Genomic DNA, 57,536 nt, shown 5'->3' on the forward strand with positions numbered 1-57,536 from the left:
GACGCCTTCCTGCACGAAGAAGGCGGACGCCACCACGACCACATTCAAACCATTCTGGATTACATCGCCAATGAAGCCGAAGAAAAAAGCCTGCCTGATAGTCTGAAGCACAATTTAGACGCGGCAGTTCGAGCAAATATCTACCATGCCGTGCACTTGCTCGAGACGTCTGAGCCTGTCTTAAAGCCAAGAGTGGAGCGCAAGGAACTTCGCATCGTCGGGGCGTATTACGATATTGAAACTGGTCAAGTGTCGTTGCTGGATAGTTCTAACAGCATTGTGCTCAAATGATTCAATGCAGCGTCTTTGTCAATAGGTAAAGACTGTAGGCTGGTTTCGGATTTTTTCCATCATGACTTTTTCTTCTCCAATCTTTACATATGCAGGCAAACTTTCTTTCTTTATACCCAGTGCTTCCATGCAATGCGGGCATGCTACCACTTCCACACCTTTTTCTGCCACTTTATTGAGTGCTTGAACAATGCTTTGATTATTGAAAACTATTGTATCCGCACCAGGTTGCAGCAGTTTGACGCCACTGACATTGAGGAAAATTGTGGCTTTGATTCCGTTGTTATGTGCTTTTTCAGCTAAGTGGATACCCATCAATGAGCTATGCGGATTTACTGTGGCGTCACTGATGAGATTGATCATCAGGGTGCTCTGAGTCGGTTTATTTTCTTTCTTTTCAGAAGCTACGCACCCTATGAAGAAAATCCATGCGCCCACTAAAAAAAGAAGTTGCTTTTTCATTGTCTGAGTGATTTTGTGTTTCCAAAATCTTTCTATGGTTGCCCTGTGTTCTGCTTAATCATAGCACATATCCAATCGCAAGAGTACGCGCTTGCCGTTATGCGCTAAAATCGATGGCGAGCGGTGAATGATGCCCTTGCCTTTATTTTCTGGGAGATATTCGCCTTTGAGAATCGCAATATCAAATGGTCGCAGGCGATAGATGCGTGAAGCATCTTTGATAATATCGGCGTTTGTTCCTTTGACCAGTTTATCACGATTGACATTTTCATCAGGTGTCCATTCTGTCCCTTCGCCGTAGTAGGTGCAAAGCAGACGCAGGTGATAAAAATCGCGATGGAATTTTTCGCAGCTATTGTCTCGTACGATGGCTAAAAGAAACTTGATCTCATCGATGCCTACCACTGCTGCATAATCTTGTGTAGTGGTATCGACCTCTTCAATAAATTTTTGCCAGCCAACTTCATCTAAGGCACGATAATCTGCAAGCTGCGTCGATAAGAAGGCTTTGCACTTTTCGGCAGAGAGTGTGCGCTCAAGCTGCTGGAATCCCGTTTCGACCCATTTTTCTAAAAAACGATGGATATCGGTATCGGCGGAGCGATATAGGAGACCGAGGTTAATGTGCGCTTCATGAATGCCGTAGAGCTCTGCAAATGTATTAGCTCTCAATACATGCGCCGGTAGCGTGTCAGGATAGTGTGGTAACACTTGATTCTCGCTTATCATCATCGTTTAGCATTTTGAGTTAAGTTGACAAACTTGGTTGCTAAGGAAGTATGAGTTTGCTGCTAACCATGCACTGATGACACTGCCAAAGGTTAATACGATAACACTGCATTCAGTCGTTTTTTTATGCGCACAGAGTCAGGTAGTTTGTCGTAGCCAACAATTGCATTTTCCCAGTCGCCGTATATTGGGTTTGGCAACACGATAAAACGCTTGCCGAACTCTGATTTGAGGCGCTCGACTTCATCGTTTCGTTCGGATTCGGACTTACGCTCGAAGACTTCAGAGAAGTCGTTGAGGTTATCGCCGCAAAGCAGCACAATGTCAAACTTTTGAGCGACAAGTTGCCGCCGTGCTTCTTTACCTGGCACATCTTGTCGCATCAAGAGGTGTGCACTATCTGCATACGGGAAGCCTGCTGATCTAAAATTGCGCAAAGTAGCCTCACGTAGATTTTCACCACGGTTGGTGATGTAGAAGACTTCCACATTTTTCGACTTTGCATAATTCAAGAATTCTGCTGCACCGGGCACAGGCTTTGCCAGCGCCAAGGAGCACCACTCATCCCAATATGCAGGGTGCGTAGTATCATTCTTGATGAGCTTACCTTGATGCAGCGAGTTATCCAGCACAGTTTCATCTACATCAACTACAATTGCCTTGGGCTTGGATTTTGGTGCAGCTTTCGCTTTAAGAATTTCATCCAAGCGCAGTTTTGCTAGTGAATAGGCTTGATAACACAGTGCCATGGCTTCGCCGGAGTGTTGCATCCAGAGCGTTGCCAAAATTGCATGCGTCATTAAGCTCGATGTCTTTTCGGCGGGTTGCACCACCTTGCGCAGTGGAATTGTCGCTCGGGGCACGGGTTCACTTGGGGCTTGTTCTCGTGCATAGTTGAAGACAAAGAGGAATACCCCAATGCCCAAAAGCAATAAGACACCAAAGGTAAGTTTATTCATTGCTTAAAAAGTTAGGGTTAGACTTCACCCAGTGCGCGCTCAAACCAGTTGATAACATTGTTCAGATGTGCTTTGCCATAGAGACGCGTGAATTGTATTGTGTGCTCATCACGTTCATCACGCAACGCTCGCAAACGCTGCTCTATATACTCTCGCGTCAGTTTGATACCGCAGTCTACTGTGATGCAGCGTTTCCATTCTTGGTAAGAGTTTGGCAAGATCATTTTTCCTCGCTTGATGTTTTATAGATGATTTCGTTTCGCTTGATGCCGTGTTCATACTCTTCGACTTTCAACACTCTGCCGCGCTTATCCCAAAATGTCCAGTTCCCGATTGCTGTGTCGTTTTGATAATGCGATTCTTGACAGAGCACAGAGTCTTCATGCCAATAAAGCCACTTGCCGTGCTTTTTGCCGTTGGTGTAAGTCTCGGAGCGGCATGGTGAGCCGTTTTCGTGGAAGAATGTCCAAACCGACAGCAAATCGTTGTGCTCTTGTCGGAACTCACCTTCGCAGAGTTTTTTGCCGCTCATGTCCCAGTACACCCACTTGCCTATGGGCAAGCCGCGTTCATCATAGTGCTCAACGCTTTGCAATTGCCCGTTGGCAAACCAGGTCGAACATGCTCCCACTTTCACTAATCGTCCGTCCTCTAACCGCCTTGCTGTAAAGACAGCTTTCGGCTGTCCATTTAGGTAGATCAATCGATTCTCGCCTTCTATCACGCATGCTGATAGCAGCAGTGGCAGGCATGCCAAAAGCCAAATTTGTTTAGTCTTCATCATGATGTTGATGTGGCTTTTGCTTTAAGCAGTACTTCTTTGCTGCTCCGACAGCAATGCCGAACGGACAGAGGTAATGGCAAGCACCGCGTTTGCCGAACAGCATCACTGAAAATCCAATCAGCGTCAGAATAATGAAGTGCCCTGCTTGAACAAAGAAATTATCATTGCCTTGCAAAGGGAAATGAATCGGCAGTTCACCTTCAGCAAACATTGTATCTGTAAAAAGCCACACCAGTGGCGTCCAAATGACGAGCACGAAGAGCACGAGATATTGAGAAATTTTGGGGTTAAACGAGACGCGCTTTTTGGCAAGCGGCTCGAGCCAATCTTGCACGCCACCGAGCCAACAGAAATTCGCACATACCCAGCGTCCGCTTCGTGACGCCCAAATAATGACTGCTGCCCAAAACGCTAAGCCGAACAGTGCCCACCAGATGTTTGGAATCGTAAACTTGATGATGAAAATATGCACAATGACTGTCGCCAGTTGCAATCGGAACCGCTGACGCAAGGCTTTGTTCGGTTTCAGCGCGCTCAGCACGGTCGCCTTGCTGTTCATAGTCTTCAATCTTCTCCTTTCTCTTTTTTGCAAATCATTTGCATTTAAAGATACACGAATCCGACCTTCAAAAACAAGGTTTTTTTCTTGACTGACTGCAGGGCATCTCGAGCCTCTTCGGGCAAAATACTCGCACACATGCGCGAGATTTTGTAACTTGCGTGCCTTTTTATCGAGTAACTTACTTCCAACAAGCAAACGATGTCGCTTCGAGCAGGAATTTTAGGGCTTCCAAATGTTGGCAAGTCCACGCTGTTTAACGCTATTACGGCGCAGCAAGTCGATGCGCAGAATTATCCATTTTGCACAATTGAGCCGAATGTCGGCACTGTTGCTGTGCCTGACAAGCGATTGCAAGACCTTGCTAAGATTGTACGGACGAGCAAGATTGTCTCTGCTACGCTGGAAATTGTAGATATTGCAGGACTTGTGCGTGGGGCTTCAAAAGGTGAGGGCTTAGGCAATAAGTTTCTTTCGCATATTCGTGAAGTTGATGCGCTTATTCATGTAGTTCGCTGCTTTGATGATCCGAACATCGTTCATGTCGATGGCTCTGTCAATCCCGTGCGCGATATTGAAACCATTGAAACTGAACTCATTCTTGCCGATTTGGAATCGCTGGAAAAACGCCTGCCCAAGCTCGAAAAGGAAGCAAAGAAAGACGCTAAACTTGAAGTGCAACTAAATTTGATGAAAAAGGTTGTAGCGGTTTTGAGCGATGGCAAACCTGCACGACTTGCTGCAGAGAGCACAGAGGAAAAATCGCTGCTCAAGTCCTTCTTTTTGCTTACTTCAAAGCCTGTGCTGTATGTTGCTAATGTGAATGAAACCGACGTGCTCACAGGTAATGCTTACACAAAGCAAGTCGAGGGTATTGCTGCTAAAGAAGATGCTAAGGTGATTGTTGTTTGTGCGAAACTCGAGTCAGAAATTGCCCTGCTCTCTGACGAAGAAAAGCCAGAGTTTTTAGCATCGCTGGGTCTTGAGATGTCAGGCTTAGACAAAATTATTCGAGCCACATACGACCTTTTGGGTTTGCAGACTTATTTCACAGCGGGCGAAAAAGAAGTGCATGCATGGACTATTCGCAAAGGGGCTAAGGCGCCCGAAGCGGCTGGCGTTATTCACTCCGATTTTGAGAAGGGTTTCATTCGCGCTGAAGTCATGAAGTATGACGATCTTGTGCGTCTTGGTTCCGAGCAAAAGGTCAGAGAAGCAGGCAAACTTGCAATTGAAGGCAAGGACTACATCGTTCAAGATGGCGACATTATGTTTTTCCGCTTCAATGTGTAGAATTCATTTTCAGGTTGAACTGTGACGAGCGATAAGACAACTTCACCTTCGTTGAACGGTTCGTTGAACGGCAAGCGTATTTTGCTAGGTATCTCGGGTGGCATTGCTGCTTACAAGATACCGCTGCTGGTGCGTTTGCTCAAAAAGTCGGGTGCGGATGTGCAAGTTGTGCTCACGCCAAGTGCGAAAGCGTTTGTCACACCGACGGTGCTTGAAGTGCTTTCACACCGCAAGGTGCTCTGTGAAATTTTCCCGAAAAACGATGCGAAGGGTGATTGGACAGCGCATATTCACTTAGGTGAGTGGGCAGATGCATTGGTGGTGGCGCCTGCTACGGCGAACACATTAGCGAAATTTGCAAACGGGTTTAGCGACGATATGCTCAGCGTGCTTTTTCTTGCGCTCCGTGCCGACAAGCCGCGCCTGATTTTTCCTTCAATGGATGGTGAGATGTTTGATGCTCCTGCTGTGCGACGCAATCTTGATCGGTTGCGCACGGATGGGTGCATCATCATTGAACCTGACTATGGGGAACTTGCGTCGGGATTAGTTGGCAAAGGGCGCTTGCCAGAACCTGAGACGATTTTTACGCATATCACTCGGGCTTTAGCGGAGTCGGAGACACCTTGGCTTAAAGGCAAGTGTGTGGTCGTTACGGCGGGGGCTACACGTGAGCGCATTGATCCTGTTCGATTTATTTCCAATTTCTCGACCGGTAAGATGGGCTTTGCCTTGGCAGAGGCTGCGGCTGCTTGGGGTGCAGAAACAATTTTGATTACGGGCAAAACGTACCTTCCTACGCCACCGGCTGTGAAACGCTTTGATGTAGAAAGTGCTGAAGAGATGTTTCAGGCTTGCAAACTGTATTTTGAGCGATGCGATGTCTTTATTGCGGCGGCGGCTGTTGCTGACTATCGCCCCGAGTACGCTGCAGTGCAAAAGTTGAAGAAGGGAAGCGACAGTTTTACACTCACGCTGGTTAAAAATCCCGATATCCTTTTGGAATTTGGCAAACAAAAGCGCCCGCATCAAGTTGCTATTGGCTTTGCCTTAGAGACCGACCATGCAATTGAGCATGCGCAGGAAAAACTTGTGCGAAAAAATTTGGATTGGATTGCGCTGAACTGTGCCAATGAACCCGGTTCAGGCTTTGAAGTGGAGACTAATCGCCTTACGCTTTTTCTTGCACAGGTAAAGTGCATAAGCTGCCGCTGATGTCCAAGCGTGATGCGGCAAGAGCCATGCTTAAACTTACACTCTCGCATTTTGATTTGAGTAGCAAAAAAAATTAAAAATCAAGTTTTTTCTTCGCGTAAGATTCCTTAACATCATATAGTCTTTCGCTACGCTTGCAACCTTGCTTGCAACTGCGTGCAACCCGCAACTGAGGTAGTTTCACAACATTACATATCCTTGAAAAGGAGGTTCAACATCTACCCTTCAGAGTATCGTCTATGAGTCAAGAAGATTTGTTTGGTAACCTTATTACCACAAGCACAGCGCAACCTGCTGATGAATTGCAGCGATACAAGACGCTTACAGAACTTTATACTGCCACAAAAGATTGTCAGAAATGCCGACTTAGTGCCACACGAAAGCATTATGTCTTCGGTGAAGGCAATGAACATGCCAAAGTGATGCTTATTGGTGAAGCCCCCGGCGCCGATGAAGATGAAACAGGTAGGCCGTTCGTTGGTCGTTCAGGAGAGTTACTTAATAAGATTCTTGCGGCTATCAAGTTTACAAGAGAAGAAGTCTATATTGCTAACATCATCAAGTCACGTCCGCCCAACAATCGCAGCCCTGAGCCGGATGAAATCCAAGCCTGTTTGCCCTATCTCATTCGGCAAATCGAGCTAATTCGACCAAAGATTATTTTAGCCTTAGGCAAGGTGGCTGCCAATACGCTGCTGGGTAATTCGCAAGCCATGAACACGATGCGCGGCAAGGTGCACACTTGGCGCAACATCGATGTCATTGTAACCTATCATCCTGCAGCACTGTTGCGCAATCCAAATTGGAAACGACTTTGTTGGGAAGATGTTCAGCTGCTGCGGCGTCTTTACGATGAAAAGTATGCTGAACCAACACGGTAAGGCATCAAACCACACGATTTGTAAAATTCTTAAATCAGCGGAAAGAAATGTCAGGAGGAGGATTCATCGACCGTAGCCAAGAAACCAGCGGCACCTATCCGTTGGAAAAATTGCTCAAATCACGCAAACCGTTTAAAGAAGGCGTTGATTTTGCAAAAGAAGGACGCATGCCGCCGAGCGCAGTTGATGTCGAGCAAGAAGTCTTGGGGTGCATTTTGCTTGACGGTCCTTCTATTGAAGAAGTTATCAAAATCTTCGGCTCTGATGCTGAAAAAGTCTTCTATGAGCCGAAGCACAGCATCATTTTCAAAGCAATGTGTCGGCTCTATAACCGACGCGATCCGATCGATATTGTCTCGGTCTCTGATGAACTCAAACGCCACGAAGAGCTCGATAAGGTTGGTGGATACTACGCTATTGCGCAGCTCTCAAACAAAGTTGCCACAGCGGCTAATGTCAGCTACTACGCCAAACTGGTTAAAGAAAAGTATCTTTATCGGCGTCTGATTGCACTTTCTACGAACATTATTTCGGCTGCCTATGATCAATCGCTTGAAGTCTTTGACCTCATCGAGCAGGCAGCACAAGAGATTTTCAGAATTTCACAGACTGGCATCAAGAAAGATGCGCTGCTCATTAAAGATCTCTTGAAGCAAGCCACCAAAGTCATTGAAGAATTGCAAGCGCGCAAGAGTGCAGTTACTGGCGTGCCTTCTGGCTTTGCGGATTTGGATAGGCTCACTGCGGGATTTCAAAAGTCGGACATGATTATCATTGCAGCGCGCCCTTCGACTGGGAAAACTGCCCTTGCTCTTTCTTTTGCCCGTCACGCGGCTGTTGAAGCTCGAGTACCCGTGCTCTTTTTCAGTCTTGAAATGGCAGAATTACAACTGGCGCAGCGTATGCTCTGTGCCGAAGCTATGGTGGACTCTAACCTTGTTAGAACGGGACGTATCTCTTCACAAGATATGGTCAATATCATGGCGAGAATGGATAAACTTGCCCAAGCTCCAATTTTTATTGACGATACGCCTGGCATCTCTATCATTGAACTTAGTGCCAAAGCTCGGCGCATGAAGCAAGAGCATAATATCGGAATGGTGATTATTGACTACTTGCAGCTTATTACGCCTGTCAAAGATGGCAAGTCGAATCGTGAGCAAGAAATTGCGCAAATTTCACGCTCACTTAAAAGTTTGGCTAAAGAACTTAACATTCCCATTGTGTCTCTTGCGCAGCTTAACCGCTCGATTGAACAGCGTGGGGCTGACCGCAAGCCTCAACTTTCTGACCTGCGCGAATCTGGCTCAATTGAACAAGATGCCGATGTCGTAATCTTCCTGTCTCGTCCTGAACTCTATGGCGTGCAAAATTTTCCAGACGGACTTTCCACCAAAGACATTATTGTTGTTGATATTGGCAAGCAGCGCAATGGTCCGATTGGTGAAGTGCGTCTGAAATTTCTCAAACAGTTTGGCAAGTTTGAATCACTCTCCAGTGTCTATACCGCAGCAGATTTTTCCGTTCATGATGAACTGCACTCTCAGCAAGCGGCTGAAAGACTGGAGCGCGATGCTCTGCCACCTAAACCGCCAGAGACGCTTAACCCTGACGATGCACCGTTCTAAAGGCTTGAGATGCATAACACAAAACGATTGGTCAATGTCTTTCCCTGTTTGGATAGAAATTTTTGGGCTTAAACTTCATCCACATCTTATCTTTGAAGCGCTGGCGTACTCGCTTGGCTTTCAAACTTATTTGCAACTGCGCAAACGCTGGTCCTTGCCTCTTAAGCTCTCGCTCGAGCAAAATTTGCAACTTCTCGCTGGCTGTCTCTTTGGCGCATGGACTGGCTCAAAACTGCTTGAACTTCTCAATGCCCCACAATTCTATTGGGCGAACCGCCAAAATCTTGCTTTGTTAATTTCAGGTAAAACCATCGTCGGCGGGTTCTTAGGGGGCTGGGCAGGCGTAGAACTTGTCAAAAAATCGCTGGGAATTTCTGTTGCAACCGGCGACCTTTACGTCTTTCCCATCTTGATTGGTATCGTTATCGGTCGCATCGGCTGCTTTCTGACGGGACTTGAAGATGGCACATGCGGTCTTGACACTACCTTACCCTTCGGCATAGACTTCGGCGATGGCATCACACGACACCCGACACAACTCTACGAAATTGCCTTTGCACTTGCCCTTGGTGCATTTTTTCTCTGGCATATTCAGAAACCTTACCCCAATGGCTGGCGCTTTCGTGTCTTGATGTGCAGTTACTTTTCCTTTCGCTTCATTATCGAATTTCTTAAGCCACGTCCTGAAACATATCTTGGGCTTAATGCCATTCAAGTCGCCTCGTTGGCAGGCGCTCTTTATTCCGCCTTTTTGCTTCTGAAACTCAAAGCCAGTACCTTGCCGAACCCTGTTTGAGGCAATACTGAATAATCAACGGTTATAGCAACTGCACACAAGGTGAATCCTTGGATTAGTCTGACGCAGGCGTCATCTTATTTTTTTGCGTCACGGCTCACTCGTTTTTTAAGTGCAAGAATACGCTGATATGACGCCTCAATGCGTTCCGGGGAAATTTCACCAGTAGCCACAAGGTTTTTGATAATCGCCACTGCTTTTTCTGCGATCTGTTCATCGTAGTCCAGATTGTTGCCGAATGTGAGCATATCGACACCTGCTTGCAGGGCAAGTTTAATCGCTTCTTCAAGTCCGTAATGGGCTGCAATAGCTTTCATCTGCATGTCATCGGAGACAATCACACCTTGAAACTTCAAGCTATCACGCAAGAGCGTTGTCAGGACGCGCTTAGAGAGTGTTGCTGGCAGTGTATCCCATTCTGCATTGTAGATGTGCGCTGTCATCACCATATCGGTTGCCTGCTCAGCAATTAAGGTTTGAAAGGGAAGCAGTTCGACGCTTTGCCAGTGTTTGTCACATCGACAAGCCCCAGATGCGAATCTGCAGCGCTGCTGCCATGTCCGGGGAAATGCTTGATTGCGGTCAGGATTTTTGCCTTACGATGCTCTGCAAGGACAGCACGAGCATGCGCTATTACGACAGCAGGGTCACTTGAAAAACTGCGCTCTTTGCCGCCGATAATTGGATTTTGCGGATTGAGATTGACATCCACGCACGGTGCGAAGTTAAGGTTGATGCCCAGCGCTGCCAGTTGCATTGCAGTCTTGCGTGCATATTTGCGTGTAGAATCCAGTCGATTGAGCATGCCAAGATAGGCTTGTGAGACCGTCGGCTTGAAGCCATACTTTTCTTTGAGTCGAGCGACTTTTCCGCCTTCTTGATCAATGGCAATCAGAAGTGGCAACGCTGTATGCTTGCGCGACATGTCTTGCAAGGCACGGCAGAGTGCACGCACTTGCTTTGGCGACTCTATATTTCGCCCGAAAGATTTAGAGGGCACGTCGTAATCAAACAAAATCACAGCGCCGAGATATCGCTCTCTGATGTCGCGCACAATTGCGCTGGTGTCGGACAGACTTAAACCACGAAAGCCGACCAGCAGCATTTGCCCAATTTTAAAATCAAGGCTATCGGGTAAGGACGGCCTAGAAGTTTGTGCAGAAAGTACAGCCAGCGGGAGTGATGCAAGCACAAGGACAGCAGCCAGACGTCGACCTATTGTGCCAAGCAAGTGCGCAATTGCTCTTAGAGTTTGATTTTCCAATAGACTTCTTTGCGAAGTTGATTTAGCCATTCTTCGTAAAGTTCAGCTTGACGCTTTTGCAGTGCGAAGTTTTTGATGCGTGTATAATCGCTTGTGAGATTCATCTTGTGTGGCTCCGACTTGAACTTCAGCAGCACAATGTGATAGGCATAGTCGTCAGTTCCAACGATGTTAATGCGTCGTGGCTCGGAGATTTCGCCGGGTTTAAGTGTCTCGACAACTTCTCTAAATGAGGCATCAATGGCTTCCAACGGAATGCGATTGCTACCAGTTTGCGGCGAAATGATATCGCCACCTTGCGATGCAGTGCGTTCGTCTTCAGAATGTAGTCGTGCTGCTAAGCCGAAACTTAGCTCGCCCGAGAGAATCTGTGAGCGGATCTCATTCAAGCGCTCGATAGCGGCTTTATCATCGCGCTTGGATTGGTCGAAGCGCAAAAGAATATGCCGTGTGTGAATGGATTCGCCTCGTCGGTCAAGCAACTGAATGATGTGAAAGCCAAATTCCGTTTCCACAATTTTCGAGATTTGCCCTTCACGCAGCGCAAATGCCACTTCCTCAAAGCGTTTGACAAACTCGCCACGCTTGACATACCCTAAATCGCCGCCACTTCTTGCAGAGCCGGGGTCTTCAGAGTATTTCTTTGCCAGTTCAGCGAAGTCTGCGCCTGCGCGTAGCTCGGCTTCAATTTGCTTCATCTTTTCAAGTGCAGACAGACGCGCCAAGCTATCTGCTTTTGGGCGAATGAGAATGTGCGCAAGTTCTACTTCTGCAGGAACGTTCGGCAAAGAATCTTTGTAAGCTTCATAGAATTTGAGCACATCATCATTCGAGATTGTTACGCTCGCAAATTTCTTTCGTTGCAATTCAGCCACCATCTGTTGCGCCTTCAATTCTTCACGCAAATCAGCGCGCAATTGTGAAATTGACTTGCCGAAATACTTCACGACTTCTTCTTCTGAACCCAGACGCTGACGAATGTAGGACATACGCTCTGTAACCAGCGCATCCAGTTGGCTCGTATTGACTTGAATACTGTCGAGTTTGGCTTTGGCAACCAAAATTTTTTGATCGATCGTCAATTGCAGCATTTTGGTCCAAAGACCGGGGGTGCGCGGGTCTATCTGATTTTGATAGGCATACAGCGCAACTTGTGAATCAATATCTGATTTCAAGATCACTTCATCACCGACAACCGCTACAACACCATCGAGCAACTGTGCCTTGAGAGTGCTGTGCAGCAGGAGCACAAGCAAGAGCCCACTGCTGAACCCTGATAGCCAAAGGTTCAGACGTCGTCCATGCCGAGATTTCGAGAAGTTCCACATATCGCAATCACATAGTTATTTTACTGACTCAAGCGCTTTTTTCGAAGAGCCTACAAGATAACGAAAAAACGATTTTTGCTTTTGCTGCCGCAAAATTTCTTCAATGCCAGCATAGGCTTGTTCAAAAGTCATGGTTGCACCTTTATCGAGCTTTTCATCCAAGCGCATCACGACGAAAAGTGAATCTCCAACTTTGATGATGGGCGTTATATCTTTCGGGCGCATTCGCTCTAAGAATTGAGATAGCGTGTAAGACTCTAACTGCAAGGCTTGCAGCGGACGTGCTTCTTTTGAGAGTTGAAACGCCATGCTGTTGGTTTGAGCCAGCGCCGGTGAAAGCGATTGAGCAAGCAACAACAGCTCGTCGTCCGATGCACCCGCTACCAGTTTTTGACGAATTGCAAGAATTGCATCTTGCGATGAGGCATAAAGACGCAGCAATCGGTAGTGTGGTTCGCGAAACTGAAACAGCCCAGCGTTGACAGTGTAAAACGCTTGTGCTTCCGATGAATCTACACGCAATTTACCTGCCTGAATTTCTTCTTGGAGTTTGCGCTCAAAGTACCGCGTCGCTATAATTTTGCGGCGCGATTTATCAATGAGCAGTTGTGTGAGCGTGTCCCTGTCCATGCCTTCCTGCACAGCTTTTTCGTAGAGCGCAGTGGTTGCTAGCCAATCTTCAAGATACATCATCGCTTGCGTAACACTGTCTTCGAGGTTTTGGTACGAGAGCGATCGTCGAAGTTCCTCTCGCGTTAGCACACTTTTGCCGAGTCTTGCTACAGGGGGCTCATTTGGCGCGTTAGAGCAGCCACTTAGGAGTGCTGCAGCGATCACTATCGCTACTGTGAAGCCAAGAGGCGTGAAACCTGAAAGTGTTCCCAAAGTCGCATGAAAAATTATTTGGTCATTGCTGTTTGGGCTGCCTGATTTGATTGAAAGGCAGATTTAAGTACTTCTTCAAAAATTTGAATCCTGCTCTTTGCACGCAGCCCTTTTATCCACTCTTCCTCGAGTTGACGGTTTTTCTCATCCTGATAGCGCGAATAAATTTCCGTCAGAGATTCCTCAAACGTCTTATTGCGCGCTGGCTCTCGCTTGTCGAGACGAATTAGATAGTAACGATCTTCATAGGTAATTGGTGCGCTGATGCTGCCAATTTCATTTTCGAAGACAATGTCAGCAAGCAAACTCTCTCCGCGTTGAAAGAGCCCCACAAATGCACCTGTTTCTGGGTCATATTTTTCGCTGTAGCGCTTTGCAAGTTCATCAAATGATCGTGGTTTTGTATCAACTTTGAGTGCTGCCAGTTGCTTGAGCAGAGAGTCTTTCTTGCTTGCGTAGTCTTTTGTGTTGCGTTTGAGTGCTGCAAGCTGCTTACGCAGAGCAAGTTTTGCGCGCCTGACGCTGTCAGCAGAAACCACATCAAGGGTACGGCGCTGCTCGACAAGTTCTTCACGCAAGTTGTCAATCAGCGCTTTATCGGAGACGACAATCTGCGAAATCCCAACACGATCGCTAAACTTGAGCTCGTCTTTATGGGCTTCAAAATAAGCACGTGCCATAGAATCTGTTACAGCAGATTTACTCCACACCGTGCGTTCAGAGACCGTGAAGAGCAGAATGCCATCCTTGTAGTTGCGCATGAGCTTGGCAAATTCAGGGTAACGCGTCTCTAGCTGTGCAGTTTCGTAGTCAATAAGTTCACGCTGCGCATAGCTGTCACGGTAAGCGATCAGATCTTTCTCGGTCAGTTTGCGACCGCTTGCGAAGTTTCGCAAATAACCAAGTAGACTATCGAGTGTGTAGCGCTTTTGAGCAAAAGTAAAGCAGAGCGAGTCTTTGAGCGCACCGAGTGATGTTGTCTCAAACTTGGCATAACCTTCCGCTGTTGTATCGATTTTGGCGTAGAGCAAAGCAACTGCAGTTGGGTTCTCTCGGTAGTTGTAGAGTTTTTTTAGTCGCGCCGTGAGTTTGCTTGTCTCTGCATTGATTTTCTCTGGATTGCGCCGCAGCATTGCCTTCAATTCCTCACGCTCTTCGTCGAGTGTAGCAGTCTTTTTGCGGTCAAGCAATTTAATGATGTGGTAGCCGAAGGATGTACGCACGATGGGCGACAAATCGCCTATGTTTTTGAGTGCAAAAGCAGCTTCTTCGAATGGCTTGACAGTTCTGCCCAGTGAAAAGAACCCCAAATCACCACCATGCTCTGCCGAGCCGGGGTCATCGGAATACAAACGTGCCAGTTCAGCAAAATCTCGTCCCTGCTTGAGCGAGTCGTAGATGGCTTGAATCTTCTCGTATGCCTTGAGTGTATCTTCTGGCAAGTTAGAATTTAACTGCACGAGAATGTGTGCAGCTCGAATGTCCGGTGTGCGTGGTCGCTTATCCCACACTTTGACAATATGGTAGCCAAAGCGTGTGCGAAAGGGACCATTCAGGCTACCGACCGGCGTTGCATAAACTGCATCTTCAAATTGATGCACCATCACGCCGCCTGTGAAATAGCCAAGCGTCCGCCATTTTGTACCACACTGGGGTCTTCAGAGTATTGACGCGCAACGCTATCGAAGGGTGCGCCGCGCTGCAAGGCTGAAAGTGCTTCTTGAATCTTTTTGTAGGCTTTCTCTGTATCGGCTGGGGCAGCATCTTGTGCGACGAAAACTAAAATGTGCGAGGCATCAATTTCGTACTGACGCTTCTCGTAGAGGTCTTTGATGGCATTTTCGTAAAGTTCTTTTTCAACAAGGTAGGGCTGTGCAAGCTGATTGCGATACTGACGCAGTTCGCTGAGCACTTCGGCGTCGTTATCGAATCCTTTATCTATTGCGTCTTTAACTTTGAGCTTGAAGTCGATGTAACGCTCTAGAAACTCGCGGTAAGCCGAAAGGGAATCTTGGCGAGCTTCTTCTGCTGAGCGGCGCGTTTCAAGGTAGCGTTCTTCAAATTCAGCCAGGGTGATAAGGCTTTGCCAATTGCCCTGCTCAATACGCGCCACGACCGCCTCACGGTCTGTGTTGCTACGATTTGCAGTATTGCTTGCACTGCATGCTGCAAGACACAGCAGCACACCAATGATCAGAAACGTGAAAAGAGCAGTGTTGTCAGAACGAAATTGCAAATTCGTCATAGCGTTTTGTGAATGCATGCGCCGTGTGTTGCCTTTGTTCTAAACGGCGCGTAGAAAAAAGGCGGCGCAAGTGTAGCAAAAAATCCGCGCTTTTGCAACAATCACTTTCCATCATCAACTTTGCACCTTAAGCATAGATGACATTCTGATGGATATATCGGCGCACAAGAACTTTCTAAAAAGTGTTAGATTGCGTTCTGTAAAACTTTCTTTTGTTTTCAAATGCTTAACATTCAATCTCAGATTGAAGCACATCGTTCAGTCGATGCAGATACGACATATCGCTACGATATTTCTATCGTCATTCCACTCTTCAATGAAGCAGAGTCGCTGCCTGAACTTGCTGCGCAAATCACGGATGCCATCTCCAAAAATGAACTCGGGGCACTCTTTGGGCATCGTCCGTCATTTGAAATTCTCTTTATCAACGATGGCTCAAACGATGGCTCAGACAAAGTTATCAAGCGTCTTATCGCAGGGCATCCTGAAATCAAACTTATTTCGTTTCGGCGCAACTATGGCAAATCAGCAGGGTTAGATGCGGGCTTCAAAGCTGCACAGGGCAAGTATGTCATCACAATGGATGCTGACTTGCAAGATAATCCTTATGAAATTGAGCCCCTAATTCGCAAACTCGAAGAAGGCTATGACCTTGTCAGCGGCTGGAAGAAAAAACGCTATGATCCAATCACAAAGACTGTGCCTTCAAAACTCTTCAATGCTGTTACGCGCATACTCTCAGGCGTGCCTTTGCATGACTTCAACTGCGGGTTGAAAGCCTATCGCCATGAAGTGGTCAAATCCTTGCAAATCTATGGCGAAATGCATCGCTACATTCCTGTGCTTGCCAAGTGGAATGGCTTTCGCGTAGGCGAACTTGTGGTGCAACATCGCGCACGCAAGTATGGTCATTCAAAATTTGGAATCAGCCGCTTCTTCAACGGCTTTTTGGATTTGCTTACCGTGCTCTTCATCACCAAGTACATGAAACGCCCGATGCACTTTTTCGGCATGCTGGGTATTGTAGCGTTCTTCATCGGCTTTGCAATTAGCTTCTATCTTGCCTTCGAGAAAATCATGTTTGATGCTTCCATGAGCAATCGCCCACTGCTGCTGTTAGGTGTGATGCTTATTATTTTAGGCGTCCAACTCTTTGGCATCGGTCTACTTGGAGAGATGATCACCAAAACCTACCTGCAAGCTGAACCTTATCTTATCAAAGAAAAAGTCAATGTGGACTAAGCGCTTGCGAGTGCTACTATGCGCGGCGTTGCTCACTTGTGGTTGTGTTGCGCCGCTCACAGAGAGTGTCTCGCCTGAGGTGGAGAATTTCACCGAGACCGATGCTGTGGGGAACATTCTGCGCATTGACCCTGACGACTGGCGCATTCAAGAACGGTTCCGAAACGAAGTGCGTGTCAGACCGGCTTTTCCCAATCCGACGCCTAACGGCATTGTTTCGCTCATTGTGGAATACAACACGACCGTGCCACTGGGTCGTGTCGATGTGCTTGCCACCAACACAGCTGGCAACCCTGTTTTTATTGCGCGTTGGAGTGTTAATTCCTCTTTTGGTACAGAGTTTTATCGGCTCAATCTTGCACCGATTGCTGCAAGTGGAAACCTTAGCGACTTGCGTGGTCGGCTCTTTCGCCTTCGCTTGCTTGATCCATTTGGTAACTTGATTACCTACGGCGATATCAAATTTGCTGAGTGAGCTTAGATCATGAGCTCAGCAATGTATGCAGGCACAGGCGCATTCAAGTGCCGACGAAAATTATGCTCACAGAGTTCTATGATTTTCTTTGCAGCTGCAGGTCGACGCAAGTCAAGATAGGTTTTGATTAAAATCGTGTAGGCAGGTTCATAGAGCTCATCGGCTTGCAGCATTTTCTGAGCCAGTTCAATCACATCATGCAGTCGTGCTTCAGCTTGGGCTTGGTCGACTAAAAATTGCAAGGCGCTCAGATAAAAGTCTTTGAGCATCTGTCGCTTGTAGCTCGACCAGTTATGCGCTATATCGTTTTTGAGAAATTCATCATGGTAGAGTTCAGTAGCGGCAAGATACTTCTGTGCCGAGCGCGTGCGTTGTGCTTCGCGAATCAGTGCTTCAAAGGCTTCAACATCGTAGTAGTAATCCACATTGAGTTCGCCCAAGTTTAGTTCATATCCTGATTTGTGTGTCAGCACGTATCTCGAATCGCGTCCGTTTTTCAAATTCGGCTCTAGCATACGGCGAATTGCAGACACTGCGGTGAAAATCATCACTTCGGCACTGCGCGTTGAGATTCCCTCGCATACTTGCTCAATCAAGTTATCCAGCGACACAATTCGCTTGTGATGAATGAGCAGCAACTTGAACACGGCAGCGGTTTTGAAGTTGTGCCAATCGTTTTCAGTTACTATGCTCTGTCCTACAGTGACGACTAAACTACCAAATGCTTGCACTTTGATCTTGATACGGTTCGCTGCAGGTTCAGCTGGTTCAGAAATCCGCACCGATGTTGCTTGTGCTGCTTTTTTCTGTTCAAGTCTTCGTTCTGCATTTTCCAACACTGGCAAAAGGGTCTCAAGCGAGAGTGGTTTAGGCACAAAGTCGGAGATGCCGCTGCGCAAGGCTTCAATAACGAGTGCCATATCACCTTCACCCGTGATAAAAATTATCTCAGCGTCAGGTCGAATGTGACGCAAAGCTTTTAGCACGGAAAAACCGCCCAGGTCGGGCAAATGAATATCAAGCAGTGTGATGTCAGGCTGCACACGGTTGAAAAGGGAAATGGCTTCCGCACCGCACTGGGCAAGATAAACACGGTATCCCACAAGAGATAAACTCGTTGCTGCTGCTTCACGCACAAAGTCGCTATCATCAACAAGTAAAATTGTCGGTTTCGTCTGCATCTGTAGCCTTCTTTACTTATTCTGAAAAATATGGAAACTTGATAGAGATTGTGGTACGAAACCGGGAAGTATTCAGCGAAAAAGAAATTGCCGCTCCTAAGTGCTGAGCAAGTGAACGCATCAGCTCTGCATAGGTTTTGTCTATTGGCGCAGGTGGTATTGCATGGCGACTGCGACTTTTCGTACACTCGCAGCGCAGTTCAATTGTCTTTTTGCGCTGCAGTGTTTTGAAGAGAATTTCGGGTTGTACTCTGTCCGCATCATCAGCGTTAGCATTTTTTTCCACACCATTGAGTGCACTGAAAATCATTGTAAAAATCAGAAGATTGAGCTGTGAGACTTTCACCTGCAAAATGGGATTTGGGGCGTTCAGCATGGTTTTCACAATGCACTGTTTCGCACTCAGTCTTGAGTGTAGCAGTTGCAGGGTGTGTTTAATTGTTTCATTGAGATTGAGAGTTTGCGGCACTACATTGTTTTGTATAAGGCTGCGCAGGTATTCTAAAATTTCGTGGTGGCGTTTTGCGCCATTTCGAATCTGCTCTGCAATTCTCCTAAGGTCATTGAGAAGAGAGTCGGGTTTGTGTTCAGCTAGCAGGGTCAACGCTTCAGCCGCAAAGTTCATCATGGTCAGCGGCTGATTGAGCTCGTGAATTGCGCCGTTTATTGCTTCCGACAGAAGCGTCAGTTTCACATCTTGCTGCATGCTAAATGTGCGGCTAGTTGTCGGCCTGTCGACAAAGTATAAAAATACATAAGAAGTTTTCGTAATTTTTTTGAAGTATTCAACCATAATATCCATACGCTTGATGTCACACTCAATTGTTAGTACGCTTGCTTCTCACTCAACTGCGCAGCAAGAGTTGCGTTTGAGCATTTCTGGCATGCGCTGTGAGGGTTGTGTGGAGCATATCCGACAGGCACTAAGAAGTTTGGAAGGAGTTGTGGATGTTACCGTCTCGCTCTCGCCGCCAGTTGCTATGGTGAAAACACAGCGTCCTTTGCCGCTCACAGAAATCAATCAAGCGCTGGCGAAGGTTGGCAGTTACCACGCCTCTGAGTGCGCTGCTGACGAGCTTGCTGTTCCTATGTTTCATCTTGCGCTGCCCACGCTGAATGTGCCAGCGGCACCTCGTGCGAGTGCTCCTGAATTTTGGCAGGATAACATCACATGGAAGCGTGCCTCGCTCAACACACTGAATTGCCTCATCGGCTGCTCGATTGGTGATTTCGGATTTATTATCTACGCACAAGCTACAGCACTGGCCTGGTCGATGTGGCTGATTATGGGCATAGCCATGCTTTGTGGACTTAGCACATCAGTGATGATGGAGACACTTCTGCTGAAGTGGCGGGAAAAATTTAGCTGGCGCGCTGCACTGCACACTGCACTCTCAATGAGTTTCCTCTCCATGCTGGCAATGGAGCTTGCAGAGAATGTTACTGACTACTTGCTCACAGGCGGTACGGCTATGCCCCACGAACCGTTTTTCTGGTTTGCACTTTCGGTCTCTTTGCTTGCAGGGTTTCTTGTGCCGTTGCCTTACAATTATTTCAAGTTACGCAAGTACAATAAAGCTTGCCACTAAGGTGCACTATGAATAGCGTAGCCATTTGAACAGCTCACCCAGCGCGGGCTTCTTGCCATACATCAAAACCCCCATGCGGTAGATTTTCGCCGATGCCCAGAGCACAGCATAGAATGTAATTACCATAAGGGTGAGACTAAGTGCAATTTGCCAGAATGGAACGTCGGTTACACTCATGCGTGCAATCATTAAAACTGGGGCAAAAAATGGCACGAGTGAAAGCCCTATGGCAAGCGGCGACTCAGGCTTTGAGATTGCAATTTGAACAAATAAAATTGCAATGACGGCCAGCGCGGTAATAGGGAATTGCAGCGACTGTGCATCTTGTGCAGTCTCAAATGCTGAGCCTGTAGCTGCATACAGTGTTGCGTAAATCAAGTAGCCCAAGAGGAAATACAGCACAAAATAAAACAGCAAAGACGTCGGTAGTTCTAAACTGGTCTTTGGAATCATACTGCCACCGAGGCTTTGCAACGATAGTCCTGATAGCAAAAGTGCAGCAATTACCCACACTGCATATTGCGTCAGCGCTACCAACCCGACGCCAATAATTTTACCCATCATCAATTCAACTGGTTTTACTGATGAAATCAGCACTTCCATCACTCTACTGGATTTTTCCTCAATCACAGCGGCGGAAATCATGCTACCGTAGCCTAACAGTGTACTGTAGATCAGCAATGCCATCACATAGCTAATGATAAAACTGCCTACGCCTGAGTCGTTTGATGTTTTTCCACCGCTTAGTTTTTGAGTCTGAAATGAGATTGGTCTTTCAAAGGCTTGGATTTCTGCTTGACTAAAACCGCGCTCAGCAAGCAGTTGCTGACGCACAGCGGTGCGTACACCATTTTCCAACTTACGCAACACATCAAAATCTGTGGTGTTTTTGCTCGTGTAGGTTGCAAGAATTTGCCCTGCTGAATCGTAGCGCAACACCAAATACCCACTGAGTTTGCCCAAATCTGTCTCTTTGATGAGTATTTCGCGCTCACTTTCATCTGCAAAGTCTGCAAAGACGATTTGCAGCGGCGCTTGCTTTTCAAAAACTGCTTGCAGATTCGCCTTGAATTTTTGTGTTTTATCAATGATGGCTACGCGCAAGTCAGATTTGTTCGTCAAAAGTTGCATCAGTATCGGCACGACAATAAAACTTGCCATCAAGATTGGAATGAGCACGGTAGAGACAATGAAGCCCGTACTTTTGACGCGCTCAAGATATTCTTTGCGGATTACAATCGCTACTTTATGCATTTATTGCCGCATGATGTTACAGAACACCTCCTTAGGCACAGCGATACCCTCGAATACCACTCATCAACAGCGCCTGCTCTATTCTGCAACTTCCGCTTCGGTGAGCCTACTGTCCGCTTCTTCTTCGGCTGTGGGCGGCACGCTAAAATCGAGCCGGTCACTGTTCAGTCCCTCGCGCACTTGAGCGAAGATTTTCTCATAAAGTGCTTTGTTCGTCTTGAGTGTATCTCGCACGGCTTCTCTGCCTTGACCAATTTTTTCACCTTCATAACTAAACCATGCGCCTGACTTTTTAATGATGCCCATTTCTACCGCTAGGTCAATGAGTTCGCCCGTCTTAGAGATACCTTCACCGTAAATGATATCAAACTCAACTTCTTTGAAGGGGGGTGCAACTTTGTTTTTTGCTACCTTGACTTTGGTGCGGTTGCCAATGATATCTGTCCCTTCTTTAATTGCGCCAATGCGTCGGACATCAAGGCGTACAGAAGCATAGAATTTCAGGGCGCGTCCACCAGTTGTGGTTGTCGGTTCACCATAGCTCATTGTACCGATTTTTTTCGCGCAGCTGGTTAATGAAAATCGCAATGCAGCTTGAGCGAGAGATTGCTCCTGTCAGCTTACGCAAGGCTTGCGACATCAAGCGCGCTTGCAAGCCAACTTGCGCATCACCCATTTCACCTTCAAGTTCGGCTTGTGGCACCAGTGCCGCAACCGAGTCTACGACGACAATATCAACCGCACCGCTACGCACTAATGTCTCCACAATGGTTAAAGCTTGCTCACCAGATTCGGGTTGGCTAAAGAGCAGCGCTTTGACATCGACACCAATGCGCTTTGCGTAGCCGGGGTCAAAGGCATGCTCTGCATCGACAAAGGCGGCAATTCCACCTTCTTTCTGACACTCAGCAATAGCGTGCAAGGCAATTGTGGTTTTACCAGACGATTCAGGACCAAAAATTTCAATGATTCTGCCTTTGGGTAAACCACCGACACCCAGTGCAAAATCCAGTGCGATAGAGCCTGTGGAAATTGCAGGAATTTGCATGTTGGCATCATCGCCCAGTGTCATAATTGTGCCTTTGCCGAATTGCTTCTCGAGCGCCTCTACAGCAAGGTCAAGTTGTTTACGCTTCTCCGCACTAATTTTGTCAAATGCTTTTTCTGCGGCTTTATCGGTAGCTTTTTCCTTTGGCATAGCTTTGATAGGTTTAGTAGTTAGACAAATTGCTCCGTGCATCTTCGTTTTGCATCGCGCTCATGCGCAGAGAGCCATACTAAAATGATTTCAGGCATGGTGATCTGAATCATTCTGAACATAGCGTACCTGCACACTTACTTGTGGCTGCGCTTGTCCTCACTCTGCAGTAGGCTGCATTACCTTCACCTCAGTCATCGTCGTATTGCTCGGTTTGAAGTTATGAAAGTTCTAAAAAACTCAAACGCGAAAATCTAACGCAAACTCTTCAACGTCTTTATTTCTCGCATCTGTAAGGCATACGCTGAAGCGTGAACGCTACATATCACTTTTTGAAGGGCACAAAAATTCCTTTACTTTGTGTTAATTCATTCAACAAAACTTCTGTGCAACAAAACAACGCTTTTGCAATGCCATCACCTGACACTGCATCTCTTCAAACCACTTCTGTTTCTGCTAGCAACGATACAGCGTTTTTCGGGCATCCGCGCGGACTTTCGACCTTATTTTTTACTGAAATGTGGGAGCGTTTCAGTTACTACGGCATGCGCGCTCTGCTTATTCTCTTCATGACTGCGCCTGTTACGGCTGGTGGCCTTGGCTTTGAAGCACGCGACGCTGGCGTCATCTACGCTACCTATACCGCTTTTGTCTACTTACTCTCTCTGCCCGGCGGATGGATTGCGGATAAGTTCTTGGGGCTGCGTCGCTCTGTCTTTATCGGCGGTGTCGTCATCATGCTTGGCCACATTTCGCTGGCGCTGCCCGGCATCACCACCTTTTATCTTGGATTAGTCCTTGTGGTGCTTGGCACAGGGTTGCTCAAGCCTAACATCAGCGCGCTGGTTGGACAGCTCTACTCACCAGACGATGCGCGTCGCGATGCTGGTTTTTCAATTTACTACATGGGCATCAACTTGGGCGCTTTCATTGCGCCGCTCGTCTGTGGCACACTTGCGCAAGCCGAGTGGTTTCAAAGGGGTCTTGACCAGTATGGGCGTGGATCCCACAGGAAGTTGGCACTGGGGCTTTGGTGCGGCTGCAGTGGGCATGTTTCTTGGACTGGTGCAGTTCATGCTAACCGGAAATTTTTTAGGCAACGCTGGTGCGCCGCCTGCCCCAAACCCTGATGCCGAAGCTGCTCAAAAAACCAAGCGGCAATTGATTCTCGGAATTAGCCTTGTTGTCGGTCTTATTGTGCTCTTTGTGCTACTGCATGTCACTGATGCCGTTCGCATCAATGCCGATAACATCAGTTTCATCATTGGCATTGCATACGTCATTGTAACGCTTGGATACTTTGCCGCACTCTTTGCACAAGAGTGGACACCTGTGGAACGCAACCGCTTGATTGTTGTTGTTGTGCTATTTGTTTGCGCTGCGGTCTTTTTGGTCTGCGTTTGAACAAGCAGGCTCGAGCCTGAACCTTTTTGCCGATAGATTTACCCGTAATTCACTCTTTGGTGTGGCTTTCCCATCGTCGTATTTTCAATCGCTGAACTCGCTCTTTGTTATTACGCTTGCGCCTGTCTTTGCTTGGCTATGGGTGTGGCTTGCAAAGCGCAATTTAGAGCCTTCAAGTCCTGTCAAGTTTGCTATTGGATTGCTGGGCGTAGGCTTAGGTTTCGTGATTCTTGTACCGCCTGCGCTTACACTTGCTGGCGCACCTGAGGGCTTTCGCGTTAGCCCCATGTGGCTTGTCATGGTCTATCTGATTCATACCATCGCAGAACTGTGTCTGAGTCCTGTTGGACTTTCCACAGTAACGAAACTTGCGCCTGAGCGTGTAGTCGGACAGATGATGGGCGTGTGGTTCTTAGGCGCATCAGTAGGCAACTTTGCTGGCGGACAAATCGCAAGTCTCTTTGAGACTTTTCCCTTGCCCTTGCTTTTCCTTTCTGTGTTTGCAACTGCGGGTGCGGCATCGCTGGTGCTCTTTTTGCTGATTAAGCCAATTTCCAACCTTATGGGCGGCGTAAAGTAACTTTGCGCTGGGAACTTTTTCAGCGGGCTTTGTGGTTTGCTTTGCCCGAAGAAAAAACGGAGGAGGGAATCACCATGCCAATTTATGACTATCGCTGCCTTTCATGCGGCTATGAAACTGAAATTCAGCAACGCATTACAGAGCCGGCTCTAACAGTCTGCCCGAATTGCGGACAAGAAACCTTTCAGCGCGTCATCAGTGCCGCTGGTGGGTTTGTGCTCAAAGGCACAGGCTTCTACAACACCGACTACAAAAACAACGGTAGTGCCAAATCTGCGGCTAACGGCAAAAGCCAGAGCAGTGAAAAGAGCGGTGCAGAAAAGAGCAGTGTACCTGCGTCTACTGCCACCTGAGTCTCAACGCGCATTCCCCCATTACTCTTTGTGCTACACATATCTCGAACTAAAGCGCAGCGTTTTTCTTTACCTTATGTTTGCGACACAGGGTTTTCTTTTGCACTCTCGTCCAATACTTTACCTGCATTGAACCAATCAATTTTGCGTGTAAGATACATCACGAGTGCTAGCGTTACGAAGAGCAGCAAACTGCCTAAGAGCAAGGCATAATCCTGCAACTGCAAAATCGTGAAGAGAAATCCGTAGAGAATCACTAAGATTCCTGTAATTAACAGCGTTGCCAGTGTACTTTTCAACACACTTTTGGCATAGCCTGCAATCAATCCAATCACTGCGAGGCTCGAGAGGATATATGCCCAGTTGAATCCTACTTGCTCTGAGAGTGAGAGCAGCAGCACATAGAAGATGACTAGCGCAAGACCGATGAGCAAATACTGAATCGGGTGAATTGCAATGCGGTTGAGCAGTTCGGTCATCAGGAAGGTAAGAAACGTCAGCCCGATGAACATCACGGCATACTTAACGGTGCGTGTATTCTTCTGATATTCGTCAACTGGCAAGAGCAGTCTTACGCCGAACGCGGAGTTGTAGATACGATAGGCGTTGCCAATCCATGCCTGTGGATACTCACGGTTAAGATGCAAGACTTTCCATGTGCCTCTGAAGCCTTCGCTTGTAGCATTGAGTGGCTGTTCAGGCAAGTATGCACCAATCGCACTGGGGCTAGTCCAACTTGACGCGATGCTTACGGTTGTTTCTTTGCCAACGGGCACGACCATAAACTCTTCGCTGCCATTGAGGTCCAGCGTGGTTGAAAAGGCATAGAGCGCATTTGAGAAATCTTTCAGCGAAGGATCGTTGAGTTTTACGCTCACGCCGCTGCTAGATGCAACTCCTTGCGTAGGCTCAAAGTCGTAGTTCGCAACAGGTTGTCTTTGTGCCTTGTAAGGATTGAAAGGGATATTGCCAATTACCTCGCGTGTCGGTAAGCCAGGGTTAGCAAACATTGCTTTGCCATTCCACTCAATGGGAATCACATCGCGAATGCCTTTGAGGTCAGTAATCCCTATTGCGAGCGTTGCCTCTTGCCACTGGATATTTTCAGGCTGCTCAATTGAGAGATTGCTCAGTTCAGCTAGTGAGAATGTGCCAGCAAGTTTTACTTTGGCATTATAGAGTGCAATATCATAAATACCACGATGTCGGATTTCAGGCAAGAGTTCCACTGTGATGTTCAGGCTTTGTGGCAACAGATGAATGTATTTCAGGCTTTCACCGACTTTCCGTGTTATCGTTTTCCCTTTGTCGTCAGTTTGCCGCTCCAACTGGCTGGGCTTGTAGGGAAGGATAAGTATGGCGCCTGTTAGGATTTGTTCGCTGCCCCACTTTGAGCTGACTTCCTGCACAGCAGCATTGCGCCGATTCTCTCGCTCGGTGATTAGTCCATCAATCATTGCTGTTGGAATCAGCAAGATGAGCGTTAGAATTGCAATGATAATGATGCGCAGACCAATAGAAGAGCGCAGGGAGACAGCCATAGAAGAGATTGTTTTGTTTTGGGTCGCATAATAATACTACACTCTACATTTTGTTTCAAGTCTTGATGCGTCTCTATTCTAAAATTCACGGTTCATGACATAGGCGGCAAATTGCATGAGTTTTTCTCGTCCTGCAAGATGTGGCAACTTCTTGGCGTATTTCATGGCTTGTTTGAAATCGTTTTCGATCAGTTTGCGTGCTTCTTCAATTACCCCGCAGCGTTCATAGACGGCTTTGACTTCGGGCACGCGCTCTTTCTCAATGCCTTTATGTTTGATGATATGCTGCAATAGCGCCTTGTCTTTGCCTTTAGCACGCTCGAGCGCCTTGAGCAGAAGGAAGGTCTTTTTGCCTTCGATGACATCGCCGCCTTCGACTTTACCTGACTTATCACCTGCAATGATGTCCAGCAAATCATCTTGCACTTGAAAGGCTTGTCCGATTAGCGTGCCAAAATTACGCAGTGCTTTTGCTTGTGCAGGTGTAGCATTGGCAGCTAAGCCCCCGAGTTCAAGCGAGACAGACATCAGTCGACCTGTCTTTTTGGAAATCATCATCAGATATTCATCAATTGTAACATTGTGTCGGTGTTCAAATTCCTTGTCGTAAGATTGTCCTTCACAGATTACAGCGACGGCGTCTGTGAAAATCGTGAAGATTTTTTCCAAGTGAGCGCTTTTGGTACGCAGCAGCAGTGAATAAGAAACTGCATGCATGACATCGCCCGTGAGAATGGCTGTATCAATGTCCCACTTTTTATGAACGGTGAGCCTGCCGTGGCGCAATTCAGCTTTGTCCATAATGTCGTCATGAATCAAGGTAAAATTGTGTAGCACTTCCACAGCAAGTGCAATCGGCAATGCGGGCTCGGCTTCTCCTGAAATGGCTTCGGCGCCCATCAGCGCAAGAATTGGACGAATACGCTTTCCTTTGCCCTGCAAAATGTACCGTGCAGGTTCATAGAGCGAGTTCGGCTCATGTTGAAAGAGTTTTGCCAGCTCACGGTTAATGCGTTGCCGATAGGCTTCGAGGCAGACCTCCAAATCGGTCTTACCGATGGCAGAATGAGAAGACATCAAGCAGGTGAGTGCAAAAAGGATTCGTTGAACAAATTTAGCACAAAATTAAGGCGAGATTTGCTCTCACTGAAATCGTTGTGCATAAGCAGTGCATATTTTTTGCCATGTATTCTTGTGTTGTACACTCTGACTCCAAGCGTATGCAAGTCATAACCATAACGGTTTTGGCAAAAGTTGCATAACAGTTATGCATTCTTATTTGAGCCTCATGTACCGCTGTGCAGTGTAGGCTGCTGAGGTTGCTTTTGGATAATCTCTGCTTCTATGGCAAGCAGTTCAGACCATCTTGCGGCGACTGTCTCTTCTTCAAGCAGGGTTTCAGCAAGCTTGAGAAAGGTTTTGTAATGCCCTGCTTCAGATGCAAACAGACTGCGGTACATTCGCTGCAGGTCTTTATCAGTAGCAGATTCGCCTAAGAGCCAGAAGCGCTCACAAGAGCGTGCTTCGATCAGTGCAGAGATGAGCAGTCTATCGAGCAGTTCATACTTGCCTTGTCCTATTCGCACCGTGCGTCGGAGCTCACTTGCGTAGGGGTTGCGATGCGTGCGTGGCAGTACGCCCTTGCGTCGTGCAATGAGTTGTAAGACCAGATAGAGATGCGATGTTTCATCTTGAGCAAGGTGTGCAAGTGTTACCGCCCATTGAGGTAAAGCGTTCAAGTCTGTACAGCGGTTCAAAAGTTCTAGGGCATTGTTTGCAGCCTTGCGCTCCAAGTAAGCATGGTCGTACAGCAGTTCCAGAGGCGCTTGCAGCACGCGCTCTGCCCAGTGTTCTGGAGTAGCGTAGTGCAAGGGCAAATTAAGGTGAGAGCAAGAGTGTGTGCGCATGGTGTCCAGTATTTTGAAACATGCTTTTAAGTCTCAATTGGATGCCGACGACTCACCGTGAGGCGGTGTAAAGCACGAACGAATGAATTTGCGTTTGCTATGCGATTCAAAGAATGCCAGAATCTCGCGCCGTTCTGGTGAATCGGGCACTTCCGCTTTTACTTTTTCAATGGCATTTTTGATGAGCAATCCCGATTGAAAAATGATGCGGTAGCAATCGCGGATGATGTTGATTTGCGCAGAGGAAAAGTTGCGTCGCTTTAAGCCAGTAAGATTGATGCCTTCGTAGCGAGCTGGCGAGCGGTCGGCAGTTACAAACGGGGGAACATCTTGCACTACCTTTGCCGCGCCACCAATCATAGCGTGTTTGCCAATGCGTGTAAATTGATGAACCACCGATGCCCCGCCAATGAAGGCATAGTCTCCGATTTCAACATGCCCGCCAAACTGCACCGCATTTGCTACAATGACATGGTCGCCAATGGTGCAGTCGTGTGCCACATGCACGTAAGCCATCAGCAAACAGTTGGAGCCAATGACAGTTTTGCCTAAGGCGATTGTACCACGATTAAGCGTTACACATTCGCGAATGGTGGTGTGATCACCGATAATGAGCGTTGTTTTCTCACCGAAAAATTTGAGGTCTTGCGGAATGGCTGCAATCACCGCATTAGGAAAAATTCGGCAATGCTTGCCAATGCGTGCACCGCTGTAAATGACAACATGATGCGTGATTTCAGTGCCGTCGCCAATTTCGACATCATCTTCAATGACACTATATGCGCCAATTTTAACACCGTTGCCCAACTTCGCACCCGCACCTACAATTGCCGTTGGGTGAATTTCTACCTCAGCAACACTCATTGCGCATTTTCTTTGTTTCGCGTTTTGAGCGCAAAGAAAGTTTTGTTGTAAAAATCAATCAGCCCAAATGTTTTGAGCTGGCGTTTGATAAAGTTTTTTGCTGTCTCCTTGACAATCGTTTTTGCCTTCTTGGTCATCGGTTCGTCTGGACGAGTGCGGAAGGTCGTGTCATGATACTTTATCTTTTTCGGTGCTGGCGTGTAGTAATAGGCATAGAAGGATTTGCGCGATTCACCTTCGGGCACACTGATTTTGGAATAGCCATGATAGGAGATGTCATTTGTCTCAAAAATCACACAGCGATTAAGAATAGGTAGGTGTGCAGCGCCGCAGCAAGTCATGTTGGCATCCCACATCTCGAGTTTGCCGCCATATTCTTCTTTCCAGAACTTGTTGAGGAAAATTAGCACATTCACGCGCCGATGCAGCGGCTCTGTTGGATGAATGTTGAAATCAATGTGAATGTCAAGGTAACTGCCATTGCTACCCTGATGCGTCCCTGAGCCAAGTGGACCGTTGCATGTTGTCAGGTTCTCAATGCCTGTGATTTGCTCCAAGAACTGCAGAAAAGGTCGGCTGTAGAGTTCATTGCGCAACGCCTTAAACATCGGATGATAGTTCTCAAACTGACTATCCTCCGCTTTGCGCTCATTGATACCATCGTAATGCGTCTTCATGGCTTCCAACTTCGGGAAGTTTTCGTAGAGCGTGTCAGCAACTTTTTCATCAAGAAAGCCATCAATGACTACATGTGGATAGGGTTTGCCCGAGCAATAGCGCTGCTGTAACTCGCTTACCATGTTTGGCTCAAACCATTTCGGCTGAATAAGATGCGTTACTTCTGCCAGAGTCGACATAACCGTCAAAAGATAGATTTCGTCGTCAATTTAATTTTTCTTTTGGCAAAATCGAACTGTCCTGCGGTTGTGCTGTGCTTGTCAATCGCTTCAATTCTTCCACTTCTTGCTTGAGTTGTGGGTCGTTCGGATAGAGGCTTGCCAGTTGCTGGAAAATTGGCAAGGCTTTTTGGTATTCACCCAGCGAGCGATAGGCTTGCGCTAAGTAGAAATTCGGCAGCGGGTCTTGCGGATTCTTCACCATTAAGCTTTGTGCCTCTTTTTCCATCTGGGGCAACAGCTCAAGTGCTTTCTCTTTTGCACCCACCGTTGCATACATACGCAGCGCGGCTTGCGTGAGACGAAAATCCGATTCTTTTTGAGGATCTAGCAAATCTGACTGGGATTTATCTAAGACTGCAATCGCTAAGTCTCTATTTGAGACTTCTCTTATAGTTCCATCTTTTTCGCGCACACGGCTTGTGCCATTCGGATCGCTAGCAAATTCTGATGCCAGACGCAAAAAGACATTCCTGTAATTGCTCACTAGGCGACGCGTGTTCTCGTCAAAGTACACGCTGGGATTATTAAGGTTCGTGTAGCGAAAGACATTCATGAGTTTATCGTACATGATTTCTTTATCGACCACACCATAGCCATCAGATTTAATTGGCACGACCCGATACGCAAAGCCATCCATGCGCAGGTATTCATCAATACCGATGCGGTTCGATTCACTGACGGTCATCGCAAAGTAAATCGGTCTTTCCCAAAGGTTGTTGGTAATGACTTCATACACCACGCGGTCTTGTGCTCGAATGTAGCCCTGATTGTTCGGTCCTTGCAACACCGGCTGCATCGTCCAGCGGATGGTATCGACCAGCGTGTAATTACCACTTAGGCTTGAGAGCTTGCGCGCGCTTGCACGTTCCTCGTAGTATGCCTTATACTCACCTTGCTTTACTGATTCGGGCACAGGCAAGATGACTTCTTTTGCTCGCCAAGGTTCATAGCCAAACTCCTTTGAGTTCAGCTCACGGTCGGAGATGTTCATTTTGACTTTCTTTGCACCTCGCGGTTCTTCATTTTTGAGTTGCCACACATGCCAATCGGTGTTTGCCAGACTCAGATTGCAGACGCGCACATCTTGGCGAATACCATAGGCTTCCTGCAAGCACCAGAGCGGAAAGGTATCGTTATCGCCATTCGTAAACAGCACAGCATCTTTTTCGCAACTCATCAGCAGGTTGTAGGCATAGTCGTACGGCACATAGTTGCCAGAGCGGTCGTGCGAATGATAATTGACACGCAGCATATTGGCATTGATGAAAATCAAGCCGAAGGCACATGCTGCAATAGCCCCTACTGTCAGTTTTGATTCTTCCTTGACACTCTCGCGAATGGTCTCAAAGAGGGCTTCAATACCAATGCCTACCCAAATTGCAAAGGCAAAAAAACTGCCGACATAGACATAATCGCGCTCGCGTGGTTGAGGTTCAGGTGGGTTGGTGTAGATGTTGATGAAGACCCCAGTCAGAAGGAGCAGTGCTGTAACCATCAGCGCCATCTGCCAATTTCGCCGGAAGTGATAGATTGCCCCGAAAATACCGACAGCAAATGGTATGCCCCAGAGTTTTGACCAATCCACACCATCGTCTTGTTCATCGCCTGCGCGACCAATAAACTGCCAGCCAAAATAGCGCAGATACAGGTGCGCCACTTGATACTTGATAAAGAAATCAAAATCGCTGCTGTACTTCTGATAATTGCGCTGATGGTCGGGGTCATTTGACCAACGACGTTTGAAGAGCGGATAATCACCGTATTGCTCACGGTTGAGATACGAAAAGAGTTTTTCAAATGTAGCGGGTGCATTTTCATTAATCGGGGGTTTGGCTTGTGAGCGCAGCATGACCATGGTCATGGAACTGTATCCGACGATAATTAACAGCAATGCCGTCGAGACCAGATTTGCCAAGCGCATCTTATTTTGATGGGTATAATAAACCGCATAAATCAGTGCTGCCACAATCAGCACGCCAATCATCGGCGATGTATCGCGCATCAATTGCGGCAGTTTTTGCACTATGCCTGGATAAATGACAAGGAACATGAGCGATGAGACCACGACCAGAATTGCAAAGCCGCGCACAGAAAATTCGTAACGGCGGAAGTAGTAAATCAGCGCGAGTGCAAAGAATGCTAAGAGCGCTTGCAGGTGCACGCCCAAAGTTACGCCGAAAGCATAAGCGATGAGCAAAAGCCACTTGTCGCCCGTTTCTGTGTCTGCATACTCATACCAGCGCAGCATCAGCCAGACGACCACCGTGTTGAAGAACATTGATGAGGCATAGACTTCTGCTTCGACCGCATTGAACCAGAAGCTATCGGAAAATGCCAGCGTCAAGCCTGCTACAACACCTGCGCCGTAAGCCGAGATCTTTTCAGACAGGGTCCAACTGTCCGGATCGGTACCACGATAGAGGCGAATCAGGCGAATGGTAATCAGGTAGGTTAGCATCACAGCAAGTGATGCAGTAATTGTGCTGATGAGATTGACTCGCAGTCCGACATCTTCAATGAATGGGGCGAAGAGAATGATGAACACTCTGCCCATCATCGTGAAAATTGGTGTGCCCGGTGGGTGCGGTACGCCCAGCGTATTGGCAACGGCAATGAACTCGCCGCAGTCCCAAAACGAAAACGTAGGCGCTACCGTCAGCAGATAGACCACTTGGGCAATTGCATAGACCCCAAGGGCAATGTAGGCATTGAGTTTCTTATGCGTGAGCATCAACTGAGTTTGAATAGTTTCAGACGAAGAGTGATTCGGCAATGGCATCGGCAAGTGTAAATCCTTTATCGGTTAGTTTAATGATTTGGTGTGCATCTTGTGTTTCAATCGTAATCAAACCTTCTGTTTTAAGCGACTCTAACTTTGTCGTGCGCTGTTTTAAGTGCGTCAAAAAATAAGTGCCGAAGTTACAAAACTTTTCCTCTAATTCCGATAGATCAATCCCGCCTCCTTGTCGCAACCCCAAGAGCACCATTTCGTTAAAGATGTCTTTTGGCGAAAGTATCTCGCGAAACGACAAAGCATACTCTGGCGCTTCCAAATACGTCTTTAGGCTCGGCTGATTGGCAAAGCGTTCTTCGCTGTGTGGTGTGATGACAAATGAATGTGCAGACGGTCCAAACCCCAAGTACGGCACACGATTCCAATACGCACGATTATGGCGCGAATGAAATCCGGGTTTGGCAAAATTCGAAACCTCGTAGTGTTCGTAGCCATGCTCGCGTAGCCTCTGCATGGTAAGCAGAAACATCTGAACTTGCACGGCATCGAGCGGCGGCTGACGCAAGCCTCGCTTGATGAGCTTTTCGAGCAATGTTCTCGGCTCCACCGTGAGCGAATAAGTTGAGAGGTGCTTTGGCTGCAGCGAGATGGCCATCTCCAACTCTTCTTCCCACTCTGTAAGCGATTCATGCTCAATGCCAAACATCAAGTCTATACTGACATTCTCAACATGTGCCTGTGCCAGCTCGAGGGCATGGCAACTTTGCGCCGCCGTATGCTCTCGTGAGAGCCAGCGCAATTTTGAATCACGAAACGACTGCACACCAAGACTGAGACGATTAAAACCCAGACGCACAAGGTCGTGCAGATACGCTTCTGTTACATCTTCAGGATTGACTTCCAGCGTCAGCTCGACAGTTGAGACGACAGCATAGGTTTTCGCTATCAGGTTCAGTATCGTGTCAATCTGTGTTGGCGCCAGCAGTGATGGGGTGCCGCCACCAAAATAAATGGTTTCGATTTGCTCGCCGCTGAGCAGATTGGCACGCACTACCAATTCTTTTGAGAGTGCCGCCAGAAAATTGTCTATTAGCGCCGTATTGGTGATGAAATAAAAATCGCAGTAATTGCACCTGCGGCGACAGAACGGAATGTGGATGTAAAGTCCTGCCATTTCAAGCGATACTGACGCGCCTTTCTGTGTGCATTTCTGTGCTAACCACGCATTGCTCAATACAGTGGTCTCTTCTCAAGATACAAGCATTGCCGAGGTTGTGCGCTGCACGGTTGCAAGTTGCGCTGGCAGGTGCTCAAAGTCAGGATGGTCGCCAGCGTGTTTGAAATCATGCTGCCAAAGAATTTGGTTTGCTTGCACATAGAAAAGTCCAGGCATGGTCCAAGGATCGCCTACGGGCAATCCAATGAAGTGTCCTTTTGCTGCTGCGCGCACGCCACATGCCCACACTTCTGGACCAAACATCTGCAAGAGTGATCCGCGCTCTAAGCCAAAGGCGTTATAGAAGGTTTTCGGCAAATCTGCAATTGCGCGTGCCTTACGCCACAAGCGCGGGAAAAATTCATGTCCATCTTCCAGCGTTCCTTGATAGAAAAAGAGCGTACTGGGATAATTTGGCACTGTCTCTGCAGCGTGAGCAATATCGGCAATCATTTCACGGCAAAAAATGCAACCGAAATGGCGCACAAATACCAGCAGCGTTGGATCGTTACCCAGTTCCTCGCGCAAGGTATTTGCTCTGAGATTTATGCCGCTAATAGGCAAGTCAAGAATATGGTCAGGAATGGTACTTACTTTCATCTTAGAATCTTGGTCATGGTTACACGGTGCTTTTGTATGAACACCACAGCAAGTGGGAAAGTTCTTAACAGCTAGGGCAACACACGCCTTTAGTGCGCCACCTCAGCTATATGGTTTGACGGGGCTTGACAATGTTTGAGGTAATGCGCCATCACTTTGCCTGCAATTGGTGCAGCAACTTGTCCGCCAAAGCCAGCATTTTCAACCAGCACGCATACTGCAATTGTTGGATTTTGATAGGGTGCAAAACCAATGAACCATGCATGATCATCACCGTGTGGATTTTGCGCAGTACCAGTTTTGCCAGCCACTTCAATGCCGTCAATTTGTGCAGCTTTGCCAGTACCATTGGCGACGCACAGACGCATGCCATTGCGCACAATCTCGAATGTCGAGGCTGAAATGGGCAGTGATTTCTTTTCAAACTCAAGCGTTTTCATCTCACCAGTTTGTTTGTCGCGGTAGGCTTTGAGCAGGTGCGGTTGAACAAGCGTGCCTGCGTTTGCAAGGGCTGCAACATAGCGCGCCATCTGAATTGGTGTGGCACCAATATCGCCTTGACCGATGCCCAAATTTACAAGAAAGCCATCGTGCCAGCCGACTTTGTAGGGACCGTAGCGTTTGTTGAAATACTCGCGTGTCGGCAAGGGCGGCGAGAGTTCATCAGCAATGTCCAGACCTGTCTTTTCACCAAAGCCAAACATTGCACTGTATTTTGCCCAGCGGTCCAGACCGATGCGCAGCACCAGTTGATAGAAGAAACTGTTGCATGAGTATTGAATGGCGCGTGTTACATCCAATGCGCCGTGTCCTTTGCCGCCATGACAGAGAAAATCCTTATTGCCGAACTTGAAATGTCCAGAGCACCCAAATACGGTCGATGGCGTAATAATTTTTTCTTCTAGCGCAGCAATTGCTGAAATCATTTTATAGGTAGAGCCTGGCGGATAGCGCGTTTGTGTTACTCGGTTGAAGAGCGGATTCTTTGGATCTTTGACGAGTGCATTCCATGTCGATGCGTCAGTTGAGCCTTCAAGCAAAGCAGGGTTATAGTCAGGCTTGCTGGCAATTGCCAAGACCTCACCATTTTGGGGATTAAGCGCCACGATAGCGCCCGATTTGCCTAAGGCAGTGAGCAAACTTTCAGCTACAGCTTGAAGTGAAGCATCCAGTGTGAGCCATAAATCACTGCCACGTTGTGCAGGAATATGCCGAGCACCGCCTTCATACTCTGCCACTTGCTTGCCCAGCGAGTTGACAATCATCAGCTTGTAGCCGCGCTGACCGCGCAACAGCTCTTCATAAGTTTTCTCTAATCCTGCGTAGCCGATAATGTCGTCCCTGGCATAAACATCTTTTGGCAATTTTTCCAGCATCTGCTTCGAGATAAATTTGGTATAGCCCAAGACATGCGGCGCATTGAAGTCTTTGCGTGGATACCTGCGTTTGTTTTCAATGACAACATCAATACCCGGCAGGCGCCAAAGATGCTCCTGAAGACGTAAGAAGGCTTCAAATCCAATATCGCGTAAAATGCGTGTTGGAGCATGGCGGCTGTAGTTTTCAGCTTCTTTGAGCTTATCGCGTAAAAGTTGCTGGCTTACGCCCAAAAGCGCTGCAATCTCTGGAATCTTGGACTTATCAAATTCTGAAGGAATAACTTGCACAGAGTATTGTGGCTGGTTTTCCACAATCGGCATGCCATTGCGGTCATAAATTGTACCACGCGATGCATCTACAGGAATTTTGCGTACGCTATTTTGCGATGAGATTTGCCCAAATTCCTGCGCGGAGATAACTTGCAGATAAAATAGCCGTGCTAACAAGGCACCGAAAAGCAGTGCCAGTGCACCATAGACCAGCGGTGAGATCGGCTTTTCTCTCATCTCTCAATTGCAATTGCGGATTTTCACTTGCACATTAACTTCATGAACATCTCATGAGCCTGTTTGTGTTGAAACGGAATCGATGCAACACATTAGGATTTGTCATCTATGCACAAGGCGGCTCAGTCTCTGTCCTGCTCGAACTTTCTCAGTACCAGTGTATAAGCCATATAGCCCAGCACTAAGTTAAAGCCTATACTACTTGCCACAGCGAGCGCATATTGCCACCACACCAGTGTCAGGCCATAGCTTACCAAGTTAAACGCTACGCTGCCTGAGAGACTTGCAATTGCAGTTGCAAAAAGAAATTCGCTTTGTGCACTTGGCTTATCGCTCTCACGAAAGAAGCCGGCACTGAAGCCTGAAACCGTCTTGGAGAGTGCATTGCTGCCCAGTGTGCCGTGTAACAAATCCATCATCAAGCCAATTAAGAAACCTGCTGTTGTTCCAACGCTCTGTCCTTCTCGGCGCGCAATGAAGACGGCCCAAATGAGCAGCGCATCTGGTGCAGCTCCATAAAGCAAGAGCCGATCTAAAAAAAACTTTTGCGCAAGTCCCAAAAGGAACGCCACACCGACATAGAGAAAGACGCGCTGCAACAAATGATAGCTTCAAAAGCGTTACTGCAATTCTTTATACCGCCGCTGCACCGCCTCAAACTCTTTGTCATTTGGACGCATCATCACAAATACCTGCTCTAACTTGCCAAAATCAACCGAGGGCTGAACGCGAATTTTGTAAAACAGTTGAGCTTCGGTCTTATCGACGGAGACCACTTTACCGACTTGGATATTTGGCGCCGCAAAGGAACTAAACTGTGCTGTTAGAACGCGCTCGCCGACTTCAATCGAATTGCTGAGCAAGACATGTTCCATAGAAGCTAAGTGCTCTTGCGGCAGCCAGGTTAAAAGCCCCACACTGCGTGTCTTTTCTGAGACCACCCCTACTTTGAAATCGCGGTTGATGATTGGTTGCACAATCGCATAGTTTGCTGAAACCAGCACCACTCTTCCGACCAAGCCATCATCGGTCATCACTGGCATGTTGACCTCGACGCTATCATTAGAGCCCAAGTTAATCGTGAAAAGATTTCGTTCAGAGGAGAACGTGCGGTCGACAATTTGTGCAAGTTTCAAGGGGTATGGCGCATGCTGCTTATAGCCTAAGAGCGCTTTCAACTCTTGGTTTTCCGCCTGTGCAGTTCTTAGCAGCGAAAGTTCAGCCAGCAATTCCGTATTGCGCCGATGCAATTCATCATTTTCACTTGCTAGACCAAAGTAGCGCGTGACAAGTCCAATGCCGCGCTCAATTGTTGCAAAGAATTCAAGTCCTGATGCACGCATCATGCGCAGCGTTGATGCGTCTTGATTGACAAACAATGCCAGCGAGATTAAGCAAAAGAAGACCAAGAGTAAATACTCTCGGAAATCGAGCAGTAGCGCCTCTATGAGTTTTTTCATACTTTTAATGTCGGCTTCAGTATCGCAAAGTCATGTTGCGCACACGATGGTTTAGAGCGGCGTTGGTGTCTCGTGAGCTCGCACTCGGAAAATCACCTCAGAGAGCCATGTTAGCGCAAACACCAGCACCATTAGCAAAACGCCTGCTGCCGCTGCACTACCGAAATTTCCCATTCGCAGTTGCGAAAAAATGTCGACAGCGACTGGCACATTGCTTGGTGTGTAGAGCAAAATCGAGCACGGAAATTCTCCCAGCGCACCAATAAAAGTAAACAAAAATCCTGACGCAATCGAAGCCAAGATAAGCGGCAACATCACGCGCCCAATAATACGCAGCCACGATGCGCCAAGCGTCATAGCCGCCTCAACTAATTGGTAGTCAAAGGTCTCCAGCGCTGCAGAGACACTGCGTGCAATGTAGGGCAAATGCCGAATGAAATAAGCCACTGGAAGCAACGCTGGCGACCCCACCAATGCCTGCCCAAATACAAAGATCGAGGGTTTGCTAAAAGCTGCAATCATGCTGATGCCCAGTGCAGTGCCGGGTACAGCAAGCGGCAAAAGCAAAAGCGGCATTGCAAAATTGCGCAACAGTAGGCGCTGCTGCGCTGCTAAAATTCCCACCGCTAACCCAAACAGAAGATTCGGCACACTCGCCAGCATCGCCATTGAGAAGCTATTGAGAAATGGTTGATAGAACTGCGCATCGGTCAACAGACGTCGATAATGCACAAAGCTATAAGCATCGGGCAAAATACCGCGCATCGTTAGTGGATTGTCGGCAAAGGACATCAGCAGCAAGGCTGCAATTGGTAGAATGATAAAGAGCATCTGCACTATTAGCAAGAGCCTCCATGGTAGTGAAAGCTGCTCTGGCGGTACATCACGTGGTGCACCGCGTCCTTTGAGATTCAAACGCATTTTGGATTGATAGGACTCGAACACAAACACCACTGCTGCCGAAACTGCCACTAGCCCTATTGTCATCGCACTGGCAAGATTAAACTCGCCGGCAACTTTTTGATTAAAAATCTCGACAGTCAGAAAATTTGTGCGTCCACCAAACAGCAGTGGTGCAGTAAAAGACGCCACGCTGAGCACAAACACAATTAAGCTTGCTGAAAATAGCGACGGTCGCAGCAAGGGCACTAACACTTTCCAGAATCGTGACCACACACTTGCTCCTAAGTTTTCTGCTGCTTCTAAGACCGCATAATCGACGCGTGTTAGTGCGGCTGAAGCAAACAAAAAAAACTGCACATAAAACGAATACACATGCACAAGCCACACTGCCCACAATCCTTCAAACGCAAACGGTGGTGATTTGAGAGCCAACAGCGCTTGTAATGCGCGCGCCACTACGCCTGATTCATCATATAAAAATTGAAAGGAAAACACCCCCACCAGTGGCGGCAACCCTAGCGGCAACAGCGCCAGACGCGACAGCACGGGCTTTGCTGCAAAGTTAAATCGCCAGAAAATGTATGCCAGTCCTACACCAAAAATGCCCGCACCGACCACCGTCAGCAGCGAGAGCAAGAGCGTGTTTGCAAACGCCTTGAGCTTGTCAGTACGCAAAAGTATGGTAGCGTAGTTAGCTAGAGTAAATTGTCGCTCGCCGTCAAGAAACCCGCTGTGCGCCGTCTCCAGCAGCGGATTAAGTACATAGCCGATGAGAATAAAAAAAATGATGAGATTAAGTAGCCAAAGCAGCAGACGCGACATGTGAATCCGTAATTGTGACGGCGAATATACAACGCGCGCGGCAATGCACGAAGGTTTTTTACTGCTAAAGAGCATTCTACACTAACGAAAAATCGTGCACAAGTTGTAATTTCACCCTGCAATTTTTCAACCTAGTTGATGTTGTTATGAAAAAACGCCTTTTCACGCCGGGTCCAACGCCCGTTCCTGAGCGTGTGATGCTGCGCATGGCTGCACCCATGATTCATCACCGCAATCCAGAGTTCATGGAAATTCTGACGCGTGTGCACCAAGACCTGCAGTACCTCTTTCAAACCAAGCAGCCTGTTTTAGTGCTGACCTGCTCAGGCACAGGCGGCGTAGAAGCCACCATGGTCTCTATGTTTTCTTCGGGCGATAAGATTATCGCCGTCAATGGTGGCAAGTTCGGTGAGCGATGGGCAGATATGGCGCGCAAATACACTGGCAATTGCGTTGAACTCAAAGTGCAATGGGGCACCAGCATTCAGCCAGAAGAGATCATCAAAGCTCTCAAAGAACATCCCGACACCAAAGGCGTCTATTTTACACACAGCGAAACTTCAACAGGCACTGCTACCGATGTCAAGGCGATGGCACAAGCTATTCGTGAACATTCTGATGCTTTGATTTGTGTTGATGGGATTACGGCGGTTGGTGCTCACGAATTGCGCTTCGATGACTGGGGCATCGACGCCTGTGTAACTGGCTCACAAAAAGGCTTGATGATGCCGCCCGGTCTTGCACTCGTTGCACTCTCTGAACGCGCAATCAAAGCCATAGAGACAGCTAAACTGCCCAGTTACTACCTCTCGCTTAAAAAAGCTTTGAAATCCTACAAAGACAACGATACGCCTTTTACGCCTGCTGTCTCACTTATCATCGGACTTGATGAATCACTCCAACTCATTAAGCAAGAAGGCCTTGAGAATATCTGGCGGCGCCATCAACGTCTCTCTGCAGCCTGCCGTACAGGCTGTGAAGCCTTAGGCATGCGGCTCTTTTCAAATTCACCCTCGTATGCCGTTACACCTGTCTGGCTCCCCGAAGGCGTGGAGTGGAAGACCTTCAACAAAATTTTGAAACTCGAGAACGGTATCACTGTCGCAGCTGGACAAGATCAATACGCTGGCAAAATTTTCCGCATCTCGCATCTTGGCTTCTATGACGAACTCGATATGCTTACGGTTATTGGCGCGCTGGAGATGACACTTAAGAAAATCAACTATCCGTTTGAAGTTGGCAGCGGGGTCTCAGCTGTGATGCGTACCTTTATGGAAGAGCCTGTCAGCGTGTAGCGTGCTCAAACTCTGCATGCATTTACCTGCAAGACAAACGCTTCATGCTTTTCATACAGTTGCGCGCATTTTACCCCTCAGTTTTTGCAGTGGCATATCCGCGTAGGGATATTGTCTCGTTACGTGTATTTTCTAACAATTTTCTGCCGAACAAAGCAAAACTTGTGGTTAACACCTATGGCAACATTGAGAGTAACAGGTGTCAGTGAGCAAGCAATAGGATTGCCCTTATCTCTGCCGCCAGTCCAAGACCTTGCTGTTGGGCGTACTTTGGTTATCGTGCCGACCTATAACGAATCTGAGAACATTTCTCTTCTCATCAAGCGCGTGATGGGCTTAGAAGTGCCTGACTTGGATATGCTTATCATTGATGACAATTCACCTGATGGCACTGCGGCTGTTGTCGAAGCATTGCAAAAGACCTTCAAGCGTCGGCTGCACCTTATCAAGCGAGAAGGCAAATTAGGGCTTGGCACAGCTTATGTGCGTGGCTTCAAATTTGCAATTGAACATGGCTATGACTTTGTGATGGAAATGGATGCTGACCTTTCACACGACCCGTTCATGATTCCGCACTTTCTTGTTGCCATCAAAGATGCTGATTTGGTGATTGGCTCGCGCTACTTAGGCGATGTGGCTAATGTGGTCAACTGGCCACTTTCGCGTCTTATGCTCTCCAAAGGTGCAAGCCTTTACACGCGGCTCATTACAGGCATGCCTGTGCAAGACCCTACCAGCGGGTTCAAATGTTTTCGTCGACAAGTCTTAGAGTCGCTTAATCTTAATGAGATTCGCTCGGGTGGATATTCTTTTCAGATTGAGATGAATTTTAAGTCTTGGGCAAAGGGTTTCCGCTTGAAAGAAATTCCTATTGTTTTCACCGACCGCACGGTTGGCAAATCCAAGATGTCGCGCAAAATTATCTATGAAGCCATTTACATGGTTTGGGCGTTGAAATTCCGACAGATTTTTGGCAAACTCTAAGCATGCAATATGCTTTAGCGACCCTGCAGCACGACTTTTGAAACAATTAACCTACATGAGCGCATCACAACACACCACTCATCGCTTGCACAGCACACGCAGCGTGGAAACTGAACTTATTCACGGTGGCGAACAGCATAATACCACGCGCGCTGTTGTCCCACCTATCTGGCAGACCTCAACTTACAAAGCCCCAGAGTCTGCAGACGACTTTGCTGAACTTGCTAGTGCTATCAATCCAAAAGAATTCTATTCGCGCTATGGCAATCCGACCAATGCACAAGTGCAGGAGATTCTTGCTAAACTTGAAGGCGCAGAAACTGCGGTATTAGCTGCATCAGGCATGGGCGCCATTTCTGCAGCAATCTTGAGTGTCGTCAGTGCTGGCGGACATATTGTGGCGCAAACCTCACTTTACGCTGGCACCTTTGCCTTGCTGCGCGACCTGCTCCCAAGATTTGGCATTGAGACCACCTTTGTCGATCAAACACGCATCGAGGCGTTTGAAGCTGCACTGCGTCCGAATACCCAACTGATTTATGTCGAAACACCCTCGAATCCCTTGATGACGCTCACGGACTTGAAAGCAGTTGCAACACTTGCAAAAGTGCACGGCATCACCACATTTTGTGATAACACATTTGCAACACCACTTGCGCAGCGACCTTTGGAGCACGGCATTGACCTTTCACTGCATAGCGCTACAAAATATCTTGGCGGGCATTCCGACCTTACGGCTGGGGCGGCGTGCGGCAATGCCCATCTAATTGAGCGAATCTGGAAAACGACTGTCCTACTCGGTTGTGCTCTGTCATCCTTTGATTCATGGCTTTTATTGCGTGGATTGCGCACGTTATCTTTACGCGTGCAAAAAGCCAGTGCAAATGCGGCGCAACTGGCAGCGTATTTAGAAGCGCATCCCAAAATTGCGCGTGTCCATCATCCATCGTTACCATCGCATCCGCAGCATCAGCTGGCACGTGAGCAAATGCATGGCTTTACGGCCATGATGAGTTTTGAAGTAAAAGGTGCAACACCCGAGGAGCAGTATCATAAGGCGCAAACGCTCATTGGTTCAATGAAACTTGCCGTCAATGCGGTAAGTTTGGGTGGTGTCGAATCGCTCATTGTTCATCCTGCCAGCATGTGGCATGCACAATACACTGCCGAGCAGCGTGACGCAGCTGGCATCAGCGCTGGGCTGGTGCGATTTTCCGCTGGCATCGAAGCATGTAGCGATCTGATTGCCGATTTTGAGCAAGCCTTGTCTCGGCTCTGACCATTGCACAAGGTAAATTCAAACACTTGCTAAACTCTTGCATTATGTTGGATACTGTCTTAGACCGAAAGACCTTACATCTTGCCTACATCCGTGAGACGCTTGAATACAGCGCTGAACTCAAAAAGCAACTGGCGCGTGAGAACGCCGAAGACATCTTTCACATGGCTGAGCTTATCACGGAAGCGTTTCGTATGGGCAATAAACTTCTCATCTGTGGCAATGGTGGAAGCGCCGCTGATGCTCAACACATTGCAACAGAATTTACAATTCGCTACCGCAGCTCTGTCAATCGTCCTGCTATGCCTGCCATCGCACTCACGACCGACAGTTCTGCGCTCACAGGTGGGGCAAATGATCTTGGCTATGATAATGTTTTCATGCGTCTTGTTGAGGCATGGGGCAAGCGCGGCGATGTGCTCTTAGGCATTTCTACAAGCGGTAACTCTGAGAGCGTCATTCGTGCTATGCGCTACGCCAAAGAAAATGGCTTGAAGACACTGGCACTCCTCGGTAATTCAGGCGGTAAAATGAAAGGCATGGCAGATGTGGAAATTATTGTGCCGCACAAAGGCGCTGCTGATAGAATTCAGGAAAGCCACATTGCTATTGCACACATCATCATTCAACTCGTCGAAGAAAATTTCGGCTATACTGAACCTAATAAATGAAGGTTGTTGAAGGGCATCTCTCTGCACAAGGTTTAAAAATTGCGCTTGTTGCCTCTCGTTGGAATGATTTCATCGGCGCGCGTCTCGTCGAAGGCGCTGTCGATTGCATCGTGCGCCATGGCGGCAGCTCCGAAGCGATTACACTCTACCGTTGCCCTGGCTCATTTGAGTTGCCAATGGTCATCAAAAAAGTTGCGCTCTCAAAACAGTTTGATGCGGTTATCGCTATTGGCGTTTTGATTCGTGGCGCCACACCTCACTTTGACTTAATTGCCGCAGAAGCCACGAAAGGTATTGCGCAAGCCTCAATGGAGTCCGGTGTGCCTGTGGCTTTTGGGATACTTACGACCGATACCATTGAACAAGCTATAGAGCGCGCAGGCACAAAAGCTGGCAACAAAGGCTGGGAGGCTGCAGCGGCGGCTATCGAAATGGCAAACCTCTACAAGCAATTGTGAGCAAGCCATGTGTGCGTGGCACACCGCTACACAAACAGCATTGCTGCTTTGAATTTGTCGACCCAAAAAGAGAAGTGTATCTTATGCCTTTCACGCAACGGCAGCACTATGTGGGAACCAAAATCATCAAAGAAACGAGTTGTTACTTACGAGATTGCCATCATTCCCAGTGATGGTTCTGCTGCCCGAACATACAGCCAAATTACACTTGGAAAGGTCCTTTCTGCAGTTATTGCGCTGTGTGTTGGTGTAGCGCTGCTTTCCACATTGATTATTGCGCTCACACCTGCACGCACACTTCTTCCGGGCTACGGCGATGCGGATCGATATCAAAAACTCTTGCTTGAAAATCAAATGCAGTTAGATAGCATCAGCAGACGCTTAATACAATTTGACGCCTATAGCCGTAAACTTCGTGCGGTGCTTGGCAGCCTTTCGGATTCCGCCTCGCAAGCTCGTGCAACAGCACAAACGCGCTCGCCCCAAAAAGATGGCTTGCGTTCCCTTCTGCCTAATGACTTCTATGAGACTGGCTCTTCGTCAGAACCGCTTCTCTTTCTTGATTTCGTTGTTCGGGGCACGCCTTCGCAGCCTTTCCGTCGAGAACGCAGCCACTATGGCTTGGATATTGCAACAGCGTCCAATGAACCTATCGGTGCTCTTGCTGATGGCACAGTGATTTTTGCCGATTGGACTTCTGACTATGGCTATACAGTCATTCTTTATCACGGCAAATATGTGAGTTTCTACAAGCATTGCAACCGCTTGCTCGTGCGCGATGGCGAACCGGTCTTGAAAGGTCAGATTATTGCTCTAACAGGCAACACGGGTCGTGAGAGTTCTGCACCACATTTGCATCTTGAGGTCTGGAAAAACGGCACTCCGCAAAATCCAGAAATTTATCTTTCTAATTAACAAAACTATCCAGCCTTATGCTTGCAGCGATATTTGGCAAAAAAGAAGATACTGCAAGTGCATTTACCGCTTCTGCTTCAGGCAGCAATGGTGAAGCTAAACTTAGCATTATCGCAGAAGGTACGCTCTGCCGCGGCGATATTGAGACCTCTGGCAATCTGCGCGTCGACGGAAAAATTATTGGTAACATTGTCTCAACGGCGAACGTGGCTATCGGAAAAGGCGGCATTGTAGAAGGCAATATCGTAGCAGCAATGATTAAAATCTCTGGTAAAGTGCAAGGCAACTTGGATGTGAGCAATCGTCTTATCTTAGATGCTTCTGCTGTCGTTGCCGGTGAAATCAAATCAAAATTGCTCTCGATTGATGAAGGCGCGATTGTCAACGGCACGGTTACCATGACTGGAAATTCAAGCTCAGAAAATCTAAGTTCTGTTGCTGCAAGCAAAAAGGAATATGCACAATGAGCCTTGACGATGTTCGTAAATCCATACGTGAAGCTGGTGTTGCCCAACGCAAGTCGGCAGCGTATATGACCATTGGTGTTCAACTTGCCGCAGCCTTTGTGCTTTTCGTATTTGGTGGCTATAAACTCGATGATGCACTTGGCACAACTCCGCTTTTTTTACTTATTGGCGTCCTTTTTGCGCTGATTGCACTCTTTACAGTGCTTTGGCGCTTAGCAACTGGCAGCTCATCTCGCACTCAAAGCCCGAAAAAATAGACCAGCACACAACATCATGAATCGCTTTATTGTTGCTAAACCGCTCTTTGATTTTCTTATCATGATAGTTATTTTTACACTCCTTGCGTGGCTTATTCTCGATTACTTCGGCTTGATATCAAGTTCTGTTTTCTACGCTTGGGCTATCGTTACGCTGAACACGATCATCGGCTATATCTTGTTTGAATATGAGTATGCTTTGAAGCGTGAGACGTTTTTTCGCACGGCTCTTCTTGGACAAGCAGTGAGACTTCTTATTGCGGTTGTTCTGATTGCATCTCTGATGCTTACGCACTCCGTGGAGACAATGGAATTTGCTGGCTTTGTTATAGGTTTCTATGTCTGCTACTTGCCGATAGAAGTCTTAGCTTGTTTTAACAAAATGAGATTTGAGAAAAAATTGGACAAACTTCTTCAGCTCTGAACAGGTTGTTACATCCCATGCGGTACATCTTACAACATACGCTCTTTACGCTCTGTTTTCTCATCTGCTCTGCAACAGCACTTCTTGCGTCAGACGAAAAACCTAGCGGTCACGACGAAACACTTGATGTCATGCATCATATTCTTGATGCACACACCTTGGATTTTGAGCCTTTCGGAGAAATTCATCTGCCACGCTGGACACCGATTCAGATTGGAGACTTTACTGTGGACCTCTCACCGACTCGTCATGTTGTCATGATGTGGATTGCCAGTCTCTTGCTCGTTATCCTGATGGTGAGTGTGAGCAAGCAATACAAAGCTATGAAGACACCAAGAGCCCCAAAAGGGTTCGCCAATGTGGTTGAAGCAGTTGTACAATTTATCCGTGATGATATTGCGCGTCCTAACATTGGTCATCACTACGAGCGTTTCTTGCCCTACTTGCTGACTGTGTTTTTCTTTATTCTTTTTTGCAACTTGTTAGGCTTAGTTCCATTTGCTGCCACGGCAACAGGCAATATCGCTGTAACGCTGACCTTAGCATCCTTTACATTTGTTCTGACGCAGTATGCGAGCATTCGCGAAAATGGCGTGGGGGGCTGGCTGGCGCACTTGACAGGTGGCGCCCCGCCTTTACTCTGGCCCATCATGATTCCTGTTGAAATCGTCAGCTTACTTGTCAAGCCGTTTGCACTGACGATGCGTCTTTTTGCGAATATGACCGCCGGACATGTGGTTATCATCGTCCTGATTAGCTTGATTTTTATTTTCAAAAGTTTCGTCATTGCACCTGTTTCCATCGTCTTCACACTGGCTATTTACTGTTTGGAGATTTTTGTTGCGTTCATGCAAGCCTACATTTTCACGATGCTTTCAAGTGTCTTCATTGGACTTGCGATGGAACATGGTCATAGCGAAGGGGCGCACTAATTTTTTTTTCAACACATCTCTTGGAGGAAAACATCAAAAATGGGTAACGAAGCACTTGCATTTTTAGGCGCAGGCATCGGTGCTGGTATTGCAGCAATTGGTGCTGGCATCGGTATCGGCAACGCAGTTAGTTCAGCTACTGAAGCAATTGCGCGTCAACCGCAAGCCTCTGGTGAGATTCGTGGCTTGACACTTATCGCTGCGGGTCTTGTTGAAGGTACTGCCATCATCGCACTGGTTGTCTGTTTAGTGCTTGCATTAAAATAGAATTCGTCTTCATTGGGCATCGAGCGCAAAAACGTTCAATGCCCAATTCTTATTTAGTTTTGCACCACATAATTTGGACACACTTTTTATATGTCTCTATTCGGCTGGCTCATTTTGGAGGGGAGTTTACTCAGTCCTAACCCTGGATTGATTTTCTGGACTTTCGTCACGTTTGTCTTTTTGCTTGTGTTCTTGCGTGCCACGGCTTGGAAGCCGATTGTAAGCGCCTTAGACGAGCGCGAGCGTAGCATTCAAGCCGCCCTTGACCGCGCTGAGCAAGCACGCAGTGAGGCTGAAAAAATTCTCGCTGAAAACAAAGCCATGCTGGCTAAGGCACAGCTGGAAGCCGACCGTATCATTCAAGAAAGTCGACAAGCTGCAGAAAAAGTGCGCAGTGAAATCATTGAGAAAGCTAATGCAGAGTCGCGCAAAATGCTGGAAGAAACCAAAGCTACGATTGCACTCGAAAAGCAACGTGCACTTTCCGCCTTGCGCGATGAAGTCGCTGAACTGGCTATCAAGGGCGCAGAACTGATTCTTCGCCACAGCCTTGATGCGGAACGGCACAAGGAAATTATTGCCAGTGCAATAAACGAGATGCCCGCACAAGCCACTGAATTTGCTGGAAAATAAACTGCAGGCTCAACGATGAGATCACGAGTTGGGTTGCGCTACGCAACCGCTATTTTACAAGGCGCTGGTTCGGAATTGGATACCGTCGCTCAAGACCTTGTTTTGGTCAAAAAAACTATTGAGTCCTCGCGTGAACTCAAGAACTTGCTTAAAAGCCCCATCGTGAAAAGCAGTGATAAAATTGCGGTTTTGAAGCAAGTTTTCATTGGAAGAATCTCGATTAAAACTTTAGAGGCGCTCGAACTTCTGGTGCGAAAGGGACGCAGCGAGTTGATTCCTGCAACGATTGAAGAATTTCAAGCGTTGCTCGATAAACAAAATGGAATCGTAAATGCGCAAACGTACAGTGCTGTGGAATTAGATGATGCACAAAAAGCACAACTTCAAGCGCGCTTAGAGCGGCTTGCAAACAAGAAAATTCGTCTTCAAACACAAGTTCAACCCGATTTGATTGGCGGCATTGCAGTGCGCATTGGTGACACAGTTATTGACTACAGTATCAAGCACCAGCTCGAAAAACTGCGTGCACACCTAAAGCAGAGTAGCCTAAACTAAACAACTCGCTCGCCCTTCCACTACATAGCGTTTGCACAACGCAAAGAGGAATGTCTTTTCAGCCTATACAAATTGATAACTGATTGAAATCAAGTAGTCATACCTGATGCTAAAGAACGATTTGCTTATTCGCGCTTTGCAACGCAAGCCTGTGCATCGCACACCTATTTGGATTATGCGGCAAGCAGGACGATATTTACCAGAATATCGTGAAGTGCGCAAAAAGACAGACTTCCTCACACTCTGCAAAACTCCTGAACTTGCTGCCGAAGTAACCGTGCAGCCCGTAGAGATTATGGATGTCGATGCCGCGATTATTTTTTCAGACATTCTCGTTGTGCCAGAAGCAATGGGCATGCGCTTGGAAATGCTAGAATCGCAAGGACCAAGATTCTTAGAGCCGATTCGCTCGCGCAGTGATATTGAGCGTCTTGCTATTCCCGATGTGTCCCGTGCACTGCGATACGTTGAAGATGCCATTCGCCTCACCAAACGCGAACTTCATGGACGCGCTCCAATTATCGGATTTTCGGGTGCCGCTTGGACACTCTTTGCTTATGCCATCGAAGGTCATGGTAGCAAAACCTTCAAAGCTGCAAAAGAAATCATATATTCGCATCCAGACGATGCTCACGCTTTGCTGAAGAAACTTAACCGAGTCCTAACGGATTACCTCCTTTTGCAGATAGAAGCGGGCGCCGATGCCGTGCAAATTTTTGATACTTGGGCGTCTCTCCTAAGCGAAGAGGCTTTCAAAGAATTTTCGCTGACGTATTTGCAAGAAACCGTGCAAACCATCAAAGCTAAACACGCACATGTACCTGTTATTATCTTTGCAAAGGGCGCAAACACTTTGCTCTCAGAGCTTGCACAAACAGGCTGCGATGCAATTGGGCTAGATTGGACGATTGACATTGGCAAAGCACGCTGGCAACTCTCTGACCGCGTGGCTCTGCAAGGGAATTTAGACCCGACAATTCTTTATGCTCCACATGATGTCATTCGCAAAGAAGCGGCAAAAATTCTGCAGCGCTTCGGTGAGCATAGCGATAGCTCTGGACATGTGTTCAACCTTGGTCATGGCATCTTGCCCGATATTGACCCTGCGCACGTACGAACGCTCATTGACTTCGTAAAAAGTGAAAGCGTGAAATATCATCGTAACGCACAGTTTATTTCTAACGCAAACTAAAAAAGCCGATGATTTTACTCGTGGACGATAATACAGAGCTACTCACCTCGCTGTCTGAATTTTTCTCTGCCTATTACCCTGTTAAGGCACTCACAAACCCTGAAGATGCTCTGGCATTTGCAACAGCCAATCGTGGCTTAATCGAGGTCAGTGTTGTCGACTATGTCATGCCTGAAATGAGCGGTGATGCGCTTGCACGAGAACTCAAAGAGGTCGACCCAAATATGTTGGTTATCTTGATGTCAGGCTATGTAGACTTCGAGCGTGTAGAACCCTTGCTCCGTGAGCGCCTTATTTATCAATTCTTCACTAAGCCGATTGACTTTGATCGACTTATGCGTAGCGTTGATACGGCTGTCAAACTCTATCTAAAAAAGCAAGCGCTTTGAGCGATGAATTTGACCCACACCTCTCTCTCAGAGCTCTGGATACTTGAACCCAAAGTCTTCGAAGATAGTCGTGGGTTTTTCTTTGAGAGCTATAATGAGAAAGTGTTTGTTCAACTTGGTATCACTGCCAGATTTGTACAGGATAATGTCAGTCGCTCGCGCAAAGGGGTGCTACGTGGCTTGCACTATCAACTTGCGCCTATGGCACAGGGCAAATTGGTACGCGTTTCACTTGGCGAAGTCTTTGATGTCGTTGTGGATCTTCGACGCGCCTCACCCACATTTGGTAAATGGTTTGGCATCACACTCTCTGAGCAGAATAAGAAAATGGTTTGGATACCCCCCGGCTTCGCACATGGCTTCTTAGTTCTTTCTGACATCGCAGATTTCAATTATAAAGTCACGAACTTTTACTCACCTGAACACGAGCGCACACTGCGCTACGACGATCCTCAAGTTGGTATCAATTGGCCAGAACTTGATGTTCCATTTAGCCTTTCCGAAAAAGACCAAAAAGGAAAATTGCTTCAAGACTTAGACACGACCTTCTGACCCCCTCTCTTGCACCACGACTCTCCACCATGCGTAGAATTTAACATCATCATTACTTCTTGCTTTTTATTTCCCGCTCTTTGTTTCGACTTCTTTCGTCGTCAGCAGTGCCGTTGTGCAGTAAAAATTTTTTGCTTCTTCAAGCAATCTTTCTTCATCAGCAAGTGCTGTAGGCTCAAGCAATTTGACCAGTTTGAGAAAGGGAAGATTATTGAGCATTGCCAGCGTCTCGGCGGTGCGTGCAGCATCTAATGGCAAGAATGCCTCTTGCCGCCAATCCCACAACTCACTTTTGGCAACAAGAAATCCCTTTTCTGCAAAGCGCGCCATATTTGTACGCAATCGCTCTCGGTAGGTATCTAAATGCGTACCTGCAAGTATCAGCGAAAAGATGAAATAATGACCATACCAAAACATCGTGCGGTAAGTAAAAATCTCGCCTTTGCCATAGAACTTTGGAAAATCGAGCATCACATAAGGGTAGCCCTCGTAGTTTTCACCTTTTGCAATCTGACCACGCAAGAAATCGGTTTGTTCAGGACAGAGTGTATTGTGCGGCTCAATTTGCAAGAGATAAGTCTTGCGAATACGCTCCATGAGTGTTTTGAGTTTCTCAGTTGCAGACAGTTTTAACTCAAAGGGCGCACGCTCGGCAATGAGTGCGAGTTCTTCGGGCGTAAATGCCATAAAGTTTAACGATATTGCAAGTGCTGTCTCCGTCAAGTTACGCTGCAGGAGATAAACAGTAAATAGAGAAGTTTATTGCGCAGCGTCATGCAATCAATAAAGTTAAATCCAAAGTCAAATGCAGGTTTTTCAAGCTGCACCAGCAGCCACGGCTATTTTTTTAGCAAACATTATCCTGAGCATGATTGCATTTTCTGGTGGCAAGCCGATCTATGAGCGCTTATGGCTACACCCTTATAGCCTCGTGCGAGAACGTCGTTACCACACCTTGCTTACCAGTGGCTTCATTCACGCTGATTTCGGACATCTAGCGTTTAACATGCTAACATTTTACTTCTTTGGATTCCCTCTTGCGCTGCTCGTAGGCGACCTTGATTTTCTCATCATCTATTTCGGTAGCCTTGTCATCTCAAGCCTTCCCACGGTGATAAAAGAAAAGGATAACGCAAACTACAAGAGCATTGGCGCTAGTGGTGCAATTTCAGGTGTTCTGTTTGGATACATTCTTTTTGCACCGCTAAGCAAGATTTACATTTTTCTTATCCCGATTGGCATTCCTGCTGCGCTTTTTGGCCTATTGTATTTAGGCTTCAGCTACTATGCGGCTAAGAAAGACATCGGCAATATTAATCATGAGGCGCACTTTTGGGGTGCGCTGGCTGGTGTCTTGCTCACAGTGCTGCTTGCACCGCAAGTTATCTCCATTTTCTACCAAGAACTCTTTGGCTAATTCATTGCACATTTGCTTTCTCATTTAGAAGTAAATTCTCTAAAACCTTTGGGTCGCTCGTAGGCAATTGGCATGCATAATCAATGCAGACAAATGCCGTTGGCTGCTCTGTTGAACTTTGCACGATATTTTTTAGAAATGGCATTTCTTTTGCCGTTTCATTGCTGGCGTGAATTAGCACTTTATTTGGCAAGTATTGCTTATCAATCACGCGGCGTAGTGCGGTCATCTCTGGCGCCTGCCGATCACCTGCAAGAATGATTTGTTTGGGCTTGCGTAAATAGAAACTAAGCGCAACAAGCATCTGCGGCATATAACTTGGCGCTTTGTTGAGCAGTTGGCTAAAAAATTGGAGTGTGCGCTCTGCAGATTGGCGGAAGTCACTGCGGTCGGTCATTTGTGCTAATCGAAGCAAGTTCAACGCTGCAATAGAGTTCGGCGAGGGTTCAGCACCATCATGTTCTTCTTTCATACGAATAATGACGCTTTTATCATTTTCACTTGCACTAAAAAAAGCGCCGTGTTCTCTGTCTTCAAACAGCGACATCATGGTTTGCGTTAGTGCAACCGCTGCAGTGAAATACTTTGGTTCAAATGAGGCTTCATAGAGGTCAAGCAAGCCTTGCACAAAGAAGGTATAATCATCGAGTTTGCCTTCAATACCGGCTTCGCCATCACGATAGCGGCGCAGCAGTGTGTGATGAGTTGGATTGTAAAGTGTATTCAGAATAAAATCCGCTGCGCGCTGTGCAGAGCGCAGATAGGATTCATCTCCCAATGTGGTGTAGCCTTTGGCGAAGGCTGAAATCATCAAGCCGTTCCAAGAAGTGAGCACTTTGTCGTCTAAGTGCGGGCGCGGGCGCTTTGCACGTACTTCAAACAGTTTAGCTTTAGCGCGCGCCACAAGAGCTGAAATTTCTTCAACAGTCTTATTAAACCGCTTTGCGACTTCTTGCAAAGAAAAGCGTTGAATGAGAATGTTTTTATTGATGAATTCATTGTGCGGGTCGTTCTGCGCATTGCCACCGGGTTTCACACCGTAGAGATAAGAGAATATCTCGCTCTCTTCTTCACCGAGAATGGCTCTAATTTCTGCATCTTCCCAGACATAAAATGCGCCTTCAGCTTTGTGGTCGCTGTCGTCTGTAGGCAAGCTGTCGGCGTCTTCAGCGGAGTAGAACCCACCCTGTGCATCGGTCATATCGCATTGTACATAGTTAAAGATATCGCGTGCGATGTCGGCATAGAAACGGTCATGAGTCAGCAGGTAAGCGTCAAGGTAGGCGCTAGCAAGTTGGGCATTGTCGTAGAGCATTTTTTCAAAGTGCGGGATATGCCAGTACCTGTCGGTGGAGTAGCGTGCAAACCCACCACCCCCTTTACCTGGCACACTGATATGGTCGTGCATGCCTCCTTCTGCCATTTTGCGCAGTGTAAACAGCGACATATCCAGTGCATACTTATCGCCTGTGTGGTAATAATGATTGAGCAAAAAATTCAGACACACAGGTCGTGGGAATTTTGGTGCGCCACCAAAGCCGCCCCATTCTTCGTCAAAGCTGTTAGCAAAACTTGCAGCTGCACTTCGAAACACTTCTTCTGTCAGCTCGACTTTTTCAGCTGCGGCAATTTGATGTACAAAGTTTGCTAGTTGATTTGTTGCGCGCTCGGAGACCGCAATAATGTTTTCGCGATCTTGTGCCCAACTTTCAGCGATTCTGAGCAGCAGTGTCTTGAAGCCCGGGCGTCCCCAGCGGTCGGTTGGTGGGAAGTACGTGCCGCCTAAGAAGGGTTTCAAATCTGGTGTGAGCCAGACGGACATAGGCCAGCCACCGCTGCCCGTTGTGGCTTGCACATAGGTCATATACACATGGTCTAAGTCTGGGCGCTCTTCACGGTCGACTTTGATGGAGACGAAATACTTGTTCAAGATTTCAGCAATTTCCTCACTTTCAAACGATTCGCGCTCCATCACATGGCACCAATGGCAAGTGGAGTAACCTATCGAGAGAAAAATCGGTTTATTTTCACGCTTTGCTTTGTCGAAGGCTTCTTCGCCCCATGCGTACCAATCCACGGGATTATATTGATGTTGCAACAGATAGGGGCTTTTTTCGCGAGCAAGTGCGTTGGTGCGTTTAGTCATCATTACGGAAGAAAAGTTAGGTTGATAAAACTTTGTTCTCAAAAAGCACCAGCGCCCTTAAAAGTTTTCATGCTACACTGCTGTTGTCGCGCTGCCCTTAAAGCTGTAGGCGATCAACATGCCGTGCACCTTTTGGATTAGGCACGCTTTTTCTTGGGCATATAAATCAGCGTAGAGTATTGCGATTCATCAAAGAGCGTTTCGGCAAGCGCTTGAATATCTTTTGCACGAACTGTGTCGATGTGCTCAATGATTTCGTCGGCGCGCATGTCCCGCCCGAAATAGTAAAGGTCTCGTGCCAGATGCGATGCACGCGACGACATGCTCTCTTGCGACATGATAATTGCGCCTTTGGCTTGCGCTTTTGCCAGTGCCAATTCTTTCTCAGGTACAGGCTTCTCGGCTAATCTCCTCATTTGCTCTTTCACCAAGCGCAGTGCCTGCGGCACTTTTTCTTTGTCTGTGCCCAGATAAACGGACAGCATGTTGGTCTCGTCGTAGTACGTGAAAGCGGAGTAGATGGTGTAGACAAGCCCATATTTTTCGCGCAGCTCTAAATTGAGGCGTGAGCTCATACCGACACCTAAAATCGAGTTGAGCAGCAGCGTGGTATAGAAGGTATCGTCGTTACGCACAAACGGGAAGCCGAGCACCACATGTGCTTGAGAGATAGGTTTAGCTTTCTCTATCGTAAATGGCGTGTAGGTACGCTGGTCGAAAGGTACACGCGGGGATTTTATTTTAGCAGTGCGACGCTTTGGCACATATTTTTCTGCAAGCCTCACCACCTCATCATGCCGTACATTGCCAGTGGCAACCAGCAGCATTTTGTCTGTCGTATAAGTTTGTCGCAAGTACGCCTCAATACTTTCGCGCGTGAGCGCACGCACACTTTTTTCTGTGCCTGCAATCGGTAAGCCTAAGGCATGGTGGCGATAAAAGAGTTCATCGAATTCGTCAAGAATCAGTTCATCAGGTGTATCTTCTACACTTTTGATTTCTTCAATCACGACCTCTTTTTCTTTTTCAACTTCTGACTCTGGGAAAGTGGGGTTGAAGACTAAATCAGTGAGCACATCAATAGCAACGCCAATATGTTCATCTAAGCAACGGGCATAAAAGCATGTTTGTTCTTTGGTTGTAAAGGCATTGAGATAGCCTCCAACGCGCTCGAGACTCTTTGAGATTTCAATATAATCGCGCTTTTTCGTGCCTTTGAAGACAAGATGCTCAATGAAATGCGAGATGCCATTTATGCCCGGTGATTCGTCGCGCGAACCTGTCTCTGTCCATAGTCCAACCGAGACACTACGTACGGTGCGCACTGTCTCTGTAACCACTGTTAGCCCATTTGGCAAAGTGGTTTTCTCAACGGATGACGCAAGCGACTTGATGCCAGATGTCAATGAGAGTTTGGCTTTGTGCATAGTGTTGTAAATTTGACTCAGCTGGTTGAAATGAACAGACTTGATTAAACTGGTTAGCGAATATAGCAAACCGAAATTGAGCACAAAGAATTCATGCAAGACTACGCTTACATAGAATTTTTAACTTTCTAAATTAACTTCTTGATACACCTTTTTACGATGCAAGACAATTATTTTGAGCTTTTTGGTCTGCCTGAAAAGCTGAATCTCGACATGCAAGATTTGCAAAAAAAATTTTATGCACTCTCACGCGCAGTTCATCCCGATTTTCACCAAACCGCACTTGACGCACAGAAATCGCTTAGTCTTGAGGCGTCATCAAAACTCAACCAAGCGTTTTTGACACTCAAGGACCGTGAGAAGCGCCTGAATTATGTTCTGACGAAGTACTTAGGTGAAATTAGCGAGGCAGAAAAAAAGCAAACTCCGCCTGATCTTTTCATGCGCTTGATGGACATTCGTGAGCGACTTGAAGCATTCAAGCATCAACCAAGTGATGCGCTCAAATCCCAGCTTGAGGCAGAATGCACAACACTACAAGCCGAACAGCAAGCGCTCGACCAACGCATTGACACACTTGCGCAAGAATTTGATCGTGCTGCATCATCAGAAGCCAAACGCACAGCCCTTACCGAAATGCGCAAACTGATGCTAAAAAAAATTATCTGCGCTCACTCATCACTACGATTCAAAACGAACTTCATCCTACACTATGAACCACACGGTGGACCATGCAAGCCCTGCAGCCCCTGATGTTTCCTTGCGCATTGACTCTGTAGACCGATTATGAACATTCTGGTTACTGGTGCTACTGGCTACATTGGCGTTGCACTTCTTCACGCCCTTTGCCGCTTTCCTCTGCGTGACAGCTCAATCTATGCACTTACACGCAAGACTTCACCCATCAGACGGCTAGCTTCCTTGCCTGTGCGCTTTGTTCAAGGTGATGTTACGCACCCGCCATCGCTCTGGAAAGCCACAAAAGAGATGGACGTGGTGTTTCACACTGCAGGCTTAGTCTCGTTTGAGCAGCGCCAGTATCGCCGTCTTTACGAGACAAATGTTGTCGGCACACGCAATGTGTCGATGCTTGCTTAAAAAATGGGGTCAAACGATTGATTCACACCAGTTCCACCGCTGCGGTTGGGTCAATTGGTGATGGCACGCTCAGCAATGAGGATACCATTTTTCAAAGCTGGCAGATGCGTATTGGCTACATGGCTTCGAAGTATTTAGCTGAACTTGAAGTCATGCGCGGTGTTGCTGAAGGTCTGGATGCCGTGATGGTCAATCCAGGCATTGTTGTCGGTAGGTCGCACAGCATAGAGAACTCTGCATCGCAACTTCTGCGCGATGTCTTTGCTGGGAAAGTGCCGTTCTATCCTATTGGCGGTGCAGGTTTCGTTGATATAGCCGATGTTGCTACGGCACACATTTTAGCATGGCAAAAAGGCAAGTGTGGTGAACGCTATATTGTGGTCTCAAAAAACTTGCGCTACCAAGAGCTTTTTGAAATTTTGGCAGGATATGGCGGACGTAGCCGCAGCGCCGTTGCACTTAGCCGCGGACTTGGACGACTTATTGCGTTGGGTGCAGAATTTTTCTCCAGCCTCGCTGGGCTTCGCAGTCCTATCACACTCGATAGCATCAGGCTTTCAGAGCGCACGCTCTTTTACGACAACACAAAATCTTGCCATGAACTGGGACTATCGTATCTACCATTTGAGCTGACGTTAGAGCGGCTCTTAAACTCGTATAACTTACTGTTTAAATTTCGTAGTGGTCATGAAAAGCCTGCTGCAGTCACTTAACACATCACAAATGATGCGACGTCAGTTTTCATCTGTAC

General features: G+C 47.4%; 58 protein-coding genes and 4 pseudogenes (1 of these 62 running past the window's edge). 32 read left to right on the forward strand and 30 right to left on the reverse strand.

Annotated elements, in window-relative coordinates; all coding sequences use genetic code 11:
* Window positions 1-291: hypothetical protein (locus tag CMR00_05565; protein PIO48226.1), on the forward strand; the 291-nt coding region annotated here is incomplete at its 5' end.
* A gap of 18 nt (window positions 292-309) precedes the next feature.
* Here CMR00_05565 and CMR00_05570 read toward each other — a convergent pair.
* From CMR00_05570 to CMR00_05595, 6 genes are all read right to left on the reverse strand, one after another.
* Window positions 310-753: a hypothetical protein gene (locus CMR00_05570; GenBank protein ID PIO48227.1), complete on the reverse strand. Its 444-nt coding sequence runs from the start codon at window positions 751-753 to the stop codon at window positions 310-312.
* Between the two features lie 54 nt (window positions 754-807).
* Window positions 808-1,485 (reverse strand): hypothetical protein, encoded by a 678-nt coding sequence (locus tag CMR00_05575; GenBank protein ID PIO48228.1) that lies wholly within the window; start codon window positions 1,483-1,485, stop codon window positions 808-810.
* Window positions 1,486-1,574: 89 nt separating this feature from the next.
* Complete coding sequence (locus tag CMR00_05580) at window positions 1,575-2,441, reverse strand: 5'-nucleotidase, lipoprotein e(P4) family (protein ID PIO48229.1); 867 nt, start codon at window positions 2,439-2,441, stop codon at window positions 1,575-1,577.
* A gap of 17 nt (window positions 2,442-2,458) precedes the next feature.
* A complete protein-coding gene (locus CMR00_05585; GenBank protein ID PIO48230.1) occupies window positions 2,459-2,665 on the reverse strand; it encodes a hypothetical protein in 207 nt (68 codons plus the stop codon).
* Complete coding sequence (locus CMR00_05590) at window positions 2,662-3,222, reverse strand: hypothetical protein (GenBank protein ID PIO48231.1); 561 nt, start codon at window positions 3,220-3,222, stop codon at window positions 2,662-2,664. The genes CMR00_05585 and CMR00_05590 overlap by 4 nt, the downstream gene beginning before the upstream one ends.
* The gene (locus CMR00_05595; GenBank protein ID PIO48232.1) at window positions 3,212-3,784 is read right to left on the reverse strand and encodes a hypothetical protein; all 573 of its coding nucleotides are present in this window, start codon (window positions 3,782-3,784) and stop codon (window positions 3,212-3,214) included. The genes CMR00_05590 and CMR00_05595 overlap by 11 nt, the downstream gene beginning before the upstream one ends.
* 201 nt (window positions 3,785-3,985) lie before the next feature.
* Here CMR00_05595 and CMR00_05600 point away from each other — a divergent pair, with 201 nt between their 5' ends.
* From CMR00_05600 to CMR00_05620, 5 genes and pseudogenes are all read left to right on the forward strand, one after another.
* Window positions 3,986-5,077 carry a redox-regulated ATPase YchF gene (locus CMR00_05600; GenBank protein PIO48233.1) on the forward strand — a complete coding sequence of 364 codons (1,092 nt, stop codon included), beginning with the start codon at window positions 3,986-3,988 and terminating at the stop codon, window positions 5,075-5,077.
* A 51-nt stretch (window positions 5,078-5,128) separates the two neighbouring features.
* A pseudogene (gene coaBC, locus CMR00_05605) lies at window positions 5,129-6,369 on the forward strand (bifunctional phosphopantothenoylcysteine decarboxylase/phosphopantothenate--cysteine ligase CoaBC).
* A 162-nt stretch (window positions 6,370-6,531) separates the two neighbouring features.
* The gene (locus CMR00_05610; GenBank protein ID PIO48234.1) at window positions 6,532-7,173 is read left to right on the forward strand and encodes a uracil-DNA glycosylase; all 642 of its coding nucleotides are present in this window, start codon (window positions 6,532-6,534) and stop codon (window positions 7,171-7,173) included.
* A 47-nt stretch (window positions 7,174-7,220) separates the two neighbouring features.
* Complete coding sequence (gene dnaB / locus CMR00_05615) at window positions 7,221-8,801, forward strand: replicative DNA helicase (GenBank protein PIO48235.1); 1,581 nt, start codon at window positions 7,221-7,223, stop codon at window positions 8,799-8,801.
* Between the two features lie 34 nt (window positions 8,802-8,835).
* The gene (locus CMR00_05620; protein ID PIO48236.1) at window positions 8,836-9,597 is read left to right on the forward strand and encodes a diacylglyceryl transferase; all 762 of its coding nucleotides are present in this window, start codon (window positions 8,836-8,838) and stop codon (window positions 9,595-9,597) included.
* 77 nt (window positions 9,598-9,674) lie between these two features.
* Here CMR00_05620 and CMR00_05625 read toward each other — a convergent pair.
* The 5 genes and pseudogenes from CMR00_05625 to CMR00_05645 all read right to left on the reverse strand — a co-directional run bounded on the left by CMR00_05625 (window position 9,675) and on the right by CMR00_05645 (window position 15,337).
* Window positions 9,675-10,891: pseudogene (locus CMR00_05625) on the reverse strand (glycoside hydrolase family 3).
* Window positions 10,843-12,189, reverse strand: a complete 1,347-nt coding sequence (locus CMR00_05630) for a parvulin peptidyl-prolyl isomerase (GenBank protein PIO48237.1) — start codon at window positions 12,187-12,189, stop codon at window positions 10,843-10,845. Before CMR00_05630 ends, CMR00_05625 begins: the two are co-directional and overlap by 49 nt.
* A gap of 15 nt (window positions 12,190-12,204) precedes the next feature.
* Window positions 12,205-13,074, reverse strand: coding sequence for a hypothetical protein (locus tag CMR00_05635; protein ID PIO48238.1), 870 nt, complete (start codon window positions 13,072-13,074; stop codon window positions 12,205-12,207).
* A 14-nt stretch (window positions 13,075-13,088) separates the two neighbouring features.
* Complete coding sequence (locus tag CMR00_05640) at window positions 13,089-14,678, reverse strand: hypothetical protein (GenBank protein PIO48239.1); 1,590 nt, start codon at window positions 14,676-14,678, stop codon at window positions 13,089-13,091.
* Window positions 14,678-15,337 (reverse strand): hypothetical protein, encoded by a 660-nt coding sequence (locus CMR00_05645; GenBank protein PIO48240.1) that lies wholly within the window; start codon window positions 15,335-15,337, stop codon window positions 14,678-14,680. The genes CMR00_05640 and CMR00_05645 overlap by 1 nt, the downstream gene beginning before the upstream one ends.
* Before the next feature lie 204 nt (window positions 15,338-15,541).
* On the opposite strand from CMR00_05645, the gene CMR00_05650 reads away from it, so the two are divergent.
* Complete coding sequence (locus CMR00_05650) at window positions 15,542-16,561, forward strand: glycosyltransferase (protein PIO48241.1); 1,020 nt, start codon at window positions 15,542-15,544, stop codon at window positions 16,559-16,561.
* On the forward strand, window positions 16,551-17,036 hold the full coding sequence (locus CMR00_05655; protein ID PIO48242.1) for a hypothetical protein: 486 nt from the start codon (window positions 16,551-16,553) through the stop codon (window positions 17,034-17,036). Before CMR00_05650 ends, CMR00_05655 begins: the two co-directional genes overlap by 11 nt.
* 2 nt (window positions 17,037-17,038) lie before the next feature.
* On the opposite strand, the gene CMR00_05660 is transcribed toward CMR00_05655, so the two are convergent.
* Together CMR00_05660 and CMR00_05665 are read right to left on the reverse strand one after the other, a co-directional pair.
* Window positions 17,039-18,217, reverse strand: a complete 1,179-nt coding sequence (locus tag CMR00_05660; GenBank protein ID PIO48243.1) for a hypothetical protein — start codon at window positions 18,215-18,217, stop codon at window positions 17,039-17,041.
* Window positions 18,218-18,233: 16 nt separating this feature from the next.
* Window positions 18,234-19,019, reverse strand: coding sequence for a hypothetical protein (locus tag CMR00_05665; GenBank protein PIO48244.1), 786 nt, complete (start codon window positions 19,017-19,019; stop codon window positions 18,234-18,236).
* Between the two features lie 7 nt (window positions 19,020-19,026).
* Here CMR00_05665 and CMR00_05670 point away from each other — a divergent pair, with 7 nt between their 5' ends.
* Complete coding sequence (locus CMR00_05670; protein PIO48245.1) at window positions 19,027-19,806, forward strand: hypothetical protein; 780 nt, start codon at window positions 19,027-19,029, stop codon at window positions 19,804-19,806.
* Between the two features lie 6 nt (window positions 19,807-19,812).
* Here CMR00_05670 and CMR00_05675 read toward each other — a convergent pair whose 3' ends face one another.
* Together CMR00_05675 and recA are read right to left on the reverse strand one after the other, a co-directional pair.
* Window positions 19,813-21,060, reverse strand: coding sequence for a hypothetical protein (locus CMR00_05675; protein PIO48246.1), 1,248 nt, complete (start codon window positions 21,058-21,060; stop codon window positions 19,813-19,815).
* A gap of 78 nt (window positions 21,061-21,138) precedes the next feature.
* Window positions 21,139-22,258, reverse strand: a pseudogene (gene recA, locus CMR00_05680) (recombinase RecA).
* A gap of 410 nt (window positions 22,259-22,668) precedes the next feature.
* Here recA and CMR00_05685 point away from each other — a divergent pair.
* Window positions 22,669-24,242 (forward strand): annotated as a pseudogene (locus CMR00_05685) (MFS transporter).
* Window positions 24,243-24,316: 74 nt separating this feature from the next.
* A complete protein-coding gene (locus CMR00_05690; GenBank protein PIO48305.1) occupies window positions 24,317-24,595 on the forward strand; it encodes an FmdB family transcriptional regulator in 279 nt (92 codons plus the stop codon).
* Window positions 24,596-24,669: 74 nt separating this feature from the next.
* Here the strand turns inward: CMR00_05690 and CMR00_05695 are convergent, their stop codons facing one another.
* The 12 genes from CMR00_05695 to CMR00_05750 form a co-directional block, all read right to left on the reverse strand.
* Complete coding sequence (locus tag CMR00_05695; GenBank protein ID PIO48247.1) at window positions 24,670-26,136, reverse strand: cell envelope integrity protein CreD; 1,467 nt, start codon at window positions 26,134-26,136, stop codon at window positions 24,670-24,672.
* Between the two features lie 78 nt (window positions 26,137-26,214).
* Window positions 26,215-27,213: a polyprenyl synthetase gene (locus CMR00_05700; protein PIO48248.1), complete on the reverse strand. Its 999-nt coding sequence runs from the start codon at window positions 27,211-27,213 to the stop codon at window positions 26,215-26,217.
* 209 nt (window positions 27,214-27,422) lie between these two features.
* On the reverse strand, window positions 27,423-28,043 hold the full coding sequence (locus CMR00_05705) for a tRNA 2-methylthio-N6-isopentenyl adenosine(37) hydroxylase MiaE (protein ID PIO48249.1): 621 nt from the start codon (window positions 28,041-28,043) through the stop codon (window positions 27,423-27,425).
* Window positions 28,044-28,076: 33 nt separating this feature from the next.
* Entirely contained in the window at window positions 28,077-28,907 is an 831-nt protein-coding gene (locus tag CMR00_05710; GenBank protein ID PIO48250.1) for an acyl-[acyl-carrier-protein]--UDP-N-acetylglucosamine O-acyltransferase, read from the reverse strand.
* Window positions 28,904-29,764, reverse strand: a complete 861-nt coding sequence (locus CMR00_05715) for a proline hydroxylase (GenBank protein ID PIO48251.1) — start codon at window positions 29,762-29,764, stop codon at window positions 28,904-28,906. The genes CMR00_05710 and CMR00_05715 overlap by 4 nt, the downstream gene beginning before the upstream one ends.
* A gap of 25 nt (window positions 29,765-29,789) precedes the next feature.
* Window positions 29,790-32,537 (reverse strand): membrane protein, encoded by a 2,748-nt coding sequence (locus CMR00_05720; protein PIO48252.1) that lies wholly within the window; start codon window positions 32,535-32,537, stop codon window positions 29,790-29,792.
* 19 nt (window positions 32,538-32,556) lie between these two features.
* A complete protein-coding gene (locus CMR00_05725) occupies window positions 32,557-33,714 on the reverse strand; it encodes a coproporphyrinogen III oxidase (protein PIO48253.1) in 1,158 nt (385 codons plus the stop codon).
* Between the two features lie 75 nt (window positions 33,715-33,789).
* Window positions 33,790-34,356 (reverse strand): hypothetical protein, encoded by a 567-nt coding sequence (locus tag CMR00_05730; protein PIO48254.1) that lies wholly within the window; start codon window positions 34,354-34,356, stop codon window positions 33,790-33,792.
* An 89-nt stretch (window positions 34,357-34,445) separates the two neighbouring features.
* A complete protein-coding gene (mrdA, locus tag CMR00_05735; GenBank protein PIO48255.1) occupies window positions 34,446-36,242 on the reverse strand; it encodes a penicillin-binding protein 2 in 1,797 nt (598 codons plus the stop codon).
* A 122-nt stretch (window positions 36,243-36,364) separates the two neighbouring features.
* Window positions 36,365-36,844, reverse strand: a complete 480-nt coding sequence (gene mreD, locus CMR00_05740; protein PIO48256.1) for a rod shape-determining protein MreD — start codon at window positions 36,842-36,844, stop codon at window positions 36,365-36,367.
* A gap of 18 nt (window positions 36,845-36,862) precedes the next feature.
* Window positions 36,863-37,702, reverse strand: coding sequence for a rod shape-determining protein MreC (locus tag CMR00_05745; protein PIO48257.1), 840 nt, complete (start codon window positions 37,700-37,702; stop codon window positions 36,863-36,865).
* Between the two features lie 51 nt (window positions 37,703-37,753).
* Window positions 37,754-39,502: a hypothetical protein gene (locus CMR00_05750; protein PIO48258.1), complete on the reverse strand. Its 1,749-nt coding sequence runs from the start codon at window positions 39,500-39,502 to the stop codon at window positions 37,754-37,756.
* Window positions 39,503-39,573: 71 nt separating this feature from the next.
* On the opposite strand from CMR00_05750, the gene CMR00_05755 reads away from it, so the two are divergent.
* The 16 genes from CMR00_05755 (at window position 39,574) to rfbC (ending at window position 50,697) form a co-directional block, all read left to right on the forward strand.
* Window positions 39,574-40,722 (forward strand): aminotransferase, encoded by a 1,149-nt coding sequence (locus CMR00_05755; GenBank protein PIO48259.1) that lies wholly within the window; start codon window positions 39,574-39,576, stop codon window positions 40,720-40,722.
* Between the two features lie 177 nt (window positions 40,723-40,899).
* Window positions 40,900-41,706: a dolichyl-phosphate beta-D-mannosyltransferase gene (locus CMR00_05760; GenBank protein PIO48260.1), complete on the forward strand. Its 807-nt coding sequence runs from the start codon at window positions 40,900-40,902 to the stop codon at window positions 41,704-41,706.
* A 55-nt stretch (window positions 41,707-41,761) separates the two neighbouring features.
* Window positions 41,762-42,985 (forward strand): methionine gamma-lyase, encoded by a 1,224-nt coding sequence (locus CMR00_05765; protein PIO48261.1) that lies wholly within the window; start codon window positions 41,762-41,764, stop codon window positions 42,983-42,985.
* 44 nt (window positions 42,986-43,029) lie between these two features.
* Window positions 43,030-43,656, forward strand: a complete 627-nt coding sequence (gene gmhA / locus CMR00_05770) for a phosphoheptose isomerase (GenBank protein PIO48262.1) — start codon at window positions 43,030-43,032, stop codon at window positions 43,654-43,656.
* On the forward strand, window positions 43,653-44,114 hold the full coding sequence (locus tag CMR00_05775) for a 6,7-dimethyl-8-ribityllumazine synthase (GenBank protein ID PIO48263.1): 462 nt from the start codon (window positions 43,653-43,655) through the stop codon (window positions 44,112-44,114). The genes gmhA and CMR00_05775 overlap by 4 nt, the downstream gene beginning before the upstream one ends.
* A gap of 15 nt (window positions 44,115-44,129) precedes the next feature.
* Window positions 44,130-45,029: a hypothetical protein gene (locus tag CMR00_05780; GenBank protein PIO48264.1), complete on the forward strand. Its 900-nt coding sequence runs from the start codon at window positions 44,130-44,132 to the stop codon at window positions 45,027-45,029.
* Window positions 45,030-45,046: 17 nt separating this feature from the next.
* On the forward strand, window positions 45,047-45,496 hold the full coding sequence (locus CMR00_05785; protein ID PIO48265.1) for a cell shape determination protein CcmA: 450 nt from the start codon (window positions 45,047-45,049) through the stop codon (window positions 45,494-45,496).
* Window positions 45,493-45,753, forward strand: coding sequence for a hypothetical protein (locus CMR00_05790; protein ID PIO48266.1), 261 nt, complete (start codon window positions 45,493-45,495; stop codon window positions 45,751-45,753). Before CMR00_05785 ends, CMR00_05790 begins: the two co-directional genes overlap by 4 nt.
* 16 nt (window positions 45,754-45,769) lie before the next feature.
* Window positions 45,770-46,177: a hypothetical protein gene (locus CMR00_05795; GenBank protein PIO48267.1), complete on the forward strand. Its 408-nt coding sequence runs from the start codon at window positions 45,770-45,772 to the stop codon at window positions 46,175-46,177.
* 17 nt (window positions 46,178-46,194) lie between these two features.
* Window positions 46,195-47,109, forward strand: a complete 915-nt coding sequence (gene atpB / locus CMR00_05800) for an ATP synthase F0 subunit A (protein PIO48268.1) — start codon at window positions 46,195-46,197, stop codon at window positions 47,107-47,109.
* Between the two features lie 39 nt (window positions 47,110-47,148).
* Window positions 47,149-47,376 (forward strand): ATP synthase F0 subunit C, encoded by a 228-nt coding sequence (atpE, locus tag CMR00_05805; protein PIO48269.1) that lies wholly within the window; start codon window positions 47,149-47,151, stop codon window positions 47,374-47,376.
* Between the two features lie 90 nt (window positions 47,377-47,466).
* Entirely contained in the window at window positions 47,467-48,009 is a 543-nt protein-coding gene (atpF, locus tag CMR00_05810) for an ATP synthase F0 subunit B (protein ID PIO48270.1), read from the forward strand.
* Between the two features lie 15 nt (window positions 48,010-48,024).
* Entirely contained in the window at window positions 48,025-48,564 is a 540-nt protein-coding gene (atpH, locus tag CMR00_05815; GenBank protein PIO48271.1) for an ATP synthase F1 subunit delta, read from the forward strand.
* Window positions 48,565-48,670: 106 nt separating this feature from the next.
* Window positions 48,671-49,756: a uroporphyrinogen decarboxylase gene (locus CMR00_05820; protein ID PIO48272.1), complete on the forward strand. Its 1,086-nt coding sequence runs from the start codon at window positions 48,671-48,673 to the stop codon at window positions 49,754-49,756.
* 8 nt (window positions 49,757-49,764) lie between these two features.
* Window positions 49,765-50,145 carry a hypothetical protein gene (locus CMR00_05825; GenBank protein PIO48273.1) on the forward strand — a complete coding sequence of 127 codons (381 nt, stop codon included), beginning with the start codon at window positions 49,765-49,767 and terminating at the stop codon, window positions 50,143-50,145.
* A gap of 3 nt (window positions 50,146-50,148) precedes the next feature.
* Window positions 50,149-50,697 (forward strand): dTDP-4-dehydrorhamnose 3,5-epimerase, encoded by a 549-nt coding sequence (gene rfbC, locus CMR00_05830; protein ID PIO48274.1) that lies wholly within the window; start codon window positions 50,149-50,151, stop codon window positions 50,695-50,697.
* Between the two features lie 66 nt (window positions 50,698-50,763).
* On the opposite strand, the gene CMR00_05835 is transcribed toward rfbC, so the two are convergent.
* Complete coding sequence (locus CMR00_05835; GenBank protein PIO48275.1) at window positions 50,764-51,384, reverse strand: hypothetical protein; 621 nt, start codon at window positions 51,382-51,384, stop codon at window positions 50,764-50,766.
* A 118-nt stretch (window positions 51,385-51,502) separates the two neighbouring features.
* Here CMR00_05835 and CMR00_05840 point away from each other — a divergent pair, with 118 nt between their 5' ends.
* Window positions 51,503-52,114 carry a rhomboid family intramembrane serine protease gene (locus CMR00_05840; protein PIO48276.1) on the forward strand — a complete coding sequence of 204 codons (612 nt, stop codon included), beginning with the start codon at window positions 51,503-51,505 and terminating at the stop codon, window positions 52,112-52,114.
* Between the two features lies 1 nt (window position 52,115).
* On the opposite strand, the gene CMR00_05845 is transcribed toward CMR00_05840, so the two are convergent.
* Both CMR00_05845 and CMR00_05850 read right to left on the reverse strand, forming a co-directional pair.
* Window positions 52,116-54,263 (reverse strand): thioredoxin domain-containing protein, encoded by a 2,148-nt coding sequence (locus tag CMR00_05845; protein ID PIO48277.1) that lies wholly within the window; start codon window positions 54,261-54,263, stop codon window positions 52,116-52,118.
* Between the two features lie 134 nt (window positions 54,264-54,397).
* On the reverse strand, window positions 54,398-55,786 hold the full coding sequence (locus CMR00_05850; GenBank protein PIO48278.1) for a peptidase M16: 1,389 nt from the start codon (window positions 55,784-55,786) through the stop codon (window positions 54,398-54,400).
* 60 nt (window positions 55,787-55,846) lie between these two features.
* Between CMR00_05850 and CMR00_05855 the strand changes: the two genes are divergently transcribed.
* The 4 genes in view from CMR00_05855 to CMR00_05870 are tightly spaced (at most 33 nt apart) and all read left to right on the forward strand, a layout consistent with a single transcriptional unit that may run on beyond the window.
* A complete protein-coding gene (locus CMR00_05855) occupies window positions 55,847-56,440 on the forward strand; it encodes a hypothetical protein (protein ID PIO48279.1) in 594 nt (197 codons plus the stop codon).
* 33 nt (window positions 56,441-56,473) lie between these two features.
* The gene (locus CMR00_05860; GenBank protein ID PIO48280.1) at window positions 56,474-56,785 is read left to right on the forward strand and encodes a hypothetical protein; all 312 of its coding nucleotides are present in this window, start codon (window positions 56,474-56,476) and stop codon (window positions 56,783-56,785) included.
* A gap of 17 nt (window positions 56,786-56,802) precedes the next feature.
* Complete coding sequence (locus CMR00_05865) at window positions 56,803-57,498, forward strand: hypothetical protein (protein PIO48281.1); 696 nt, start codon at window positions 56,803-56,805, stop codon at window positions 57,496-57,498.
* A protein-coding gene (locus CMR00_05870; GenBank protein ID PIO48282.1) for a thioredoxin family protein crosses the window boundary here: on the forward strand, window positions 57,473-57,536 show its 5' end (the start). It continues 581 nt past the right edge of the window; 64 of the gene's 645 nt are visible here — the first part of the coding sequence; it begins with the start codon at window positions 57,473-57,475; its stop codon lies beyond the right edge, outside the window. Before CMR00_05865 ends, CMR00_05870 begins: the two co-directional genes overlap by 26 nt.

It is taken from the genome of [Chlorobium] sp. 445, assembly GCA_002763895.1.
GTDB lineage: Bacteria > Bacteroidota > Chlorobiia > Chlorobiales > Thermochlorobacteraceae > Thermochlorobacter.

Coding starts and splice junctions, on each gene's coding strand:
- CMR00_05570 (PIO48227.1), bottom strand. CDS start 753: ATGAAAAAGCAACTTCTTTTTTTAGTGGGCGCATGGATTTTCTTCATA.
- CMR00_05575 (PIO48228.1), bottom strand. CDS start 1,485: ATGATGATAAGCGAGAATCAAGTGTTACCACACTATCCTGACACGCTA.
- CMR00_05580 (PIO48229.1), bottom strand. CDS start 2,441: ATGAATAAACTTACCTTTGGTGTCTTATTGCTTTTGGGCATTGGGGTA.
- CMR00_05585 (PIO48230.1), bottom strand. CDS start 2,665: ATGATCTTGCCAAACTCTTACCAAGAATGGAAACGCTGCATCACAGTA.
- CMR00_05590 (PIO48231.1), bottom strand. CDS start 3,222: ATGAAGACTAAACAAATTTGGCTTTTGGCATGCCTGCCACTGCTGCTA.
- CMR00_05595 (PIO48232.1), bottom strand. CDS start 3,784: ATGAACAGCAAGGCGACCGTGCTGAGCGCGCTGAAACCGAACAAAGCC.
- CMR00_05600 (PIO48233.1), top strand. CDS start 3,986: ATGTCGCTTCGAGCAGGAATTTTAGGGCTTCCAAATGTTGGCAAGTCC.
- CMR00_05610 (PIO48234.1), top strand. CDS start 6,532: ATGAGTCAAGAAGATTTGTTTGGTAACCTTATTACCACAAGCACAGCG.
- dnaB (PIO48235.1), top strand. CDS start 7,221: ATGTCAGGAGGAGGATTCATCGACCGTAGCCAAGAAACCAGCGGCACC.
- CMR00_05620 (PIO48236.1), top strand. CDS start 8,836: ATGTCTTTCCCTGTTTGGATAGAAATTTTTGGGCTTAAACTTCATCCA.
- CMR00_05630 (PIO48237.1), bottom strand. CDS start 12,189: ATGTGGAACTTCTCGAAATCTCGGCATGGACGACGTCTGAACCTTTGG.
- CMR00_05640 (PIO48239.1), bottom strand. CDS start 14,678: ATGGTGCATCAATTTGAAGATGCAGTTTATGCAACGCCGGTCGGTAGC.
- CMR00_05645 (PIO48240.1), bottom strand. CDS start 15,337: ATGCATTCACAAAACGCTATGACGAATTTGCAATTTCGTTCTGACAAC.
- CMR00_05650 (PIO48241.1), top strand. CDS start 15,542: ATGCTTAACATTCAATCTCAGATTGAAGCACATCGTTCAGTCGATGCA.
- CMR00_05655 (PIO48242.1), top strand. CDS start 16,551: ATGTGGACTAAGCGCTTGCGAGTGCTACTATGCGCGGCGTTGCTCACT.
- CMR00_05660 (PIO48243.1), bottom strand. CDS start 18,217: ATGCAGACGAAACCGACAATTTTACTTGTTGATGATAGCGACTTTGTG.
- CMR00_05665 (PIO48244.1), bottom strand. CDS start 19,019: ATGGATATTATGGTTGAATACTTCAAAAAAATTACGAAAACTTCTTAT.
- CMR00_05670 (PIO48245.1), top strand. CDS start 19,027: ATGTCACACTCAATTGTTAGTACGCTTGCTTCTCACTCAACTGCGCAG.
- CMR00_05675 (PIO48246.1), bottom strand. CDS start 21,060: ATGCATAAAGTAGCGATTGTAATCCGCAAAGAATATCTTGAGCGCGTC.
- CMR00_05690 (PIO48305.1), top strand. CDS start 24,317: ATGCCAATTTATGACTATCGCTGCCTTTCATGCGGCTATGAAACTGAA.
- CMR00_05695 (PIO48247.1), bottom strand. CDS start 26,136: ATGGCTGTCTCCCTGCGCTCTTCTATTGGTCTGCGCATCATTATCATT.
- CMR00_05700 (PIO48248.1), bottom strand. CDS start 27,213: ATGTCTTCTCATTCTGCCATCGGTAAGACCGATTTGGAGGTCTGCCTC.
- CMR00_05705 (PIO48249.1), bottom strand. CDS start 28,043: ATGCGCACACACTCTTGCTCTCACCTTAATTTGCCCTTGCACTACGCT.
- CMR00_05710 (PIO48250.1), bottom strand. CDS start 28,907: ATGAGTGTTGCTGAGGTAGAAATTCACCCAACGGCAATTGTAGGTGCG.
- CMR00_05715 (PIO48251.1), bottom strand. CDS start 29,764: ATGTCGACTCTGGCAGAAGTAACGCATCTTATTCAGCCGAAATGGTTT.
- CMR00_05720 (PIO48252.1), bottom strand. CDS start 32,537: ATGCTCACGCATAAGAAACTCAATGCCTACATTGCCCTTGGGGTCTAT.
- CMR00_05725 (PIO48253.1), bottom strand. CDS start 33,714: ATGGCAGGACTTTACATCCACATTCCGTTCTGTCGCCGCAGGTGCAAT.
- CMR00_05730 (PIO48254.1), bottom strand. CDS start 34,356: ATGAAAGTAAGTACCATTCCTGACCATATTCTTGACTTGCCTATTAGC.
- mrdA (PIO48255.1), bottom strand. CDS start 36,242: ATGAGAGAAAAGCCGATCTCACCGCTGGTCTATGGTGCACTGGCACTG.
- CMR00_05745 (PIO48257.1), bottom strand. CDS start 37,702: ATGAAAAAACTCATAGAGGCGCTACTGCTCGATTTCCGAGAGTATTTA.
- CMR00_05750 (PIO48258.1), bottom strand. CDS start 39,502: ATGCTCTTTAGCAGTAAAAAACCTTCGTGCATTGCCGCGCGCGTTGTA.
- CMR00_05755 (PIO48259.1), top strand. CDS start 39,574: ATGAAAAAACGCCTTTTCACGCCGGGTCCAACGCCCGTTCCTGAGCGT.
- CMR00_05760 (PIO48260.1), top strand. CDS start 40,900: ATGGCAACATTGAGAGTAACAGGTGTCAGTGAGCAAGCAATAGGATTG.
- CMR00_05765 (PIO48261.1), top strand. CDS start 41,762: ATGAGCGCATCACAACACACCACTCATCGCTTGCACAGCACACGCAGC.
- gmhA (PIO48262.1), top strand. CDS start 43,030: ATGTTGGATACTGTCTTAGACCGAAAGACCTTACATCTTGCCTACATC.
- CMR00_05775 (PIO48263.1), top strand. CDS start 43,653: ATGAAGGTTGTTGAAGGGCATCTCTCTGCACAAGGTTTAAAAATTGCG.
- CMR00_05785 (PIO48265.1), top strand. CDS start 45,047: ATGCTTGCAGCGATATTTGGCAAAAAAGAAGATACTGCAAGTGCATTT.
- CMR00_05790 (PIO48266.1), top strand. CDS start 45,493: ATGAGCCTTGACGATGTTCGTAAATCCATACGTGAAGCTGGTGTTGCC.
- CMR00_05795 (PIO48267.1), top strand. CDS start 45,770: ATGAATCGCTTTATTGTTGCTAAACCGCTCTTTGATTTTCTTATCATG.
- atpB (PIO48268.1), top strand. CDS start 46,195: ATGCGGTACATCTTACAACATACGCTCTTTACGCTCTGTTTTCTCATC.
- atpE (PIO48269.1), top strand. CDS start 47,149: ATGGGTAACGAAGCACTTGCATTTTTAGGCGCAGGCATCGGTGCTGGT.
- atpF (PIO48270.1), top strand. CDS start 47,467: ATGTCTCTATTCGGCTGGCTCATTTTGGAGGGGAGTTTACTCAGTCCT.
- atpH (PIO48271.1), top strand. CDS start 48,025: ATGAGATCACGAGTTGGGTTGCGCTACGCAACCGCTATTTTACAAGGC.
- CMR00_05820 (PIO48272.1), top strand. CDS start 48,671: ATGCTAAAGAACGATTTGCTTATTCGCGCTTTGCAACGCAAGCCTGTG.
- CMR00_05825 (PIO48273.1), top strand. CDS start 49,765: ATGATTTTACTCGTGGACGATAATACAGAGCTACTCACCTCGCTGTCT.
- rfbC (PIO48274.1), top strand. CDS start 50,149: ATGAATTTGACCCACACCTCTCTCTCAGAGCTCTGGATACTTGAACCC.
- CMR00_05835 (PIO48275.1), bottom strand. CDS start 51,384: ATGGCATTTACGCCCGAAGAACTCGCACTCATTGCCGAGCGTGCGCCC.
- CMR00_05840 (PIO48276.1), top strand. CDS start 51,503: ATGCAGGTTTTTCAAGCTGCACCAGCAGCCACGGCTATTTTTTTAGCA.
- CMR00_05845 (PIO48277.1), bottom strand. CDS start 54,263: ATGATGACTAAACGCACCAACGCACTTGCTCGCGAAAAAAGCCCCTAT.
- CMR00_05855 (PIO48279.1), top strand. CDS start 55,847: ATGCAAGACAATTATTTTGAGCTTTTTGGTCTGCCTGAAAAGCTGAAT.
- CMR00_05860 (PIO48280.1), top strand. CDS start 56,474: ATGAACATTCTGGTTACTGGTGCTACTGGCTACATTGGCGTTGCACTT.